The organism is Streptomyces sp. NPDC056222 (genome assembly GCF_042264065.1).
Taxonomy (GTDB): Bacteria; Actinomycetota; Actinomycetes; order Streptomycetales; family Streptomycetaceae; genus Streptomyces.
The window spans coordinates 33640-90090 of the sequence record NZ_JBHJTL010000016.1 but is presented as its reverse complement, the minus strand read 5'-3'; the positions used below and the strand labels follow the sequence as shown (position 1 = coordinate 90090).

Here is a 56451-nt window from a genome sequence, read left to right as displayed (position 1 = left end):
CGTCACCGGAGCCGTCGTCCGCAATCACCGCCAGGCCGCCGACGCCGCGCGGCTGCGCGCGGAGCAGACCGCGCTGCTCGCGGAGATGGACCGCAGCCAGGCCGTCGTGGCCGAGCGCGCCCGGATGGCGCGGGAGCTGCACGACATGGTGGCCAACCACCTCTCCGCCATCGCGATCCACTCCACCGCCGCGCTGTCGCTCGACGATCCGGGCACCACCCGGCAGGCGCTGACCGTGATCCGGGAGAACAGCGTGGAGGGCCTCGCGGAGATGCGGCGGCTGATCGGGCTGCTGCGGGACAGCAGCGGGGACGCGGAGCCGGCGGCCGCCCCCACCCTGGACGGGCTGGACTCGCTGGTGACGCAGGCGGCGACGAACGGGGAGTCGAGCGGGCTGACGTTCACGCTCGACGACAGCCGGAAGCCGGACGCGGGAGCGCTGCCGGCCCCGGTCGAGCTCGCCGCGTACCGGATCGTGCAGGAGTCGCTGACCAATGCCCTCAAGCACGCGGGCCCGGGCGAGGTGCGGGTGGAGCTCGGCGTCCGCCGCCCGGACGGCGCCCTCACGGTGGGGGTGATCAGTCCGCTCGGCGGGCAGCCGGGGCCGCGGGCCCCTGGTTCCGGGGCGGGTCTGGTCGGGATGCGGGAGCGGGTGGCGCTGCTCGACGGGGAGTTCGAGTCCGGTCCGGTGACGGCGGACGACGGGCGGAAAGAATGGCGGGTACGGGCGGTCCTGCCCGTCGGTACGAGCGACAGGGAGCCGCCGGCATGGTACGCGTAGTCGTGGCCGAGGATCAGAGCGCGGTCAGGGCGGGGCTTGTCCTGATCCTGGGCAGCGCGCCGGACATCGAGGTGGTCGGGGAGGCCGCGGACGGCGAACGCGCCGTGGAGCTGGCCCGCGAACTCCGCCCGGATCTGGTCCTGATGGATGTGCAGATGCCGCGGATGGACGGGGTGACCGCGACCCGGCTCGTGGTCTCCGAGGGCCTGGCCGACGTGCTCGTCCTGACGACCTTCGACCTCGACGAGTACGTCTTCGGGGCGCTGCGGGCGGGAGCGTCGGGCTTTCTGCTGAAGAACACCGAAGCGAAGGACCTGATCGAGGCGGTACGGACGGTGGCGCGCGGGGAAGGTCTGATCGCCCCGGCCGTGACGCGGCGGCTGATCGCCGAGTTCGCGGCGCCGCGCGCGCCGGTGCGTGGGCCGGGCGCGGCGGATCCATCCGTACTGGACGTACTGACCCCGCGGGAGCGGGAGGTGCTCTCCGCGCTGGGCAAGGGTCTGTCCAACGCCGAGATCGCGGTGCGCCTGGACATGGCGGAAGCCACGGTGAAGACCCACGTCAGCAAGGTGCTGGGGAAGCTGAAGCTGCGCAGCAGGGTACAAGCGGCCGTGCTGGCACAGGAGTTGGGGGTCTGACGGACCCGATCCGACGTTGGTCTGGACCTCTTGACGGTTGGTCCAGACCTTTCTACGCTCTCGGGGCGCGCGCACAGTTCACGGACCACCCCCAGCTTGTCCGTCCGCAAACTTGAGGAGCACCGTTGAGCACTCAAGCACCGACGCGCAGAACAGGGTTCAGACACCGGGCCGCCGCCGGTCTGACCGCCCTGATCCTGCCCCTGGCCGCCATGGTCGGCCTCGCAGCACCCGCCGAAGCCGCCGCGGCGGCCACCGCCACGTACACCAAGGTCTCCGACTGGGGCTCCGGCTTCGAGGGCAAGTGGACGGTGAAGAACACCGGCACCACCACGCTCTCCTCCTGGACCGTCGAGTGGGACTACCCCGCCGGCACCGCCGTCACCTCCGCCTGGGACGCCACCGTCACCAGCTCCGGCACTCACTGGACCGCCAAGAACGTCGGCTGGAACGGCACCCTCGCCCCCGGCGCCACCGTCTCCTTCGGCTTCAACGGTTCCGGCTCCGGCGCCCCCAGCGGTTGCAAGATCAACGGCGCCTCCTGCGACGGAGGCACTCAGCCCGGCGACAACGCGCCCTCCGCCCCCGGCACCCCCGTCCCCTCCGACATCACCAACACCTCGGTCAAGCTGACCTGGACGGCGGCCACGGACGACAAGGGCATCAAGAACTACGACGTCAAGCGTGACGGCACCACGATCGCCACGGTCACCGGACTCACGTACACCAACTCCGGGCTGACCGCCGGCACCGACTACAGCTACACGGTCGTCGCCCGCGACACCATCGACCAGACCGGCCCGGCGAGCGGCGCCGCGAGCGTCCGGACCACGGGCGGCGGGGGCAACCCCAACCCCGGCTCCACCGTGAAGCTGGGCTACTTCACCAACTGGGGCGTCTACGGCCGGAACTACCACGTCAAGAACATCGTGACGTCCGGCTCCGCCTCCAAGATCACGCACATCAACTACGCCTTCGGCAACGTCACCGGCGGCAGGTGCACGATCGGTGACGCCTACGCGGACTACGACAAGTCATACACCGCCGACCAGTCCGTCGACGGTGTCGCCGACACCTGGGACCAGCCGCTGCGCGGCAACTTCAACCAGCTGCGCAAGCTGAAGAAGGCGTACCCGAACATCAAGGTGCTGTGGTCCTTCGGCGGCTGGACCTGGTCCGGCGGCTTCGGCCAGGCCGTGCAGAACCCGACCGCCTTCGCGCAGTCCTGCTACGACCTCGTGGAGGACCCGCGCTGGGCCGACGTCTTCGACGGCATCGACCTGGACTGGGAGTACCCGAACGCCTGCGGTCTGTCCTGCGACACCAGCGGCCCGGCCTCGTTCAAGAACATGATGCAGGCGATGCGTGCCAAGTTCGGCGCGAACAACCTGGTCACGGCGGCCGTGACGGCCGACGCCTCCTCCGGCGGCAAGATCGACGCCGCGGACTACGCGGGCGCCGCGCAGTACATGAACTGGTTCAACGTGATGACGTACGACTTCTTCGGCGCCTGGGCCGCGCAGGGCCCGACGGCCCCGCACTCCCCGCTCACCTCGTACGCCGGCATCCCGCAGGCGGGCTTCAACTCCGCCGAGGCGATCGCCAAGTTCAAGGCGAAGGGAGTCCCGGCCAACAAGCTGCTGCTCGGCATCGGCTTCTACGGCCGCGGCTGGACCGGCGTCACCCAGTCCGCACCGGGCGGCAGCGCGACGGGCCCGGCGGCCGGCACGTACGAGCAGGGCATCGAGGACTACAAGGTCCTGAAGAACTCCTGCCCGGCCAACGGCACGGTGGCCGGTACGGCGTACGCGCACTGCGGCTCCAACTGGTGGAGCTACGACACCCCGGCCACGGTCACGTCCAAGATGAGCTGGGCGAAGAACCAGGGCCTGGGCGGCGCGTTCTTCTGGGAGTTCAGCGGTGACAGCGGCAACGGCGAGCTGGTCGGAGCCATCAACAGCGGGCTGAACTAGCCCGACGGAAAACGCGGCGGGGACGGTGCAGCACACCGTCCCCGCCGTCGTTTGTCCGAAACCGGCCACATTCTCCCCCAGACTTCGTCCGGGGGGACCCCCATCGAGTCGGGGCCGATCAGGCCACATTCTCCCCCAGACTTCGTCCGGGGGGACCCCCATCGAGTCGGGGCCGATCAGGCCACATTCACTCGCTGGCCCGGAGGTGCCGCCTCCAGCCAGGCGAGGAAGCCGGTGAGAGCGTCCTCGCTCATCGCCAGCTCCAGACGGGTCCCCCGGTGCATACAGCCCTGGATCACCGCGTCGGAGAGCAGCGCCAGCTCCTCCTCGCCCTCGGGCATCCGGCGCTCCAGGACCTCGATCGCCGAGCGCTCCAGGACGCGGCGCGGACGGGGCGCGTAGGAGAAGACACGGAACCAGGACACCTGGTCACCGCTGTAGCGGGCGACGCCGTACACCCAGCCCTTGCCGGAGAGATCCGGCTCCTCGGGGACGTTCCAGCGCAGGGAACAGTCGAAGGTGCCGCCGGCACGCTGAATCAGGCGGCGGCGCAAGCCGAAGACGAAGAGCCCGATCACCACCAGTGCGACGACCAGGCCGCACAGGAGCAGAGCGAGGAACATCTTCACCGACCTCCTCGCTGCGTCCCGTGACCGGCTTCGCCGGCGTAACCGAATACAACCTGCATATGCATCGCCTCAGCCGCGACACGGTCTGGAGAATTCCAGCCGTGCCGCGGCTGAGGGCACAACTCTCGGCGCGGTCCGCTAGCGGACCGCTACCGCACGCAACCGGACATCGGCGCGACGCTCGGCGGCGGCGTCCGACTCCGACTTGGCGCGCTCCAGCGCACGCTCGGCGCGCTGGGCGTCGATCTCGTCCGCCAGCTCGACGATCTCCGCGAGCAGAGACAGCTTGTCGTCGGCGAACGAGATGAATCCACCGTGCACAGCGGCGACGACGGTCTCGCCCTCGCTGGTACGGATGGTCACCGGGCCCGACTCCAGCACACCGAGCAGCGGCTGGTGGCCGGGCATGACGCCGATGTCGCCGGAGGTGGTACGTGCGATGACCAAGGTGGCCTCGCCGGACCAGACACTCCGGTCCGCGGCGACCAGCTCGACGTGCAGCTCAGCAGCCAAGGGTGGCTCCTCGGGTCACCACCCGGCGGTCGTGCCGGGTGTTGGGGTCAATTCTAATGGGCGTGACGAGGGGGGCGGGACACACCCGCCCCCCTCACGAGAGCACGGGGCTCAGGAGACGCCAAGCTCCTTGGCGTTCTTCTTGAGGTCCTCGACGCCACCGCACATGAAGAAGGCCTGCTCGGGGAAGTGGTCGTACTCACCGTCGCAGATCGCGTTGAACGCGGCGATCGACTCGTCGAGCGGAACGTCCGAACCGTCCACACCGGTGAACTGCTTCGCCGCGTGGGTGTTCTGGGACAGGAAGCGCTCGACACGGCGGGCGCGGTGGACAACGAGCTTGTCCTCCTCGCTCAGCTCGTCGATACCGAGAATCGCGATGATGTCCTGGAGGTCCTTGTACTTCTGCAGGATGCCCTTGACGCGCATGGCGGCGTCGTAGTGGTCCTGCGCGATGTAACGCGGGTCCAGGATCCGGGACGTGGAGTCCAGCGGGTCCACGGCCGGGTAGATGCCCTTCTCGGAGATCGGACGGGAGAGAACCGTCGTCGCGTCGAGGTGGGCGAAGGTGGTGGCCGGAGCCGGGTCGGTCAGGTCGTCCGCGGGGACGTAGATCGCCTGCATCGAGGTGATCGAGTGACCACGGGTCGAGGTGATGCGCTCCTGGAGGAGACCCATCTCGTCGGCCAGGTTCGGCTGGTAACCCACGGCGGAGGGCATACGGCCGAGCAGGGTCGAGACCTCGGAGCCGGCCTGCGTGAAGCGGAAGATGTTGTCGATGAAGAACAGCACGTCCTGCTTCTGCACATCGCGGAAGTACTCCGCCATGGTCAGACCGGCCAGGGCCACGCGCAGACGGGTGCCCGGGGGCTCGTCCATCTGGCCGAAGACCAGCGCGGTCTTGTCCAGAACGCCGGCCTCGTCCATCTCCACCATGAGGTCGTTGCCCTCACGGGTGCGCTCGCCGACGCCCGCGAAGACCGACACACCGTCGTGCAGCTTGGCCACACGGACGATCATTTCCTGGATCAGAACGGTCTTGCCGACACCGGCACCACCGAACAGACCGATCTTTCCACCCTTGACGTACGGGGTGAGAAGGTCGACGACCTTCAGGCCGGTCTCGAACATCTCGGTCTTGGACTCGAGCTGGTCGAAGGCCGGGGCCTTGCGGTGGATCGTCCAGCGCGGCGCGTCGGCCACGGTGGACTCGTCCGCGTTCAGCACCTGACCCAGCGTGTTGAACACGCGGCCCTTGGTGACGTCACCGACGGGCACCGTGATGCCCGTGCCGGTGTCGGTCACCGGGGCCTGGCGAACCAGACCGTCGGTGGGCTGCATCGAGATGGTGCGGACAACGCCGTCACCGAGGTGCTGGGCGACCTCGAGGGTCAGGGTCTTGGTCCCGCCCTCGACGGCCGGGTCCGGAACCTGGACGTTCAGCGCGTTGTAGATCTCCGGCATCGCGTCGACGGGGAACTCCACGTCGACGACCGGGCCGATGACCCGGGCGACGCGGCCCGTGGCGGCGGCCGTCTCAACAGTGGTCGTCATTACTTGTCACTCCCCGCGGTCGCGTCGGCCAGGGCTGCGGTGCCACCGACGATCTCGCTGATTTCCTGGGTGATTTCGGCCTGGCGGGCCGCGTTGGCAAGTCGGGAGAGGTTGTTGATCAAGTCTCCCGCGTTGTCGGTCGCCGACTTCATCGCGCGGCGCGTGGCGGCGTGCTTGGAGGCAGCCGACTGGAGCAGCGCGTTGTAGATACGGCTTTCGACGTAGCGCGGCAGAAGGGCGTCGAGGACGTCCTCCGCCGACGGCTCGAAGTCGTACAGCGGACGGAGCGTGTCCTGCTCGCCCGCCTCCTTCGCCACCTCATCGAGGCTGAGGGGCAGCAGCCGGGCCTCGACCGCCGTCTGCGTCATCATCGAGACGAACTCGGTGTAGACGATGTGGAGCTCGTCCACACCACCCTCGGCCGTGTCCTTCTCGATCGCCTCGATCAGCGGGGCCGCGATCTTCTTGGCGTCCGCGTACTCCGGCTGATCCGTGAAACCGGTCCACGTGTCGGCCAGCTTGCGCTCACGGAAGTTGTAGTGCGAGATACCACGACGGCCGACGACATAGATGTCGACCTCGCGGCCCTCGCTCTCCAGCTTCCTCGTCAGCGCTTCCGCCGCCTTGATGGCGTTGGAGTTGAAGGCGCCGGCCAGACCGCGGTCGCTCGAGAGGAGCAGGACCGCGGCACGGATCGGGTTCTCCACCTCGGTGGTCAGCGGGTGCTTGTCGTTCGCACCCGTGGCGACCGCGGTGACCGCGCGGGTCAGCTCGATCGCGTACGGGGTCGACGCCTGCACCTTGCGCTGCGCCTTGACGACGCGCGAGGCGGCGATCATCTCCATCGCCTTGGTGATCTTCTTCGTCGCGGTGACGGATTTGATGCGACGCTTGTAGACCCGGAGCTGCGCTCCCATGAGTCAGGTCCCTTCCGTCGTCACTTCGAGACGTTGACGGCAGCGGAAGCGTCGTCGCCCAGCAGCTTCCCGTCAGAAGTCTCGAACTGCTTCTTGAACTCCGCGATGGCGTCGGCCACGGACTGCAGGGTGTCGTCCGACATCTTGCCGCCCTCACGGATGGAGGCCATGAGACCGGAGTGGCTCTGGCGCAGGTACGCCAGCATCTCGGCCTCGAAGCGACGGATGTCGGCCACCGGGACGTCGTCCATCTTGCCGGTGGTGCCGGCCCAGACGGAAACGACCTGGTTCTCGGTGGGCATCGGCTGGTACTGAGCCTGCTTGAGCAGCTCGACCATGCGCTGACCACGCTCCAGCTGCGCCTTCGACGCGGCGTCCAGGTCCGAACCGAAGGCGGCGAACGCCTCCAGCTCACGGAACTGGGCCAGGTCGACACGGAGGCGACCGGAGATCTGCTTCATCGCCTTGTGCTGGGCGGAGCCACCGACACGGGAGACCGAGATACCGACGTTCAGGGCCGGGCGCTGGCCGGCGTTGAACAGGTCGGACTCCAGGAAGCACTGGCCGTCGGTGATGGAGATGACGTTGGTCGGAATGAACGCCGACACGTCGTTCGCCTTGGTCTCGACGATCGGCAGACCGGTCATCGAACCGGCACCCAGCTCGTCCGAGAGCTTGGCGCAGCGCTCGAGCAGACGGGAGTGCAGGTAGAAGACGTCACCCGGGTAGGCCTCACGGCCCGGCGGGCGGCGCAGCAGCAGCGACACGGCGCGGTAGGCGTCGGCCTGCTTCGACAGGTCGTCGAAGACGATCAGGACGTGCTTGCCCTGGTACATCCAGTGCTGACCGATGGCGGAGCCGGTGTACGGCGCCAGGTACTTGAAGCCGGCCGGGTCGGACGCCGGGGCGGCGACGATCGTCGTGTACTCGAGGGCTCCGGCCTCTTCCAGGGCGCCGCGAACGGACGCGATGGTCGAGCCCTTCTGGCCGACGGCGACGTAGATGCAGCGGACCTGCTTGTTCACGTCGCCCGAGCGCCAGTTGTCACGCTGGTTGATGATCGTGTCGACGCACAGCGCGGTCTTGCCGGTCTGACGGTCGCCGATGATCAGCTGACGCTGGCCACGGCCGACCGGCGTCATGGCGTCGACGGCCTTGTAGCCGGTCTCCATCGGCTCGTGGACCGACTTACGGGCCATAACGCCCGGGGCCTGCAGCTCGAGGGCGCGGCGGCCCTCGGTCGCGATCTCGCCGAGGCCGTCGATCGGGTTGCCGAGCGGGTCGACGACGCGGCCGAGGTAGCCCTCGCCGACACCTACGGAGAGAACCTCACCGGTGCGCTGCACCGGCTGGCCCTCCTCGATACCGCTGAACTCGCCGAGGACGATCGCACCGATCTCGCGCTCCTCGAGGTTGAGGGCGAGACCGAGGGTGCCGTCCTCGAACTTCAGCAGCTCGTTCGCCATGGCCGAGGGGAGACCCTCCACCTTGGCAATGCCGTCGCCGGCCAGGCTGACCGTTCCGACCTCCTCGCGCGAGGCCGCGTCCGGCTGGTACGACTGGACAAAGGTCTCCAGCGCGTCCCGGATCTCCTCCGGCCGGATCGTGAGCTCCGCCATCTGGGTTCCCTGCTCTCCTTGTTGGGCCCGAAGTCTTCTTGGGGGTCTGGGGGCCGACCCCCAGGAATCTTCTGCAATCTCTGCACGGCCCAACCGGGCCGCAGGTGATGCTGTGTTCAGTTGCCGGCTGACGTCAGCCGGCCAGTCGCCGGGTCGCCTCGTCGAGGCGCTCCGCGATGGTGCCGTTGATGACCTCGTCACCGACCTGCACCGTGATCCCGCCGAGGACCGCCGGGTCCACGTCGAGGTTCAGGTGCATCTGGCGGCCGTACAGCTTGGCCAGGACGGCACCGAGGCGCTGCTTCTGCTGGTCGGTCAGCGGCACCGCCGAGGTCACGACGGCGACCATCCGGTCCCGGCGCGCCGCGGCGAGCTTGGAGAGGGACTCGAGTCCCGCTTCCAGGCTACGTCCACGCGGCTGGGTCACGAGACGGCCGACCAGACGCTCGGTGACCGCGTTGGCCTTGCCGCCGAGCAGGCTGCGCAGCAGCTCGCCCTTGGCGGAGGCGGTGGCGGCCTTGTCCGTCAGCGCCGAGCGGAGCTCGGTGCTGGAGGTGACGATCCGGCCGAACCGGAACAGCTCGTCCTCGACGTCGTCCAGCGCACCGGCCCGCTGTGCCGCGGTGAGGTCGGCGGTGTTCGCCAGCTCCTCGGCCGAGTCGACCAGGTCACGCGAGGACGACCAGCGGGAACGCACCATGCCGGACACCAGGTCGACGGTCTCCCCGCCCACCTGGCCGCCGAGCAGTCGCCCGGCGAGCTCGGCCTTGGCTTCGCCCGCCTGCGCCGGGTCGGTCAGGACCCGACGCAGCGACACCTCGCGGTCGAGCAGCGCGGTGACTGCGGCCAGCTCGCCCGCGAGCTTCGCGGCGTCGACCGAGGTGTTGTCGGTCAGCGCGTCGAGGGACTCACGTGCGGTGGCCAGTGCTTCACGGCTCGCTCCGTTCATCGGACGGCCTCGGCCTTCTCCTCGAGCTCGTCGAGGAAGCGGTCGATCGTGCGGCTCTGGCGGGCGTGGTCCTCGAGGGACTCGCCGACCAGCTTGCCGGCCAGGTCGGTGGCGAGCTTGCCCACGTCCTGGCGCAGCGAGGTCGCCGCAGCCTTGCGGTCGGCCTCGATCTGCGTGTGACCGGCCGCGATGATCTCCTCGCGCTGGCGCTGGCCTTCCGCCTTCATCTCCTGGATGATCGCGGTGCCCTGCTCCGTCGCCTCCTGGCGAAGACGCGCGGCCTCATGGCGGGCCTCGGCGAGCTGGGCCTTGTACTGCTCCAGCACACTCTGGGCCTCGATCTGGGCCGACTCGGCCTTCTCGATGCCACCCTCGATGGCCTGCCGACGCTCTTCCAGAACCTTGTTGATGTTCGGGAGGAGCTTCTTGGCGAGGAAGCCGAAGACGATGACGAAGGCGATCAGGCCGATGACGAGCTCGTCAAGATGCGGGATCAGAGGAGGCTGGGGCTCCTCCGCCGCAAGAAGCAGAGCGTTCACATCAGTGCCTTCCGTAAAAAGGTGTGGGCTGTCGGTCCGATTTACTGGTAGACGAAGCCCATGACGATGCCGATGAGGGCGAGCGCCTCACAGAAGGCGAAGCCCATGATCTGGTTGGTGCGGATCAGACCGGCGGCCTCGGGCTGGCGGGCGAGGGCCTGCGTACCGTTACCGAAGATGATGCCGACGCCGACGCCGGGGCCGATCGCGGCGAGGCCGTAACCGATCGAGGCGACGTTGCCGACGACGTTGGTCTTGGCGCTGCCACCTTCGGCGGCGAGGTTGATCATGTCGAGAGCAGCGGACATGCCGTTACTTCCTTCTCTTTCAATGACCCGATGGGGGTTGGCCACCGGACGACTGTTGGATTGGGGGTGTAGCTGAGTCCCGGGCGGGAGTCGCTCAGTGGTGCTCGGCGAGCGCGCCCTGGATGTAGCTGCAGGCCAGGAGGACGAAGACGTACGCCTGGACGGCCTGGATGAAGAGCTCGAAGGCCGTCATCACGAGGACCATGACGAACGAGGCGCCGGCGTAGACGAAGCCCAGGCCGTTCATCAGGTACCAGGTGGCCAGCGAGAACATCACGATCAGCAGGTGACCGGCGAACATGTTCGCGAACAGTCGGACCGCGTGCGTGAAGGGCCGGATGATGAGGTTCGAGAAGAACTCGAGGACGACGACCATCGGGAGGATCGCGCCGAGGGACTTGTCGTAACCGACGATGTTCTTCCAGCCGCCGACGAAGCCGTGCTTCTTGAAGGTCAGCGAGATCCACATGACGTACACGATCAGCGCGAGACCGGCCGGGAAGGCGATCAGTGACGTGACCGGGAACTGGGCGAGCGGAATGATCGACCAGAGGTTCATGATCCAGACGAAGAAGAACAGCGACACCATGAAGGGGACGTACTTCTCGCCGTCCTTCTTGCCGATGATCTCGTAGACGATGCCGCGGCGAACGAAGTCGTAACCGGCCTCGCCGACCATCTGCATCTTGCCGGGGATCAGCTTGGGCTTGTTGAAGGCGGCCCAGAAGAACCCGACGACCACGATGGAGCCCAGCAGAGCAAGCAGCATCGGCTTGGTGATCTCGATGCCGGCCACCGTGGCGATGGGCTCGTACATGAACGTGTGCAGGCCCGGCGCCGGGAAGCCACATCCACTGAAGATGTGGCAATCCGGGTCGAAGGCAAGCGTCTGGTCAGCACTCACCGCGGGCTCCTTCAGCGTGGCGCATAGGTACGGCAACCTCGTTGTGTCGGCGCGGCACGCAGCCGCGGGTCGGCACTGGACTGGTCTTACGGATAAGGGGGCGGCGGTTCGGCATCGAGCCTCGCGCTGGGACAGGCGTCAGCTCGGATGCCCGCGCCCGCAGTGCCGCAGTTGGCACCGGACGATAGCAGGAAGCCGAATGCGCCTTTATCCCGGCCCTACCCCTCACGTCGACGACCCCGGCTTCTTGGGGTCGTCGATGTACATGATCTTGGCCTTCATGTAGGCACGCGCCTGCGCGGCGATCCAGACGAGGGTCGACGCGAGCAGGGTGAAGGCGAAAGCCTTGAAGTCGAAGAACGTGGTGTTCTTGAGCAACAGCATCAAGACGAAGAGAAGCAGCAGCTGGGTCGTGTAGAGCAGAAGACCCATCGCCTGGAACAGGTGCGGGTACGACTTCGCCGTCCGCTGGAGCACCACGAGCCCGATACCCATGAACGCGATGACGACCGCGCAGCCGATGACGGCGCCGATCGCGCCCTTCCCGCCGGCGACCACGCCGCTGATGACCGCGGCGATGGCGCCGGTGGCAGCAGCGGGAATGGCGGCTGAAAGAAGGATGCGTGCGTCGTTGGACGGCATGGCGGTGTCTCCGCTGTTGCTGGTGGGGGCGATGGTGTCGTCAGGGACGAGCGTAAGCCCGGTCCGAGGTGAGTCTCGGGGCCAATGGACCGTCGCACTACGGTCCTTCGGCTCTGTCGCCGGGTCTCGTGAACGGTATCACAAACTATTTGAGTAGTTCTTTACCCGTGAAGTGTGCTGACTGTCACACATGAGAGTTACCGCGCGCGTGTGTGCACGACGCGCGGTGGACTTGTCTGGTATTGGACGCCGATGTGGCGTTCGTCAACTCGGCGTTCCGGCCTTCCGCCGGTCGGTGAAGCGCGAACGGTGGCCGATGGCGGTGGCGCCGTTGACTCCGGCCGGGACCGGGATGCGCTCCTCCAGAGGCTCCCCCACGGAGGCGGAGACCGGTACCTCGGCTCCCGTGCCCATGGGCTCCGCAGCCACCCGCTTACGGCGCCGGTAGCGGGGCGGTACGAAGGACTCCGCCCACCGCGGGGCTCGCGGCGAGAAGCGCGGCAGCAGAAGCAGCACCAGACCGATCGCGCTGAGCAGTACCACCACGAGCACGATCCACATCGACGTCGAGTGCACCGAGTACGCGAGGGTCCCGAAGGCGATCAGCGCCGACCAGAAGTACATGATCAGCACGGCACGGCTGTGCGAGTGCCCGATCTCCAGAAGCCGGTGGTGCAGATGCCCGCGGTCGGCCGCGAACGGCGACTGGCCGTTCCAGGTACGGCGCACGATGGCGAGGATCAGGTCGGCCATCGGGATCGCGATGATCGTCAGCGGCAGGACGAGCGGGATGAAGACCGGCAGGGCGGCGTGGGTGGCCTCACGGGTCGAGCCCTCGAAGAGCTTCAGCACGTCCGGGTCGACCTGGCCGGTGATCGAGATCGCCGAGGCGGCCAGGATCAGGCCGATCAGCATCGAGCCGGAGTCGCCCATGAAGATCCGGGCTGGATGCATGTTGTGCGGCAGGAAGCCCAGGCACATGCCCATGAGGATCGCGGCGAAGAGCGTGGCGGGGGCGGCGGCCTCGATCGTGTAGCCGTACCAGAGGCGGTAGGCGTACAGGAAGAAGGCCGCGGCGGCGATGCAGACCATGCCGGCGGCGAGGCCGTCGAGGCCGTCCACGAAGTTCACGGCGTTGATGGTGAGGACCACCAGGGCGACCGTGAGGAGCGTGCCCTGCCCGCGGGTGAGGGCGACCGTGCCGACGCCGGGGATCGGCAGCCACAGGATCGTCAGACCCTGGATCACCATCACGCCGGCGGAGATCATCTGCGCGCCCAGCTTGATCAGGGCGTCCAGCTCGAACTTGTCGTCGAGGACACCGATCAGCCAGATCAGCGCGGCTCCCGACAGCAGCGCCCGGGGTTCGTTGGAGAGCTCGAAGACGCTGTTGAGGTTCTGGAGGTGGTCGGCGACCAGCAGTCCGGCGCACAGCCCGAAGAACATGGCGATGCCACCGAGCCGCGGAGTCGGTTCTCGGTGTACGTCTCGGGCACGGATCTCCGGCATCGCCCCGGTCGCGATGGCGAACTTCCGCACCGGACCGGTCAGCAGATAGGTCACCGCGGCCGTGACACAGAGCGTCAGCAGGTAATCACGCACGGGCTGCCCCACAGGAATCGCTGGCCATCTCAGCCCCACACCCTAGCCGTGCTGTCCATGTGCTTGAGGACATTCGGCCCGTGAGGATGGTTGCGCTCCGCCTGCCATCACCGTCCATACGGGGGAAATCGCCCGGACAGTTCGCGCACTTCGGCGCGTACCCGCGCCGTCTCCTCGGGCTTGTCCCGTAGCGCGATCGTGAACAACGCGGCGATCCGGGCCATCTCCCGGGCACCCATCCCCTGGGTGGTGACGGCGGCCGTACCGAGCCGGATGCCGCGCCCGTCCCCGTAAGGAAGAGCACAGGTGTCGAGGACCATGCCGGCGGCGGCGAGGCGCATCCGGGCGGTGCGGCCCTCGATGCCGAGCGGGGCGGGATCCGCCGTGATCAGGTGGGTGTCGGTGCCGCCGGTGGTGACGGCGTAGCCCTCCGCGGCGAGCGCGTCGGCGAGGACGCGGGCGTGCGCGACCACCTGATGGGCGTACGCGGCGAAGGCGGGCGTCGCCGCCTCCCCGAAGGCGACGGCCTTGGCGGCGATGGTGTGCATCTGGGCGCCGCCCTGCGTGAAGGGGAAGACGGCGCGGTCGACGCGGCCGGCGAGCTCGGCGCCGCAGAGGATCATCCCGCCGCGCGGACCGCGGAGCACCTTGTGCGTCGTGGCACACACCACATCGGCGTACGGGACGGGGTTGGGTGCCGCTCCCCCGGCGACGAGACCGATGGGGTGGGCGGCGTCGGCGATGAGATAGGCACCGGTCTCGTCGGCGATCTCGCGGAAGAGCGCGTAGTCGAGGTGGCGGGGGTAGGAGATGGAGCCGCAGACGATCGCCTTGGGGCGGTGGTGGCGGGCGAGGGCGGCGACCTGCTCGTAGTCGACGAGTCCGGTCTCGGCGTCGACGCCGTAGGGCACGAAGTCGAACCAGCGGCCGGAGAAGTTGGCGGGCGAGCCGTGGGTGAGATGGCCACCGTGTTCGAGGCCCATGGCGAGGACGGTGTCCCCGGGTCGCAGGAGGGCCGCGTACGCGGCGAGGACGGCGGAGGAACCGGAGTGGGCCTGCACGTTGGCGTGCTCGGCTCCGAAGAGCGCCTTGGCCCGGTCCACGGCGATCCGCTCGGCGGCGTCGACGAACTCGCAGCCGCCGTGGTGGCGGGCGCCGGGATAGCCCTCGGCGTACTTGTTGGCGAGCGCGGAGCCGAGGGCGGCGAGGACGGCGGGCGAGGTGAAGTTCTCGGCCGCGATCAGCTGAAGGCTGTCGGACTGCCGGCGCACCTCCCCGAGCAGCACGTCGGCGATCTCCGGGTCCTGCCGGCGCAGGACGTCGAGATCCTCTTCGGGGGGAGCGGTGACCGGCATCGTTGGCTCCAGGCGTGGGCTGGGCTTCAGCTCCAATGTAGGCGCGTCGGCACGGCTTTGCCCGATGTTCACCAAGCCTCTGGGCCGGATGGCCCTGGCGCCCGTGTTCCCCGACGCCCAGCCCACCCGTCAACACCACGCAGGGGCACCGTCAACGACGCCCAGCCCACCCGTCAACACCACGCAGGGGCACCGTCAACGACGCCCAGCCCACCCGTCAACGCCGCGCAGAGGCCCCGTCAACGCCGCGCAGGCACACCCGTCAGCGCCGTCACGACCGGATCCAGCGCCGTGTTGAGCCCCGCTCCCGACGCACCCCTCGCACTGCTCGCCCCCTGGGGGCCTCTCAGGCATCGGGCCGCTGCGCCGGCCTCCGGCCGTCGGACGTGGGCAGCTACCCGTCAACGCCGCGCAGGCACACCCGTCAGCGCCGTCACGACCGGATCCAGCGCCGTGTTGATCTCCTCGCCGATGGAGCGGAAGAACGTGATCGGCGCACCGTACGGGTCGTTCACCTCGTCCGCCTCCGCGTTCGGGGCCAGGAGCCACCCGCGTAGAGCCGCCGCCGCGCGGACCAGGGCTCGGGCGCGTTCGACCATGCCGTCGTCCAAGGGGTCCGGCAGGGTCGCGGGATCTATGGCGCGGACGAGCCGGGTGAACTCCTTCAGGGTGAAGGTGCGCAGACCCGCCGAGTGGCCCATCGAGATGACCTGCGCCCGGTGGTCCCGGGTCGCCGTCAGGACCAGGTCCGCGCGGATGACGTGCTCGTCGAGGAGCTCGCGCCCCACGAAGCCGCTCGCGTCCGCCCCGAAGTCGGCGAGGACCAGCTCCGCGTTGGCCTCCATCGGGGCGCCCTCGTGGCCCCACGTGCCCGCGCTCTCCACGATCAGGCCGCCGCCCCGGGGGTCGCCCAGGCGGTCGCACAGGGCATGGCGAGTCAGCCGCTCGGTGATCGGCGAGCGGCAGACGTTGCCGGTGCTGACGTGGAGAATGCGGAAGGAACTGCTCTCGTGCCCCGCTATGCCACGCCCCTCAGGGGCGGTCAATTGGCCACCTCGAGGTCGGGTACGACCTTCCGGAGCTCCTCCGGGGACAGCGCGCCCTCGCGCAGCAGGACGGGCACCTTGCCGGTGACGTCCACGATCGACGACGGGACGATCCCGGGGGTCGGACCGCCGTCGAGGTACACCGAGACGGAGTCGCCCAGCATGCCCTGCGCCGCGTCGCAGTCCTCCGGCGACGGGTGGCCCGTCAGGTTCGCCGAGGAGACGGCCATCGGGCCGACCTCGGTGAGCAGCTCGATCGCGACCGGGTGCAGCGGCATCCGGATCGCCACCGTGCCCCGGGTGTCCCCCAGGTCCCACTGCAGCGACGGCTGGTGCTTGGCGACCAGCGTCAGCGCGCCCGGCCAGAACGCGTCGACGAGCTCCCACGCCTGCTCGGAGAAGTCGGTGACGAGCCCGTGCAGCGTGTTCGGGGAGCCGATGAGGACGGGCGTGGGCATGTTGCGGCCCCGGCCCTTGGCGTCCAGCAGGTCCGCGACCGCCTCCGAGCTGAAGGCGTCCGCGCCGATCCCGTACACGGTGTCGGTGGGCAGCACGACCAGCTCGCCACGACGAACGGCGGACGCGGCCTCGCGCAGACCGGTCGCACGGTCCGTCGCCTCGTTGCAGTCGTATCGCCGAGCCATCAGCGGGCCTCCTCATACACAAGCGTGGTCATGGCGGTGCGGTTCACGGCATCGCCTTGCGGGCGGTGGCGAAGCGCGGCCGGTTGTTCAGGTCGGGGTGGTCGGCTGCGTCCGCCCAGCCGGCCTCCTCGTTGAAGATCCACGGCACCTGGCCGCCCTGGGTGTCCGCGTGTTCGATCACGACGAGACCCCCCGGGCGCAGCAGCCGGTGCGCAGTGCGCTCGATCCCCCGGATCGTGTCGAGGCCGTCCTCGCCGGAGAAGAGCGCCATCTCCGGGTCGTGGTCCCGCGCCTCGGGCGCGACGTACTCCCACTCGGTCAGCGGGATGTACGGCGGGTTGGAGATGACCAGGTCGACCTGGCCGTCGAGCTCCGGCAGCGCGCTCAGCGCGTCGCCCTGGTGCACGGTGACCCGTGAACCCTCGGCGTTCTTACGGGTCCACACCAGCGCGTTGTCCGAGAGCTCCACGGCGTGCACGCGCGAGCGCGGCACCTCCTGCGCCATGGCGAGCGCGATCGCGCCCGAACCGGTGCACAGGTCGACGATCAGCGGCTCGACGACGTCCATGGCCCGTACGGCGTCTATGGCCCAGCCGACGACCGACTCGGTCTCCGGACGGGGCACGAAGACGCCCGGCCCGACCTGGAGCTCCAGGTAGCGGAAGAACGCCCGGCCGGTGATGTGCTGGAGCGGTTCGCGCGCCTCCCGGCGGGCGACCGCCTCCCAGTAGCGGGCGTCGAAGTCCGCGTCCTTGACGTTGTGCAGCTCCCCCCGCTTGACGCCGTGCACGAACGCGGCGAGCTCCTCCGCGTCGAAACGCGGAGAGGGAACGCCGGCGTCGGCCAGCCGCTGGGTGGCCTGGGCCACCTCGGCAAGCAGCAGGTTCACGCTGGTCCTCCGTGGTACGGGGTGGGGCTTACGGAACTTACGCGGCGGCCAGTTTCGCAGCAGAGTCGGCGTCGACGCAGGCCTGGATCATCGCGTCCAGGTCGCCGTCGAGCACCTGGTCCAAGTTGTACGCCTTGAAGCCGACGCGGTGGTCCGAGATCCGGTTTTCCGGGAAGTTGTACGTACGGATCTTCTCGGACCGGTCGACGGTACGGACCTGGCTGCGGCGGGCGTCGGCGGCCTTGGACTCGGCCTCCTCCTGCGCGGCGGCGAGCAGCCGGGACCGCAGGATACGCATGGCCTGCTCCTTGTTCTGGAGCTGGCTCTTCTCGTTCTGGCAGGAGGCGACGATGCCGGTCGGCAGGTGCGTGATGCGGACCGCGGAGTCGGTCGTGTTGACGGACTGGCCGCCGGGGCCGGAGGAGCGGTACACGTCGATGCGCAGGTCGTTGGCGTGGATCTCGACGTCGATCTCCTCGGCCTCGGGGGTCACGAGGACACCGGCGGCGGAGGTGTGGATCCGGCCGGCCGACTCGGTGGCGGGCACACGCTGCACACGGTGCACCCCGCCCTCGTACTTCAGCCGCGCCCAGACGCCCTGGCCGGGCTCGGTCGCGCCGTTGCCGCCCTTGGTCTTCACGGCGACCTGGACGTCCTTGTAGCCGCCGAGCTCGGACTCGGTGGAGTCGATGATCTCGGTCTTCCAGCCGACGCGCTCGGCGTAGCGCAGGTACATCCGCAGCAGATCGCCGGCGAACAGGGCGGACTCGTCGCCGCCAGCGCCGGCCTTGATCTCCAGGATGACGTCCTTGTCGTCGCTGGGGTCGCGCGGGACGAGCAGCAGCCGCAGCTTGTCGGTCAGCTCCTCGCGCTGCTTCTCCAGCTCCTTGACCTCGGCCGCGAAGTCGGGGTCGTCGTGCATCAGCTCGCGGGCGGTCTCGATGTCGTCACCGTTCTGCTTCCACGAACGGTAGACGGCGACGATCGGGGTCAGCTCGGCGTAACGCTTGTTCAGCTTGCGCGCGTTGGCCTGGTCCGCGTGGACCGAAGGGTCAGCGAGCTTCTTCTCGAGATCGGCGTGCTCGCCGATCAGTTCCTCGACCGCCTCGAACATCGGGGGCTCCTGGTTTTCGTACGAACGGACTGCGGGGACGGCAAAGCGCCGGTCCGGTCCCCCCTGCGGGAGCGACCAAGGACCGGCGCAGTGACGTGCTACTTCTTGGCCGCAGCCTTGCCGAAGCGGGCCTCGAAGCGGGCGACGCGGCCGCCGGTGTCGAGGATCTTCTGCTTGCCCGTGTAGAACGGGTGGCACTCGGAGCAGACCTCGGCACGGATGGTGCCCTCGGTCAGGGTGCTACGGGTGGTGAACGACGCGCCACAGGTGCAGCTGACCTGGGTCTCGACGTACTGGGGGTGGATCTCGCGCTTCAAGGTGTCTCCTAGTTTCGGGAGGGCGCCGGGTCGCCGTGCGGATTGCACCTGCGTGAACCGGAGCCGACGTACCAGTCTGCCAGGACCGGCCGTATCTCCCAAAACCGGGTCCGTGGTGAAACTATTCCGGGCGGTCGGGGGGCGTACGCCCGGGCTTGCGGAGGGCTACTTCACGACGCCGTCGGCCTGCCCCGTGGCCGTGTCCTTCGTCGCGGAGGCGGGGATGGCCCTGTCGGCCTTGAGCGCCTGCCAGACCTGCTGCGACTGGGCTTCCAGCGGGAGGACGCGGTTCGGGTCGGCGGGGTCGTACCGGACCGGCATCGTGACCATGTGGACGTCCTCGGCGCCGATCTTCGAGAGCCCCTTGGCGAAGCCCATGAGCTCGTTGACGGAGTCCAGCTCGGAGTCGGGCGTGATGGCCTTGGTGGCCGTGTCCGCGATGTCCAGGAGCTTCTTGGGGTTGGTGAGGACGCCGACGTCCTTGACCTGCTCGATGAACGCCTTCATGAAGGCCTGCTGGAGCTGGATGCGGCCGAGGTCGCTGCCGTCGCCGACGGTCTTGCGGGTGCGGACCAGGCCGAGGGACTGCTCGCCGTCGAGGGTGTGCGTGCCCGGCTCGAGGTCGAGGTGGCTCTTGTCGTCCGTGATGCGTTGCGTCGTGGTGACGTCCACGCCGCCGAGCTTGTCGATCAGCTTGGTGAAGCCGGTGAAGTCGACCTCGATGTAGTGGTCCATGCGGATGCCGGACATCGACTCGACGGTCTTCACCGCGCAGGCCGGGCCGCCGACCTCGTACGCGGTGTTGAACATCGCGCGCTTCTCGCCGGCGACGGCGTTCCCCTGCCCGTCGGTGCAGGCGGGGCGCGCGACGAGGGTGTCGCGCGGTACGGAGACGACGCTGGCCTTCTTGTGGCCCTCGTAGACGTGGACGATCATCGCGGTGTCGGAGCGGGCCCCGCCCTCGTCCTTGCCGTACGCGCCGTTGTCGCCGGAGCGGGAGTCGGAGCCGAGGACGAGGATGTCCATCGAGCCGTTGTCGACGTTCTCGGGGCGTTCGGTGCCGAGCTGGGCGTTGATGTCGACGCCCTTGAGGTTGCCGTCCAGTTTGAAGTAGACGTAGCCGAGTCCGGAGCCGCCGACCACGACGAGCACGGCCGCACCCCAGGCGGCGACGGTCACCGCGCGGCGGCCCTTGGTGGGCGGCTTGCGTCGGCGGCCGTTGCCGCTGCCTGGTATTCGGCCACCCCTGCTCTGCTGACTCATCTGCTACCTCAGGTCCTAGTTTCACCTTCTGTGACGGCGAAGCGCCCAAAAGGGTTGCATAGGAACCTGTGAGGTTTCGAAGAGCGACGGACCGCAACGCACCGCGCCCACCGTGCGAGGCACGGTGGGCGCGGTGGTGTTTGTCCAGGTCACGGCGGGGTTACGGCCCTAGAGGCAGGCTCCCCGCCGTGTGACGGACGTCTCTGGAGTCAGTCGTTGTTGCTTGCTCCGGGAGTCGTCTTCTGGATCTGGAGCAGGAATTCGCCGTTCGACTTCGTCTGCTTCATCTTGTCGAGGAGCAGCTCGATCGCCTGCTGCTGGTCGAGCGCGTGCAGCACACGGCGCAGCTTCCAGGTGACGGCGAGCTCGTCGCTGCCGAGCAGGATCTCTTCCTTACGCGTACCCGAGGCGTCGACGTCGACGGCCGGGAAGATGCGCTTGTCGGCGAGCTTCCGGTCGAGCTTGAGCTCCATGTTGCCGGTGCCCTTGAACTCCTCGAAGATCACCTCGTCCATGCGCGAGCCGGTGTCGACCAGCGCGGTGGCCAGGATGGTCAGCGAGCCGCCGTCCTCGATGTTGCGCGCGGCACCGAAGAAGCGCTTCGGCGGGTAGAGCGCGGTCGAGTCGACACCACCGGACAGGATGCGGCCGGAGGCCGGCGCCGCGAGGTTGTACGCGCGGCCCAGGCGGGTGATCGAGTCGAGCAGGACGACCACGTCGTGACCCAGCTCCACGAGACGCTTGGCGCGCTCGATGGCCAGCTCGGCGACCGTGGTGTGGTCCTCGGCCGGGCGGTCGAAGGTCGAGGAGATGACCTCGCCCTTGACCGACCGCTGCATGTCGGTGACCTCTTCCGGACGCTCGTCGACCAGGACGACCATCAGGTGGCACTCGGGGTTGTTGTGCGTGATCGCGTTGGCGATCGCCTGCATGATCATGGTCTTGCCGGTCTTCGGCGGGGCCACGATCAGGCCTCGCTGGCCCTTGCCGATCGGCGACACGAGGTCGATGATCCGCGTGGTCAGCACGCCCGGGTCGGTCTCCAGACGGAGCCGGTCCTGCGGGTAGAGCGGGGTCAGCTTGTTGAACTCCGGGCGGCCACGGCCGGAATCGGCGGCCATGCCGTTCGAGGAGTCCAGGCGGACCAGCGCGTTGAACTTCTCGCGACGCTCGCCCTCCTTCGGCTGACGCACGGCGCCGGTGACGTGGTCACCCTTGCGCAGGCCGTTCTTGCGGACCTGGGCGAGGGAGACGTACACGTCGTTCGGGCCGGGCAGGTAGCCGGAGGTCCGGATGAACGCGTAGTTGTCGAGGATGTCGAGGATGCCCGCGACGGGGATCAGGACATCGTCGTCCGAGACCTGCGGCTCGCCGGTCGCGAAGTCCTCACGGCCACGACGGCCACGGCGGTCGCGGTAGCGGCCGCGACGGCCACGACGGCCGCCCTCGTCGTCGAAGTCGTCCTGCGGGCCGGTGTTCGGCTGCTGGCCGCCCTGACGCTGCTGACGCTGGCCGCCCTGGCCACCGCCCTGCTGGTCGTCGCCCTTGCCGCGGTCACGGCGGTCGCGCTGACGGTCGCCGCGGTCACGGCGCTCCCCGCGCTCGCCCCGCTCGCCGCGGTCACGGCGGCCGCGACCCTCGGCGGTGTCGACGGCGGCGTCGGCCTTGGCGTCGGCGGACGTGTCCGTACGGGACTCGGTTCGGGAGTCCGTACGGGCCTCGACCTTGGCCTCGGTCTTCACGGCCTGGGCCGTCTCGGCCTTGGCCTCGCCCTCCGGGCTGCCGGCGGGCGCGGTGGCCCGACGGCGGCGGCGCTCGCCGGCCGGCTGGTCGTCGGAGGCCGGCTGGCCGGGGATGTCGATCTGCTGCTGGGCGACGGCCTTCTCGGCCTTCTCCGCCTTGGGGGCAGCGGTCTCGGCGGCGCCCTCGGCCGTGCGGGCCTTGGAGGTGGCGCGGCGCTTCGGCTTGGCCTCAGCCGTATCGGCGGCGGCCTTGGCGGGGGCGGAAGAACCGCCACCTGCCTGCGCCTCCTTGATGACCTCGATCAGCTGGCTCTTGCGCATCCGCGCGGTGCCCCTGATGCCGAGGCCGGACGCGACCTGCTGCAGCTCGGCCAGGACCATGCCCTCGAGGCCGGTGCCGGAGCGGCGGCGCCGTGCGGTGGTGCCAGAGGCAGCACCTGCGGCGGGCGCGGCGTTGTCGACATTGTTGTCGGCAGTCACGCCCATCAGATCGGTGGTGTCGCTCACGAAGGGTCCTTCCCTGGAGCGGACGTCGGCCATCTGGCTCGGCGACCGGTTGTGCTGTCCGGCAGCGGTCCTGGCTTGTGGACCGTGTCGGGGCGGTGGTCCCGCCGGGTACGGCGGAAGAGAAAAAGACGTGCTGTGGGTCCGGCCCGAGGCCCCCTGCTCGGCCCTCACCTGGGAAGAGCGAGGGGTGTCGTGCCGGTTCCGGAGCGTGCTCGAAACTGCTCAGGCAGGCTGCTCAGGCAGTTGGGGAGGCTCCCGGAAGAATCGGTGGTCCCGGATGGGGACACTCAGCACCGCGCCTCAAAGGCGCCGGGTGCTGACTTGAGGTTAACACTACCGGCTCCAACAAACATTCCCCCTCTCCATCACCGGCAATCACGTGTCCCTACGGTGCGAGCGGCAGAACACTCGCTCCGGACACGTCGAGATCGAGCCGGTTCGCGGCCCATCCCTCTCCCGCCAGCCGGGCGACCTTGTCGGCCGTCCCGTGTTCGGCCAGCGCGAGCACCGTGGGGCCCGCGCCGGAGATGACCGCGGGGACTCCGTCCGCCCGCAGCCGGTTCACAAGGGCGATGCTCTCGGGCATCGCGGGGGCCCGGTACTCCTGGTGCAGCCGGTCCTCCGTGGCCGCGAGCAGCAGCTCGGGGCGGCGGGTCAGCGCCTCCACGAGGAGCGCGGCACGCCCGGCGTTGGCCGCGGCGTCGACGTGCGGGACGGTGCGCGGCAGCAGACCGCGGGCGGTCTCGGTCAGCACGGGCTTCCCGGGGACGAAAACCACCGGAACGATGGAATCGGAGGGGTCCATCCTGATCGCCCGCGCGGCACCGGACTCGGTCCAGGCGAGCGTGAAGCCGCCGAGAAGACAGGCGGCGACGTTGTCGGGGTGCCCCTCGATCTCCGTGGCGAGCTCGAGGAGGGCCGCCTCGTCGAGGCGGGCGTCGCCGCCTATGGTCACGGCGCGGGCGGCGACGATGCCGGCACAGATGGCGGCGGAGGAGGAGCCGAGGCCGCGGCCGTGCGGGATGCGGTTGGCGCAGACGACCTCGAGGCCGCGCGGCTGCCCGCCGAGCAGGTCGAAGGCCGTGCGCAGGGAGCGTACGAGCAGGTGGCTCTCGTCGCGCGGGAGCGTGTCGGCGCCCTCTCCGGCGATGTCGATGTGCAGCCCGGAGTCGGCGACCCGGACGACGACGTCGTCGTAGAGCCCCAGCGACAGGCCGAAGGCATCGAAGCCCGGGCCGAGGTTGGCGCTGGTGGCGGGAACGCGCACCCGTACGGCGGCGGCGCGGAACGCGGGACCGGCCATCGCTCGATGACTCTCCTTGACTTGCGACAACGGGATTTCAAGAGAAGTACACGGAAACCCGGGGGCCGCTTCTGCCTCGGGGGCGACAACGGCAACGACACCGCGCATATGCAACGGGGCGGGTTCGGTACAGCCTATCGAAGGAAGGTTCTGTGGCGACATAGGGCGCACAGGAGGCGCACGATGCGTGTCGCGAGCCATCCTGTGCGCCTATGTACGTTCCTGATCGGGTTTCACCCGGTGGCCCCTCCGTTCGGAGGGGCCGAATCAGGCCAGGCAGAGGTGGATCAGGCCAGATCAAGAGGCCGATCGGGCTGGGCGGGGCGGATCGGCCTCTTGCACTGAGGCCGATCACGCCGGGCGGACCGATCAGATCAGGCCGAGGCGCTCCGCGGCGGTCGCCGCGTCGACCGGGACGGTGACCGGCTGGGGTGCGCCGGCGACGGCCCAGTCGGGGTCCTTCAGGCCGTTGCCGGTGACCGTGCAGACGATCCGCTGGCCCGGGTCGACCTTGCCCTGCTCGGCGGCCTTCAGCAGACCGGCCACGGACGCGGCGGAGGCGGGCTCGACGAACACACCCTCCTGAGAGGCCAACAGCCGGTAGGCGCGCAGGATCTCACGGTCCGTCACCTCGTCGATGAGGCCGCCGGACTCGTCCCGCGCGGCGATCGCGAAGTCCCAGGAGGCCGGGTTACCGATCCGGATCGCGGTGGCGATGGTCGACGGGTCCTTGACGACCTCGCCCCGCACGAGCGGCGCGGAGCCGGAGGCCTGGAAGCCCCACATCCGCGGGGTGTGCGTCGCCAGACCGTCCGCGGCGTACTCCCGGTACCCCTTCCAGTACGCCGTGATGTTGCCGGCGTTGCCCACGGGCAGGACGTGGATGTCGGGGGCGTCGCCCAGCATGTCCACGATCTCGAACGCGGCGGTCTTCTGGCCCTCGATACGGACCGGGTTCACCGAATTGACCAGCGCCACCGGGTAGTTCTCGGAGAGCGCGCGGGCCAGGGTGAGGCAGTCGTCGAAGTTGCCGTCGACCTGGAGGATCTTCGCGCCGTGCACGAGGGCCTGGCCCATCTTGCCGAGCGCGATCTTGCCCTGCGGCACGAGGACGGCGGACACCATCCCGGCGCGTACCGCGTAAGCCGCCGCGGACGCCGAGGTGTTGCCGGTGGAGGCGCAGATGACGGCCTGCGCGCCCTCCTCCTTGGCCTTGGAGATGGCCATGGTCATGCCGCGGTCCTTGAAGGAACCGGTGGGGTTGGCGCCCTCGACCTTGAGGTGCACCTCGCAGCCCGTGCGCTCGGAGAGGACCTGAGCGGGGACGAGCGGCGTGCCGCCCTCACGGAGCGTGACGACGGGCGTCGCGTCCGTGACCGGAAGGCGGTCCCGGTACTCCTCGATGATGCCGCGCCACTGGTGGGTGCCCTTGCTGGTCATGGGTCCTTACTCCCCTTCAACACGCATGATGCTGGCGACACCGCGCACGGTGTCGAGCTTGCGCAGCGCCTCGACGGTCCCGGAGAGGGCGGCGTCGGGCGCGCGGTGGGTGACGACGACGAGGGAGGCCTCGCCGTCCTTGCCCTGCTGGCGCACCGTATCGATGGATACGCCGTGCTCGGCGAAGACCGTCGCGACCTGGGCGAGTACGCCAGGCTTGTCGGCCACGTCGAGGCTGATGTGGTACCGCGTCACGACCTCGCCCATGGGGCTCACGGGCAGCTGGGTGTACGCGGACTCGCCGGGGCCGGTGGCCTCGTTGAGCTTGTTGCGGCACACGGCGACAAGGTCGCCGAGGACGGCCGAGGCGGTCGGAGAACCGCCGGCGCCGGGGCCGTAGAACATGAGCCGCCCGGCGGCCTCCGCCTCGACGAAGACCGCGTTGTAGGCCTCGCGGACGGAGGCGAGCGGGTGGCTCAGCGGGATCATCGCGGGGTGCACACGCGCGGTGACGGAGCCGCCGTCGGCGGAGCGCTCACAGATGGCGAGCAGCTTGATGGTGCAGCCCATGCGCTTGGCCGAGGCGAAGTCGGCGGCGGTGACCTCGGTCATGCCCTCGCGGTAGACGTCGTCGAGGCGTACGCGGGTGTGGAAGGCGATCCCGGCGAGGATGGCGGCCTTGGCGGCGGCGTCGAAGCCCTCGACGTCGGCGGTCGGGTCGGCCTCGGCGTACCCGAGCGCGGTGGCCTCGTCGAGCGCTTCGGAGTACCCGGCACCATTGGTGTCCATCCGGTCGAGGATGAAGTTGGTGGTCCCGTTGACGATGCCCATCACGCGGTTGATCTTGTCGCCGGCGAGGGACTCGCGCAGCGGCCGGATGAGCGGGATGGCGCCCGCGACGGCGGCCTCGTAGTACAGGTCCTGGCCGTGCTGGTCGGCGGAGGCGTAGAGGCTCGCGCCGTCCTGGGCGAGGAGCGCCTTGTTGGCGGAGACGACGGAGGCGCCGTGCTCGAAGGCGGTGGTGATCAGGGTGCGGGCGGGCTCGACCCCGCCGATGACCTCGACGACGACGTCGATGTCGCCCCGTTTGACCAGGGCCGTGGCGTCGGTGGTGATCAGCTCCGCGGGGATGCCCTCACGGACCTTGTCCGGGCGGCGGACCGCCACGCCGGCGAGCTCGACCGGGGCGCCGATGCGCGCGGCGAGGTCGTCGGCGTGCGTCGTCATGATGCGCGCCACCTCTGAGCCGACCACACCACAGCCCAGCAGCGCCACCTTCAGCGGACGCGTACGCATCATCCGACCTCGTTTCTCGTACTACTTCGTATCTCTACGGTTGGACCAGTCTCACTCACCGGACGAGGGTTTCTGTCCCTCGTCCGGATCCTGAGACGCTTATTTCATCACCCGACATCGAGACGCAGGAGATCTTCCTCCGTCTCACGCCGGACGATCACCTTCGCCTCGCCGTCGCGCACGGCGACGACGGGCGGGCGGAGTGCGTGGTTGTAGTTGCTGGCCATGGAGCGGCAGTACGCCCCGGTGGCCGGTACGGCGATCAGATCGCCGGGGGCGATGTCGGCGGGCAGGAACGCGTCCCGTACGACGATGTCGCCACTCTCACAGTGCTTGCCGACGACGCGGGTGAGCAGGGGCTCGGCGTCACTCGTCCGCGACACCAGGGCGACGCTGTACTCGGCGTCGTACAGCGCGGTCCGGATGTTGTCCGACATACCGCCGTCGACGCTGACGTACGTCCGCAGCCCTTCGAGGGGCTTGACGGTGCCGACCTCGTACAGGGTGAAGGCGGTGGGTCCGACGATGGCGCGTCCGGGCTCGACGGAGATCCGCGGCGTACGGAGTCCTGCCGCCTCGCACTCACGGGTGACGATCTCGGTGAGGGCCTTGGCGATGTGGTGCGGCTCGCGGGGGTCGTCCTCGGAGGTGTAGGCGATACCGAGGCCGCCGCCGAGGTCGATCTCGGGGAGCTCGACGCCGTGCTCGTCGCGTACCTCGGCGAGCAGCTGGACGACGCGACGGGCGGACACCTCGAAGCCGGCCATGTCGAAGATCTGCGACCCGATGTGCGAGTGAATGCCGATGAGCTCGAGCCCGTCGAGCCTGAGGGTCCTGCGGACGGCCTCGGCGGCCTGTCCTCCGGCGAGGGCGATGCCGAACTTCTGGTCCTCGTGGGCGGTGGCGATGAACTCGTGCGTGTGGGCCTCGACGCCGACCGTCACCCGGATCTGCACGCGCTGCCGCTTGCCGAGGGACTCGGCGATGTGGGCGACGCGGACGATCTCCTGGAAGGAGTCGAGGACGATGCGCCCGACGCCGACCTCGACGGCGCGCCGGATCTCTTCCTGGGACTTGTTGTTCCCGTGGAAGGCGATGCGCTCGGCGGGCATCCCGGCCGACAGGGCGGTGGTCAGCTCGCCGCCGGAACAGACGTCCAGATTCAGCCCCTCCTCCTTCAGCCACCGCACGACGGCGCGGGAGAGGAAGGCCTTGCCGGCGTAGAAGACGTCGGCGTCCGTGCCGAAGGCGTCGGCCCAGGCGCGGCAGCGGGCACGGAAGTCGGCCTCGTCGAGGAAGTACGCGGGGGTGCCGAACTGCTCGCGGAGCTCGTCGACTCCGATGCCGCCGACGGTGACGACGCCGCGGTCGTCACGCTCGACGGTCCTGGCCCAGACCTTGGGGTCGAGGAGGTTCAGGTCGGAGGGCGGGGCGGTGTAGTGCCCCTCGGGGAGGACGTCGGCGTGACGGGGCCCGGCGGGGTGGGCGGAACGGCTCATGTCTGCAATCTTTCAAATCTGGTCGGGTGCGCTGATGCCGAGCAGGGAGAGGCCACCGGCGAGCACCACCCCGGCGGCTTCGGCGAGCGCGAGCCGGGATCGATGGGCGGCCGAGGGTTTCTCGTCGCCGAGGGGCAGGACGGTGTGCTGGAAGTCGAGCAGCGCATCGGCGACGACTTCGAGGTGCCGGGCGACCCGATCGGGGGCACGGTGGCGAGCGGCGCCGGCGAGGACGACGGGGTGGTCGCCGAGGGCGCGGGTGAGGACGAGGGCGTCGTCGGGGGTGGGGGTGGCGGCGTCTTCGACGGCGGGGGTGGGGACGTCTTCGACGGCGGGGGTGGGGGCGTCTTCGGCTGTGGGGCGGCCGCCGGCGTCTTGGACGTCTTCGACGGCGGGGTCGGGCCGGCTGGAGAACTGGAGCTGCTCGGCGTTACGGAGGAGGGCGCGGGTACGGGAGTGGGCGTACCGGACGCGGAAGAGCGGGTTGTCCTCGTGCTGACGGAGAAGCTCGTCGCCGAGACGGGCCCGGTCGTGCGAGGCGGCGGAGAGGAGCCCCCAACGGGCGGCGTCGACGCCGAGACGGCGGACGAGGGCGCGGGGGGAGTCGGGAACGGGCAGGGGCGCGACGTCGGCGGAAAGGCTCGGCTCGCCTCGGTCCTCGATCCGCACGCCGAGGAGGGCCCAGTCGGGGTCGGGGGCGCCCGGGCAGTGGGTGCGGACGGGGATGCCCTGGGAGGCGAGGATGCGCCGCACGGAGTCGGCGGTGACGGCGGCGCGGAGATCGGCGCGGTGGACGAGCTCGTGGCCGGTCCGGTCTCCGGTCTGGCGTCCGGTCTCATTTCCGGCCTGGCGCCACCCGTACCGGTGACCCTGGCGGAGGATCTCGCGCACGAGGTCGTGCTGCGCCCCCTGGCGCAGGGTGAAGTTGAGGAACCCGGGCCCGGTGATGTCGACGGCGGCGAGCTCGGGGCTGTGGTGGAGCCGGTCCCGAAGGATGGCAGCCACGTCGAGGGGGGTGCGCCGAGTGGCACGAGCGAGGGTCAGGGCCACATTGCTGGCGTAGTCCCCACGCCCGCCGGGCCGGGGCCGCTCGATCTTGATGTGCCGGGGCAGGTCTCCGCCGTCGACCCGCAGCGCACCGTCGTCGACCGCACGGCGCACGGCGTGCAGCACGGTGAGGGAGAGGTCCGCGGGGGTCACGGGACAAGCGTATGGGAGAAGGGGGGTCGGAACGCGAACCGGTTTCGCAATGCGGGCAGGAGGGGACGGGCGCATGGGCGGGCCGCGCTCACCGGCGACCCCAGCCCACGGTGACGGCCCACGCCCTAATGGGACCCGCTGGGGCTGCCGGCGCGTCCGGCCTCGTGTCTGCCGTCGACGGCAGAAGGCCCCTCCTGTGCGTCACGCCGCTCGCCGCGCTCCCGATGCATGAGCTGCCGCACGACGCGGACGAGCTCGGCGGGCTCGAAGGGCTTGGCGAGGAAGGCGTCGACGCCGACCGCGACACCGCTGTCCATCTCGTGCTGCGTACAGGCACTGACGATGGCGACGGGCACATGACTGGTCCGCGGATCGGACCGCAGTTTCTCGGCGGTACGCAACCCGTCCAAGCGGGGCATGACGACGTCGAGGGTGACGACATCAGGACAGACCTGATGCACGACATCCAGACACTCGGCACCATCGGCCGCGGTCACGACCTCGAACCCCTCGAGTTCGAGATTGACCCTGATCAACTGCCGGATCACCCGGTTGTCATCGACAACGAGCACCCGACCGGACACGCCTGACACACAGACGAGAGTAGGTCGCGGGAAGGGGCTGCGTCCGGGTTTTGCCCACTTCCGACCCGTGAGGGGGAACGAGGGGTCGGTGACGCGACGGAAATACCTGTTCACAGCCACTGCTCGGATGCTGGTAGGGTTCTACCCGTCGCCGCCGAACACGGCGGACGCCCCCGTAGCTCAGGGGATAGAGCAACGGCCTCCGGAGCCGTGTGCGCAGGTTCGAATCCTGCCGGGGGCACAGAAGCCGGACCAGCGTGATCAATCCGCTGACCTGCGGAAGTGCCAGACATTGAGAGCCGGACCCAGTCCCACTGGGTCCGGCTCTTTGTCGTTGTCTATCGCTGGTTGTGTGTGAGCGGCGTGTGAGCCCTCGCGGCACTCACCGGGCGTCCGACGCCCACCCCATGGCCTTTTCGATCTTCCTGTTGTTCAGCTCCTCATGGCCGTCGATGCAGCCTTCGTACCGGCGGTGGATGACCTCGGGCGAGTTGCCCGCACGGCGGGCCACTTCGGCGACGGGGACTCCCGCGTTCAGCCAGTTCGTGATGCAGGTGTGCCGCAGGTCGTACGGCCGGTGGGCGAGCGGGGAATCCACCTTCTCCGGCGGGAGGGCGATCGGCCGAGCCTCCTGCCAGACCCTCCAGTAACTGGACGTGCCGAGCACGGCGCCGCGCTCGTTGGCGAAGAGCCGGCCGTCCTTCGCCGTGCCGAACTCCGCTATGTGCGCGCGAAGCATGGCGACCAGTGGCGGAGGGATCGGGACCGGCCGGTCCGCCTTGGGCTCCCGGGACTTGAGCCCGCGCTTGTCGTGGCGCTGTCCCGAGTCCGTCCACCGCTTGCCGGACACAGGCCGAGTCTCCTTGAGGGTGAGCGTCCCCCATCCCTTCTCCGGGAGGTAGCAGTCCTTCTCCCGCAGCGCCACCGCCTCGGCCGGCCGCATCGCCGCGTACAGCTGGCAGGCGAAGAAGGCGACGAGTCGGCGCCCGCGGTTCCGGTGGACGGATCCCACGTACGAGACGGCCGTCAGGAGCTGCTCGCCCTGCACGGCGTTGACCACGACCCGGGGGTCCACCGCATCGCCCTTGGTAGACCCCTTGCGCTTCACTCCCAAGAGCGGGTTCTCCCTCAGGTACCCGCACTCGATGGCGTACTCCATAGCCGTGTTGAAGCCACGGCGCCGGCGCTTGTACGTCTCCCCCGCTGCCGGGGTGTCGTCCAGCTTGAACGAGAGCCGGTACTGGACATCCCGCACTACCTTGGGATCAGCAAGGGACGACAGGCGCAGCGAGCGGTTCTGGAGCCACGCGCAGGCAGCCGCGAGCTCCTCCGGAGGATCCTCATCCTTGTGTGCGGGTACGACCGCCCAGCGCATCGCCAGCCGCGTCTCCTCCGGCGTCGGGGCCTTCTTCCCCTCCTCCACCATGGCGAGCGCCACCGTGGCCAGGCTGTCAGCCAGACCCTCGCGGGTCTTGGCCGCTGCCGTACGCCAACGGAGAGCCATGTACTCACAGCTGAAGTCCCACCACGACGGATCAGGCCGGGCGTTCTCCTTCGCAGCAGCCGCACGGAGTTCAGACTCCGGCAGGCCGGACTCCACGTCGAATGCCTCGCCGCGCTTCATGGCCTGCCACAGCTCGGAGCGGCGGCTCTCTGCCAGGGCCACCGTGGCGAAGGTGGCGTGGCGAACCTTGCCGGCCACCACCCAACGAAGCTGGTAGGGCGCCTTCTTGCTGGAGATCTTGCTGACCTTCCAGACGCGTACGTCGGTGGAGAGGCTCGGCTCGTCGGCCAGGGGCGGGCGCCCGCTGTTGCGGGCCCCCGGAGACTCGCTGGGCTTGCGGTACGTCACGCGGCGTCCTCCAGGGTCTCGATCCAGCGCTCCAGCTCGGAGCGGCGGATGCGCACCGAGCCGTTCGGGAGCTTGATGGACTTCGGGCCCTTCCTGAGCTGCCGCCACCGGTAGAAGGTCGCCAGAGAGACGCCGATCTCTTCCGCAACCTGAGCAATAGTGAGCATCTCGCCGCTGGGCCGTCGGCGGGCGGTCGAGCTCATCGGCTCGCCTCCTTCTGTACGCGAGGGAAGTTGGGTCCGCATTGCTGTAAGTCGCGACTCATCCCGGCTCACAGGCCGCTCTTCGGGGCTTGAGTCCCAACGGAGGGGCGACCGGACAGCCCGGACAGGTCGAATTCCGACTGTCCGGGGTGTTCGGGCTGGTCAGAGGGGTTAACCGGACAGTCGGACAGCTCGGACACGTCCGGGGTGCCCTGTGTCCGGCTCTGGGTGTCCGGGTAGTACCGGCCGCCGGCGTCCTTGGTGAGCTGTCCGTCGGTGGCCATGCGGGAGCAGGTGCGCCGGATGGTGTCGGCGTCGACGTTCGGGAGCGCTGCGGCCATGTCTTTAGGCTTCGTCCCGGGGTTGCCCCGGACGAACTTGAGGATGGCTGCTCGGGTGTCGCCGACGGTGTGGTCGGAGACCGGTCCGTCGAGCAACTGCCAGGCTCCAGAGGCAGATTGGAACTGAAGCGCGTACTCGGCTTCATCAACGTCGCGCCCGGTGACATGGAGAATCCCGTCAGCCTGCCCACGGGCTCGCTTGAGGACGAGGGTGGCGTCCGCGGCCCCAGCGATGCCGTTCGTACCGGAGACCTCGGTGAGGAAGTCCTCGGAGGCCATCTTGCGGACGTGGTGGACCAGGACGACGGCGATGCCGTAGTGGTCCGCGAGTCGCTTCGCGTATCCCACGGCGACATAGTCCGCGTCGTACGCGGACGCGCCCTGTGGGGACTGTCCGCGCATCTTGGCGAAGACGTCGATGACGACCATGCGGGCGTCCGGGTTGCGGTCGAGCCATCCTGCGATGGCTTCCACCCCGCCCTGTGGGAAGGGCGGGCACTCTGTCACGAGGGTGAGACCGGCCGGCGCCTTCTGCCCTCCGAGGAGCTTGCCCATGCGGGTCTGGAGACGGCGCGGAGTGTCTTCCAGGGCGAGGTAGAGCACGGGCCCGCCCTGGACGGGCACCGAGTCGAAGGCGTTTCCCCCGGCGGCGACCGAGAGGCCAAGACCGAGGAAGAGCCAGGACTTGCCTACCTTCGGTGGTCCGGCGAGCAGGCTCACGCCCTCGGCGAGGATGCCGGGCACGGCCCACTTCGGCTCGGGGAAGTCCGCGGCCATGAGCTGGTCGGCGGTCCACGCGGTCCGAGGGCGCTCGCGCTTCGGCGGCGCCTCGGGAGGGGCGGGTTGATCGCTTGGGACGGAGTACAGGTGCAGGGGCGGAATCGGGTTGGCGCTCATGCTGCTGTCCTGCCTTCCTGCGAGTCAGAGCCTGAAGCTGAAAGGACGCCCTGTCGGGCGACGTCCTTCGCGGCGCCCACGGCCTGTACAGGACAGGGCTGTTCGGCGCCGCCGGACTGGTTGGTGGTGTGAGTCACGAAGCCCTCCCCAATGCGGCGATAAGACCGTTGGTGACGGCCCGATGGGCATAGGGCTCGGGGACGCCCACGGAGACGGCGGTGGCAACGATCAGCCGCTCGATTGCGTCCAGCCCGCACGGCCCGGGACACTGCGCGTGCTGGGCTCCGATGAACCGAGCGACACCGAACGCCTGTGATCCGGCGCCCGACTCGGTACGGCCTCGCACGAGGGACAATCCACGTTCCAGACCAGTGCGGACGTACGTCTCGGTGTGCCTGCACCCGGTGGCCACGGTCCGGTCCCACTCGGCGCGCGCTGGGGACGAAGAAGCCACCCTCCCCAGGGGCGGGGTGGTCTCTTCCCTTTCCACGAGCGCGCGGACAGTCGCTGGCACATCCGACAGAGTGCCGTTGCCATGTCCCAGCCAGCGGGCGTAGGCCATACGGGACTTGATATCCACACCGGGCCTCACGGAGTTCGCCGACGGGAGGGTGCCCCGGTAGATCCAGTGCTCGCCGCGCGTTGTCTGCACCGTTCGGGTGGCCAGCAGAGTACGGCGGGCCCACGCGACCGCGTCGGCGTTGTCAAGGTCGACAACGGTCAGCCCTGCCCCGGCGGGGTGGTAGGCCACAGACACGGCGCGGCGCCATGCGGGTGCCCACGAGGCGGAGGCGAGCACGCTGGCCTTGGTGGTGGCAGCTGCCCAGCCGTGACAGACGGCCGGGCACTGGCAGGGGCCGGCGCTCTTCATGTGGGGGCGCCCGCCACAGGCACCGTCGGCGCAGGCGTGGCAGTTCCCGAATGGAACCTTGCCCTCCCGCAGCGGCAGCACTGGCATACCTGCTCGTGCAAGCCTCAATGCGTGTAACAGGATCGGTCGGTGGCCGTCTCGCCGGTCGGGGATCGAGTAGGTCATGCTGGGAGTTCTCCTGTCTGTCTTCGTGCAAGCAGGGAGAACCGCGGCGGCGGGCGACCTTGGTGGGGAGTCTCGCCGCCGCGGCGTTGCTACTGGTGCTTCGCCCACCGGGCGTACTGCTGCCGGACGTACGCGCGCGGCCCGCGGGCGGGGGTGACGGAGTCCAGGACGGTCAGCTCCTCAGCGGCACCCTCGGCCAGTTCGGCAGCGTCGGAACGGCCGCCCTCGCGCTCGTCGTCCAGGGCGATGCGGTCGAGGACAGCGGCCTTGCGGAGCCAGAACTCGCGCACGTCCGACGGGTGCAGGGGCCACAGGGCCTCCCGAGTCCGCTGGGTCGCCCAGCCGATCTCACTGACGATGCTCGGCGCCTTCGCGTACGCCTGCTCCGGCATCGGCCACGCCTCGCGGTGTTCGGCGGTGACGTACAGCCGCGCCTTGTCCGAGGTGCGGGAGGGCGAGCGCCTGACGGCTCCGGTCGTGAACGTCTCCGCGAGCGTCGTGGTGACCCGCTCGGTGTCGGCGGGGTCGCAGATAATGCGGATCTCGAACATGTCTCAGTGCTCCTTGGTGGCGTCGATGGCAGGGAGTTCGGGGAGTCCAGCGTTGGTGAGTGCCTTGGGGTCGAAGCCGGGCAGGGCGGCGCGGGTGATGAGGGCGGTGGCGAGCTGTTCGGCGTAGGCGGCGCCGGAGCGGGCGACTTCGATCTGTGCTCCGGCGCGCAGGGCTTCGACGCGCTCGATGTGGGCGTGGTCCTCGCGGCGTTCGGTGGTGCGGCGCTCGTGGGCGGTGGTGTCGCGGCGGTCGGTGCGCCAGTAGCGGGCGGCGAGCCCGTAGGCGACCGCGGTTGCGAGTGCCCAGAGCAGCAGGGGCAGGGAGAGGCCGTCGGCGTATCCGGCGACTCCGGCGAGGGCGAGTCCGCCAGCGGCTGCGAAGCCGGTTCCGGCGATGACGTTGTCCCCGAGGCGTCCGGCCGCGCAGACGCCGGCCGCCGCCGCCCCGGCGGCGAGCACGACCATGAGCGCGGCGTTGCCGACGGAGTGTTCGGCGCCGTTGGCGTTCCAGATCCTGCCGAGGATCAGCACCGTGGACGTGGCGAGCGCGGGGGCAGCTTTCGGGGTGACGTGTGCGAGCCAGTGGCGGTGGAAAAGCGGTTCGTACATCGCGGGCTCCCTACAGGTTGGGGATGGCGTTGATGACGGCGGTGGCGAGTTCGTTGATGGGTCCGGAAGCACCGGTAGAGGCGAGGAAGAACCCGAACATCGCGGCGACGAACGCGGAGCCGTAGCCGAGGGTCTTCGAGCGCAGAAGGAAGAACAGGACGAGTCCGAAGAGCAGGACCAGGGAGACGGTGACGGCCACGAGAGGAATCTCCTTTGACGGTGGCTTGGGATGGCTGGCTAAGCTGCGGGCGCCCTCGGGTGCTGGCAAGCTCAGGGGTTTGGCCGACGGTTGCGCCCGCCTAGCTCCGCCATGGGAGCGGGGTACGTCTCATGACGGGCACCGTCGGCCGCTGTGCGTTCCGGCTCAGCGGGTGCCGTCGCGGTGGATGCGCATCGCGACGTTGAACAGGTGGCGGCCGATGCGTATGCGGATGCCGTGGCCGTTGCAGCGGCGGCAGTGCTTGCCGCGCTTGGGCTTGCCATTGCGGTCGTGCTTCAGGGTGAAGCCGAGTCCGTCGCACTTGCGGCACTGGCCGAACGGCGAGGCCGCGCACAGAGATGCGTAACCGAGCGTGACGAACAGCAGGAATGCGATAGCGAGCAGGGCGGGGGGCATGAGGGTGCCTCCAGGGCGGGTTTCAGGGGTTTTCGCAGGTGGGCCGCTATGCGCTAGCGACCTGATCAGGGTCCATATGGGCCGCTATCGGGGCTGCTATCGATAGCGGGCCGTGGCGCTATCGATAGCAGCCCTGGCGGTCAGCTCGCGTCCCGGTTTCGGTTACGCTCCGCGACCGTGGTGGTGATGTCGTCGCGCTTGATGCCGCGCTTGTTGACGAACTTGCCGTCGATGCGGCGCCCGACCTGTCCGGCGGCGATGCCGTAGGGCCTGAGCGCTGCGGTCAGGTGCGCGGTCTGCTCCTCACCGCTCATGCGGGCCCAGTCGCCGTAGCGCTCGGGCCGCAGCTCCGCGAGGCGTTCCACGATGGTCTCGTTCCAGACCTTGGCCTCATCGGCGGGGATCACGGCCAGGATGTCGGCCAGCAGGGTGTCTGTGGCCTTCTCCTTCTTCGGCGCGTCCGGGTTGGGCAGGGTGCCGGCCGCCGCGCGGGCGGCCTTGGCCTTCTGGCAGATCACTTCGGCGTTGGCGTTGTCGATGTAGTAGGAGCGGACGATCTGCGGGTTGGGCCCCGCGCCGACCAGGTAGCCGATGCCCAGGTCATCGGCGGTGAACGAGGTGGCGCGGATGCCGTTCTTGTACATCGAGGTGCCCAGGACCATGTCGTTCTCGGGCTGGCCCATGACCTGGAGGCAGAACCGGATGCCGACGTTGGCGCTGATGGCCTTCGGCAGGCTGTCGGCGTCGGGGCGCTGCGTGCCGAGCAGCAGGATCACGCCCAGGGCGCGGCCCCGCTTGATGATCGCGGTGGCCAGTTCGGCGGCTTTCTTGCCCCACCGCTCGTGGGTGAACACTTCCTGGCACTCGTCGATGGACATGACCAGCGGGTGCAGGCCGAGGGACTTCTTTGCCGCGAGGGCGGGGGTGACTTTGTTCTCCGGGCAGATGTCCTTGGGCAGTCCGTTGATTACCCGTGCGCGGCGGTCGAGTTCGCCGTAGACGTATTCCATGGCCTCCACGCAGCCCTCGACCGTGGCGTCGTCTCCGGGGCCGGAGCCGTAGGAGTGGGAGATGGGCTGGAAGGAGGAGAAGTCGCCGGTTCCCTTGAACTCCCAGGTGTGCAGCTCACAGGTCGGGTCCATGGCGGCGGCGAGCAGCAGGATGCGCAGCGCGAACGTCTTGCCCCGACCCGGCATGGCACCGGTCAGGAAGTTCGCGTACATCAGGTCGAAGCCGACCTGCCGGCCGCGCGGGTCGGTGCCGTACGGGACGGGCTTAAACAGCGACGTGGTCCCGGTCTTGATCAGCGGCCACGACGGCTGCGGAGCGCGGGCCATGTCCTGATCGCCCACCCACAGCATCACCCGTCCGGGGTGCTCGCCCGGAACCGGTTCGGGCCACACGCAGCCCAGCGACTTGCGCAGCCCCGACGCGAGCCGTTCGCGGCGGTCCAGCACATCCGAGACGGTCACGCCGTACGGGAGATCGAGGTCGGCGCGCCAGCCCTTGCCGTCGCGCTGGATCGGGGCCTTGAACTCGATGCCAGGCTTGCCCTTGGCCGCCTGCTTGTTGATCTCCGCGATCCCCAGCGCGGCGAACGCGCGGGCCACGATGTCCGACGTGAGTCGCTGCACCTGAGGCAGGTCCACCGCGCGGCTGATGACCGGCGCATCCTCGGCCCGGCCCAGGTGCCCGAGCGCCAGCAGCAGCGCACTGACCGACACCGTCTGAAGCCACCCCGGAGCCAGCACATACAGGGCCAGCGCGACCCCCACGCCGATGATGGAGGCAAGCACGATGACCAGGGTCCGCAGTCGTACCCGGCCGTCGCGCTGCCGGGAGAGCTTGAGATACTCGGCCGCGTCCTCGCGCCGGACGGCCGCGAGTCGGACCGGCTCGCCCTCCTTGTCTGCGACCCAGCGCATCGTGCTGCCGACGAACTTCGCCGCACCGCGCGGCGACAGCAGCGCCAGCCGCGCGGCGTAGACCGGGGACCGCAGCGCGTGGTATCCGGCCTTGTGGCCGTAGTGGCCGGCCACCCAGCCCGTGGCGGCCTTGAGTTCCGCCGTGGACGTCAGCCACATCGGCACGATGGGACGGCGCTTGGCGCCCTTGACCCGGTCCATGAACCCAAGCCCCGCCGGGGCGGGACCGTCGACCATCACCGGACCCGACTCGCCGCCCGATCGCGTCGGGTTGGGGTCGCCCGACTCGCGGCCGGACCTATTCGGGGACGGGTCGGCCGACTGGTCGCCCGATCCATTCGGGTTTGCGTCGGCCGACTCGCTGCGGGCCGACCGCGCCTTGTCGAGGTCGACCACATCCGCGCCCGAGTCGGGTCCGGAGGGGGAGGCCATGTCGGCTTCGAGTCGGTTGAAGAACTCGTTCTCGTCGTCGGGGTGCTTCACTGAAGCTTCCTTCTCTCGGGAGGGAACAGGCGGGCCCGGCCGACGCTGTGGAAGGTTGGCGGTCGGGCCCGTTGGCGTGTTCAGGCGGCGCGCTGTTCTTCGGGGTAGGCACAGGGAACGCAGGCGCCGAGGGAGGTCGGGATGACGTATCCGGCGTCCATGTGGCACTGCGGGCAGGTGCGGCGGGCGAGCATCGCCAGGGCGAGCGCGCCCCACTTGCGTGAGGTCATCGGCCGGACGGGCTTGGCGAGGTCGATGCGGTAGAGGTGGCCGACCACGACGCCGGTCTTGCGGCCGCGGCTGCGGCGCATGACCTGAGCTGCCACCGGCTGGCCACCGGGGCGCAGTCCGAGGGCGCGGAGCTGGCGGCGGGTGGCGTAGCCGTCGGGGGCGTAGCGCCATGGGTACGTCGGTATCCCGAACTTCGCGCCGGTCGGGTCGAAGCACTTGCCGAAGGTTGGGGACATTAGGCAGCCGCCACGATCGCGGGAGCGTCGGTGCGGGCTCCGCGTCGTCCGGAGCGGCGGCCGGCCACCGTGGCGAACAGCCGCCCCAGCCCCGCCCGCTTCACTCCGGCCCGGCCCTGCTTCGCCGCGTACATGGCCTCATCCGCACGGGACAGGAGCTGGGAGAGGTTGTCGCCGGAATAGTCGGCAGCGCGGACCCAGCCAAGCGATACCGTAGTGGCCACGTGCGGGTTGGCGCTGTCTGCGGGGCGGGCCAGTACGCCGTGAAGGACAGCGAGCAGGTCCGCGACGGTGCCGTGGGTGTCAATGACGACGGCGGCGAACTCGTCTCCCCCGAGGCGCCCGGCGACACCGTGGCGGCCGACGTAGTGGGTGAGTCGGTCGGCGGTCGCCTTCAGCAGGGCATCGCCTGCGGCGTGGCCGTGGCGGTCGTTGATCTGCTTGAAGTGGTCGACGTCCGCGAGGATCACGACCGCCCGCTCATCGCGCAGGAGCACGCTCGCGCGGCGGGTGAAGCCCTCACGGGTCCGCAGCCCGGTGAGCGGGTCACGACGGGCGGTGTGCAACCGACGGCGCAGCCACAGCACGTGGCCGGACCAACCGGCAGCCAGAGGACCAGCGGCGGTGAGGACGGCTAAGACGGAGTTCATGCGGCAACCTCCTCAGCCGTCTCGATGGAGTGGAGCGGCTGGCCGTCGGCGCGCTCGGCGAGCAGCGCATCCCGCAGCGCACGGGAGTTGGCCGCCGAGCAGTGCAGGGCAGTGCGGATCGCCTCGGCGTTGACGTCCGCGTCCCTCCACGTAGCGGTGGTCTCGCGGGCCTCAGCCAGCAGCCCAGCCGCCGTGCGCGGGGGCTTCGACGCCTTCGCCTTCGGGCGCATGGTCCGCTTGCGCGTTGTCTGCTCCTTGGGCCGTACAGGCTCCTCCGGGGCCTTCGGCTCCGGCTCGGCACCTTCGGGGGCGAGCTCTCCGAGGCGGAGCAGGACGCGCTCGCGCCGTGGTGTCTTCGACCGCCACTGCCACCCGTAGGTCTCGCGGAGGGCGGCACGGGCGAGCTGCCGCTCCTTCTCACGGGCGAGCGCATCGGCGTAGGAGGTGATCTCCCACAGCGTCATCCGGCGCCACAGCGAGAACGTGGAGGGGAACGCGAGCAGCCAGCGCGAGGCACGGATCTTGTCCATCCGCCGGCCAGTCGCGGCCCCGATCCGTACGGCGTAGATGTGCGCGCCGATCTCGGAAAACACCACCCACAGCAGCGGCATCGTCCCGTGCGCAAGCTTCGCCCACATCCCGTGCCCCGCAGCGACGTTTAGACCGCAGGTCACCAGGGTGAGGACCCAGGGGACGAACCTGACCCACGCGAGGGCCATGTCCATCCGGATCAGCAGCAGGTTGGCCACGGTGAACACCGGGATGGCCACGTCGATGCCGACCGGCAGCATCCACGGCTCGCCGAAACCCCACCGGGCAGCCGCGGCCGAGACCGCATCGAACGAAGAGATCAGGCCCAGCGCACCGACACCGGCCGCGGCAAGAGCGCCAATACCGGCGAGGCCGATCTCAGGGCGCGTCAGCGGCGGGACCCCCGGCCGCTCCTCAGGCAGTGCGGTCATGCTGCCGCTCCCTTCCGGGAACGGTTCCGGACCGCCGGCCGGACCAGCGGGATAACATTGAACAGCTCCGGCGCGTACGCCTCGATCGCCTCAGCGGCGACCTGGCTCACGTCATCCGGCAGGTTCGGGTTCTCGGCGAGGATGTCGCGCGCCGCATCCAGACGGGCCGCACGCTCCATCTCGCTCTCGCCCTCCACCCCAAGCCACAACTCCACCGGGGTACCAAGGGCCAGTTCGACGAAATCAGTGCTGCTGACGGCCTGATGACCGCCGATGTACGTACGCATGGTGCTCTCCTGGAGTCGCAGGAACAGGGAGAACCCGGCGGCGGGCGACCTTGGTGGGGAGTCCCGCCGCTCAGGCACGTGCGTGTCGAGCAAGCCGCTGCAACGTGGAGTACGAGCAACGGCGGCCATTCGTGAGCACAGACCGAGAGTAGATTGACCTAGGTCCATCGCTCATGCGTCGAGAAAGTTACCTAAGTCAATCCAGACCCGTCAAGGAGCGTGAGGGATGAAATTGACCTAGGCCAGTTACGCTCGACCCCATGGAGAAGAGCTCTGGAACACCGCGCCCCACGGCCAAGGAGATCGCTGCGGTTATTCGCCAGCAGCTCGTGAACGGAGAGCTCGGGCCCGGCGACCAGCTGCCGGCCGCCCGAGACCTGGCCAAGAGATATGGAGTGACCCTGGTCAAGGTGCAGAACGCCTACCGCGAGCTCAGCGAGGAAGGCCTCGTCGTCTCCCAGCAGGGTCGGGGCACCTTCGTGATCGACCCCTCCCAGCCCGTCGATGAAGCACAGCGCGGGGGGTCGGCGTTCGTCGCGCTCGCGACGCAGATCAGCGCTATGCACGAGACGATCCGTCAGCTTGGCGACCGCGTTGAGCGCCTTGAGCAGATCGTGAGCTCGGGTGGAGCAGCAACCTCTCAGTGATGGCGTCGGCCCGATAAACCAGCCGGGTGGCCTCCATCCGCGCCTTGCTGAGACTCGCGCTGATCAGGGCGCACTGGGCGGGAGTAAGTCCCGTTCTACTTCTGGGCTGTTCGAACATCTCTGCCATGCGGAACAGCTTGGGCGCGGAAACAACAATGGACCCGGACAGTCTGTCCGGGTCCATTGTTGTTGCAGGTCAAAGGCGTTGACTGAGCGTCACGTCGTCAGCCGATCAGCGGCATCCAGCACTGCCGCCCATGGGAGTTCGCGCCCGGAGGGTGCCTCTCTCGGTTCGTGTAGCGGCCACACATCCGGTCCATAGACGAGATGAACCTCCGCCTCGCGCAGCGCCTCAAGATGGCGTCGCCAAGCGGGGTGGCGCGCGTGGGCCGCATTCACGCGAGGGAAGACCACGACTGGGAGTCCAAGCGTGCCCATGGCTTCGCATACCTGAGTCAGCGCCTGGCTGTCCGCAATTCCCATCGCGAGCTTCGCCACCGTGTTGGCGCTCGCAGGGGCGACCACGTAGCAGTCAACGGGCGGATGCGGCCGTGCGTCTCCGGGGAGTCGCGGCTCATCCCGTACGGGGAGACCAGTCAGCTTCTCCAGCCGTGCCACCTCACCGCTCAGACGGAGCCAGTTGCCCGCGGTCGGTGTCAGCGTCACGGCCACCTGCCAGCCGCGCTCCATCGCAGGCTCGACGAGCCCGGTGCGCAGCGCTTCCAATCCGCCGGCCGCCGAACCCACGACTCCGAGAACTCCCCGCTTCGCCGTACTCACTGCACCGCCCTGCACCGTTGGGCCATCACGAACACCTCGGACGAGCGAGAACCCGCAGTCACCGGGGACTGCTTGGTCAGATCCCGCAGGGTCTCGCGCACCCTGGGATTGTTGCGTACGAGCTGCGGCGACGTCCTTTCGGCTTTCCGTAGCTCCGCGAAGGCGTCGTCGCCCTGTCCTGCGAGCGAGAGCGCGCGGGCGAAGTCGATCCGGTGCGAGACACTGCGCTCCTGCGGCATGTGGTCGACGTTAATCCGACCGTTGTCCACCACGTACGCAACGTTGTCGAGGTCCAGCTCGATGGACAGCCGATGCAGGAGCACGTTCGTCGGACCAAATCCGGTCTGCCAGTAGTTCTCGTCGGAGCCGAGATCGTCCGCAAGCTCTTCGGCGCGGGCCAGGAGCTGGGTAGCCGTTGGACGGTCCTGGTGCCGTGCTGCGGCGACGGCGGCCCGAAGGTGAATCATGCCGAGCAGGCTCAGGGCAGCCGGATCGCTCTCCGCCACCCGGGGCGCCAGCCAGTTCGCAGTGGCGTCACCCAGCTCCATCGCCGCCTCGTAGCGGCCGTTGGCGAGCAGGGCGTGGGTCCCGGAGCGCGCCGCCGACGCCAGTACGAGGGGGTCGTCAGACGCGTCCGCCGCCTGCATGGCACGCTCTGCCGCAAGCCATGAGATATCGGACTCTCCGATCTTCGCGAGTGTCGTTGCTGCGAGGTGGTGCGTCCGGGCGGACACCGCCCAGCAGTCGTGACGGTCCTCGTCGCGGCGCGCCGCGCGATCCTCCAGCTCTTGAGCTGCCTGGAGAAGCGCGGGAAGAGCAGCGATCACGCTCCCGAGTCGACCACCCTGGTAGTCGTTCCACGCCTGCTCTACACGTACGGCAGCCGGGGCAGGGGTCGGGAGTTGGGCGTCCACCTCCGGCCCGAAGAGGAGTCGGGAGAGCCGCCGTGGACTCATGAGCGCATCGCGCACTGCCGGCACGTCGTCCTGCCGCTTCTCGTCCTCTACGAGCATGGACTGTCCCACTAAGTCCCCGAGGGGTACCCGCAAGATTCGCGCAAGCTCAGCGAGCATGTCGATCCGAGGCGGCTTGCGGCGCCCGGACTCGGCCTTTGCCAGCCAGTCGGTGCTACGGCCGACCAGCCCGGCCAGCACCTCTTGCGTGTAGCCGCGGCGCTTCCGGTAGAACGCGATTCGTTCGCCGATGCTGAGGTGATCTCCTAGACCACGCATGGGTGTTGCCTCCCGCTGCTGAGTAGGGGCGCCTTCACGGTACCGACAGAACCCGCACCCCTAGGGTCAGGTTGTCGCACGGACGGAGCCCGGACGAAATGTCTGGGCATCTGTGGCCGGGCTGAGATGTGTCCGGACTGTCCGGCTGTCCGGACAGGGCTGCGACTTGGCAAATCACCCCGGACAGCAACGATCGGGGCTGTCCGGTACACGAGTGCACACTCCCTTGCCCACGGGCGCGCGGACCTCTCGTCCACCATGCACAGCCATACGGCGTAGTCCGGGTTGGCACCCCTTAGCACCCTCTGCCATGGTCCGTGTATATAGCGCAGATAGGGGATCAATAATGGCCAGGGAATTTAATCCCGAAGATTACATCGGAATGAAGATTCTTTCCTCCGGCGGTCAATACGTCGGAGAGATCGGAAGCGTCTTCGCACTCACCGGAGAGAAACATGGCGAGGGGCTTATTGCGGCGGTCTCGCCCCATAGGCAGCTTGGAGAAAAGTTGACCCTTTGGGTTACTGTCCCCCTAGAGGGTGCAAGCATGCATGCAGGGGGGAAACTGACAGTCCCTTATCGGGTAGAGCAAGTGCACACATCTCCTGCATTCTCTTATACGCCAGAGGCTCTAGACGTGAGCGTCGCCAGGAAAATCTTGGCCCACTACGGGAAAGATCCGAGCGACGCACCTGACCTGGCAGAGAACACCCTGATTACCCCTCTGCGACCTCTCAAACAAGACAACCCAGAAGAGGGGCAATACATTCCCGGCATTATGGCGTGGCAATTGTCGACCGAAGAAGCGGGTTGGGCTCAGGCTGCTCAGCTCGTCGGGCTTGGCATGCAGCTTAGCGGTCATCACACCCTTCTGAAAGAATGGGAAGTCGACGCCAGAGAACTTCTATTGCCCCGCCTTGACGCACTGGGCGAAATTCGCATCGAAGACGCCGCGGGGAAGGCAATCGCAGAGTTGGGGCTCCCCCTTGAAGTTGATGGTTTGACATCGAGCGCCAAGCTCAAGCCAGAAGAAAGAGTCGCACACCAGCAAATTCTTTGGTGGGAGTGTCAGTTCAATAACCATGGGGCAGCAAGGGGGGCCGCCCTTGTCCTGCTCCTGCTGGGCTTGTCCGCTCCCCATGAGGTGGTGCGCGTAACCTCGGCTTCCGAGCTTCTCAGGCTGTCCGAGAAGAGCATCCCTCTCATCGAGCTACTCCGTAGTGGCTGCCTGAGCGACTCCCACACCGTCCGCGAGATCTCAGTTAACGCACTAGCCCGCATCGAGGAAGAGCACCAATTCGTCAAAGAATTCCAGAACACCGAGCATGAGCCAGGCCCGGAGGCCCCTTCCCATAGCAGCATCACCATCCACGGAACGTGGGCTGCATTTAACTCATGGTGGCAGCCAAACAGTGAACTTTCTGCGCATATCAGAGGCACATGCAGCCCCGACCTATGGAACGCGCCTAATTCATTCACATGGGCAGGCGGCTACAATAACGCCGCCCGCCAGCGCGCGGCAAGCAGGCTCCGAACATGGACCGCGAATAACAGAATCCGCGAATTGAAATGCGTTTATGCCCATAGCCATGGCGCCAACGTAGCACTGGAATCTGCACTTGAAGGTGTACAGACCCGCCTCCTCGTCCTTTTGCACCCCGCCATCGTCCGTCGCACCGTAATTGAAACTGACCGCATCCTCAGAAGAGTGGGCCGGATCCTGGCTTTCTGCACGCGATGGGACATCGTCATCCTCTCAGATAGGGCGATTCGATTCTTCCCTTCGTTGGACCCTCGGATCGAAGTGGTATATAACGGGTGGTTCGACCACAGTAGATTCACCAAGAGAGATGTATGGGAGAGGCTGGAAATCGCCGATAAAGTGGGTACAGAAATGCAAATGGTAGACCCCAATTTCCCGTACCCCGAGCCAGCGACAGACTCCGAGCCACCGACAGACTCCGAGCCGCCGACAGGCGTCAGCTAGACCCGCCCGAGAGTTTGGGTCCACACGTCCCGGCACGAGTGTCAAGCGGCTGACGGGAGTAGCTCCGCTGGATATAGAGCCGCTGTACAGCCCCGCGGAAGTGGTGACCCAGGTGGCAGCCCACCCGCCAATCGCTACAACACGTGCAACACCCACGGAGCTTGGAGCCCGTTGGCGGAGCCGACCGCTCTCCGCTGAGTTTCTATCTGCGCTACAACCGCTGCGCACTGCGGCGAACGACCACGGACACTCACGGACCATCGGCCCAGGTCAACGATGCTCCAACCGCAGCCCGCACCATTGATCGAATTGCTTCGGGACGCAGTTGTCGAGGCTCTGGAACTTCACACCTCGCGGACGCGGCCAGCGCTGTGAACGCGCACCTTCTGCCATAGCCGGGGTGTCCCAGCTGTCCGACTGTCCGGTTGAAGCCCTGAACAGCGAAAACAGCCCGGACACCTCCGGCAAGAGGTGTCCGGGCTGTCCGGTCAAAACGGTGCCGGGCAGGGGAGGCCCCGCGTTCAGAGAGCTTCGGGAGCGGCGCAGCATGAGGAATGGACATGGGACATCGAGTACGAAGAGGAGATCGTGTGGAACGAGGACGTCGACTCGTTCGACTACGTTCGCTAGACCCAGGTGGACAACGCCGGCACTCGGCGTCGGCCCGTTTCCAAGCGTGGCCAGGTGGGACGCCGAGTTGGCTACGCCGTTCTGAACAAGACGCGCCCAGCGCCCCCGATGCGCCTGGCGCGTTTGCGCGCCGCGTCTTCTGGGTGAAGGAGCACGATCGCTCTCGGCCGGACGGGGTCTACAACTCTGGCGCACTCACCGAGGCGGTCGACCCTCGAACGGTAGCCCCTGGTGTTTGGGGCGAGCTGACGGAGCCGGCTTGGGGTGGAGAGCTCTCCTGAACCGCGAGTAGCTCGCCGAAAGATCAGGCATGCAGCAACCCCCTGGCCACCGACGGGTGCGCCGGGGCCAGGGGGACAGTCCGTGTGAAGCGCCTGGACTACGTCGCGGCCGCGGGACGGGCGGGGGAGACCAGTAGCTTCTTCTTGTCGCGCAGCCCGCTGTTGTACTGGGTGATGATGTTCTCCGCCAGAGGCAGGGACCGGGAGTTGGAACCACCACCAGAGACAGTGGCACGGACGGCGTTCATCTTCCAGATCGCCACAGTGGCCCTCTGGAGGGTCTTAACCAAGCGGGCGTCCTGGACCACGTCCCAATTGGCGTCGTAGATCATGCCCACGGCGCGGATCGCCATGTTGTCCCAGCTGGCCTTGTCCCGACCCCAAGCGGTGCCCAGAGTGGTCAGGACCTTCGGCAGGAGACCGTCGCGCTTCTCACCCACGTAGACCAGGGCCTGGACAGCGCCCACACGGTTGGTTGAGGTGCCGCTGGCGATCTCCAGGCCGCAGGACTGCACCTCCTTCTTGATCCGCGTCGCGAGCGGGTCCCCGGCGGTGATGGAGACGTTGAAGTTGTCGTACGGCTTGACCGGCTTGCGCTGCTTGTTCGCGGCCAGGAACAGCCGCGCTTCCTGCTGGCGGGTCAGCCCCTCGTAGACCATGCAGTCCCGCACGAAGTCCGGGCCCTCCTTCTGCTCGGCCACGCGGGTGGAGTGCTGGCCGTCAATCAGGAAGTGGCTCCCATCGGCGCGCTTGGAGACCGTGGCGACCAGAAGGACGTCCGGGTCCCACATCTTGGCCAGCTTGTTGGCCCAGCCGGGGTCGAAGATGCGCTGCGCGTCCATCTCGTCATCAACCTGGAGCTTGCCGACGGGCAAGGCGGCGTAATACTTCTTGACCTGCTGGTTCTGCGTCTGAGACATGGCGAAGTCCCCCCCTGATGCTGGGCTGTTGGCTGGCATTCCGTAGACCGCCAGTATCTTCGCGCATCAACTCTCTTTCGCTCTACCTGATTTCTCAGCATCGCCGGAATCTTCGCTCCTGCCGGTCAGGGGTCCGGACTCGCCAAGGGCCGCTGCATCCGAAGCCGGGCGGGGCCGTCGCTGGTGGGCAGCGGACAGGCCAGCATGTCGGGCAGGACCGCCAGCTTGGGGTGCGGGGCGCCCCGGTGCCCTTGTCGGGCCTTCATGCAGGCAAGCACGACCCGGAGTGCTCATTGCGGAACGGGAACACCGGGTCAGGGCAGGCGATGCCTGACCACAGAGGCCTGGGGTGAGTGACTAACTGCGTGACAACGAGGACGAACAAGCACGGACACCCACCGACGCCCGCGGACTTCCATCGCAGGTCAGCGGCACGTATTTACCGGATCACAATGACGTTCGAATTGCTCCGGGTCAAAAGGTGCCAGCACTCCGCGACCGTAGCGGGCCGGGCCGTCGCGGCCCTCCGACGGGGGCAAGTACGGGCCAGTCGGGCGTAGGTAGGATGCGCGGCAAACAACCTTGGGGGTACAAATTGCGGCTCCGTGCTGCTCTTCTTGCCGCCTGCGCCCTCGCCGCCGTCACCGGGTGCGGCTCCAGCGTCGCCGTGGAAGAGCCCAGTCCCTACGCCTACGCGGCCGGCTATCTCTCCGGTCAGTCGACAGAGACGTCCGGGGACGATCTCACCCAGTGGTGTCTAGAGCAGCAACTGCAGTGGTCGAATGCCGTCAGCAACAAGAACGAGGACATTGCCAGGGTCTTCCTCCGCGGTTGCGCGGATGGCGCCGGAAGGGTCGAGCCGGCATTGTGGCCGAGCGATCAACCGAAACCTGGGACAACTCCCTGAACCCACGAGGACAAAACCCTCTGCCCGGTTCATGAGCGCATCCTCTGCTGTAGTCGGGGTGTCCCAGCTGTCCGACTGTCCGGTTGAAGTCCTGACCAGCAAAAACAGCCCGGACAGCTCCAAGGGGAGCTGTCCGGTCACGTCTGCGGGCACAATGCCTCCATGAACGCAGGGGAAATCGCGTTGGTGGGCGCGGTGGCGGGCATCGTGGCTTCGATCGTCGGCGCCGGAGGGGCGGTAGCAGCCGCTCGCTTAACCGGTCGGCACCAGGCAAGGAGCCAGCATGCCCACTGGCGACGCCAAGTGCGCCGAGACGCTTATGCCGCCTTCCTAGACTCCGTTGCCCAGTCGAACGAACTGAGACGATCCCATCGTGAGCGGACCTTGCTCGGCCAGGACGCACCGACCGGAACCGCTGACAGCCTGCGAGAACTCATCCGCAGAACTGAGAAGTCATTGTTCATCGTGGAGCTAGAGGGGCCCGCCGCGGTGGCAGTGGAAGCTGCCAACGTCATGCGCTCGATCGCCGATTGGCAAGCCTCCGTCATCGTCTCCGAACTGCGTGCCGCACGCAGCGCGCCTCCTCGGGACGACCTTCCGAGTAGCGACGCGATTCACAGCCAGGTCAATCGCTCCGTTGCGGCATTCAAGGCTGCGGCTCGCGCAGCCCTTGACACTCCCGACGCAGTCGCCGACACCCGGAGCTGAAGTAGGCAACGATTCGCGCTCCGTCTCCCCGAGGGAGGCTCTGCACGTACCAAGAGCAAGGCGCCGATTTCGCAGACACCACCGTGCGGCCCGGATGACAATCTGCCCCATGGTCGCTCTCCGCTCCAGGCGTCTAGAACGCCTCTTCGCCTCCCGTATCGACTCCGTCTCCTACGCGCAGGTCGTTGCTCTCGTGGATAGCCAAGTCACCGAGCACTATGACCTCGACTTCAAGCGGGGCTTGTATGGCAACAAGGACTCGGACAGGCGGGACCTCGCCGGTGACGTCGCCGCCATGGCCAACACCGCGGGCGGAATCATCGTCCTAGGAGTCGACGAGGACGACCAAGCCCGAGCCTGTTCAGCCCCAGGTGTCGCCCTGAGCGACAACGAGGTCGGCCGCATCCGCCAGATCGTGTCATCACTGGTTTCACCGCTCCCACCCTTTGATGTCCTTCGGATCGAATCGCCAGAGCAGGACGACCAGGGCTTCTTCCTGATCGCGGTCCCGAGGAGCCCCAACGCCCCGCACGCGGTCCTCGTCAACAACGCGCTGCGCTTCCCCCGGCGCAACGGGGCCACCACCACGTACCTCTCCGAGCCTGAAGTAGCCACTGCCTACCGAAATCGGTTCACAGGTATGCAGAGCAGGCTCGACGAGGCCGTCCAGTACGAGGCCGACCTCATTCAGCGGCTCGACACGTCCGCCACGACTTTCGCCGTCGTGACGCTGGTACCCGACGTCCCTGGCAGCTTCACGCTCGACACCAAGGCGCTTAAGGAGTTCAAAGACGGAGTTCTTCACAAGGACCCGTTGGGTGTTCAGCTGGGGCACACCGTTTGGTACCGCGCTTCAGTCGGCAGCGGGCGCCTCGTTGCCGACGACAGGATGAGTGGCAAGGGGCTGGCCACTCGTTTGGCCTGCGAACTGTACGAGAGTGGCGCCGGATCGTTCGCCGCCATCCTGGACGACCGTGGACGTATGACCCCAAGCGCTGAGCACTCATCAATGAGCAGTGTGGACGACGTGCACTTGTTCAACGCTCTTTGGGGCGGACTCCGCTTCCTGGCCAACCATGCCCGTGACCGCGCTGCGGCCGGCGGCAACGCCACGGTCCGGGCGTCGATCTGGCCGGTCACCGCCGAGTTGCAGGCGAGGCTCGTGCAAACCCGGGTTTTCCAAGACCAGCTCGGTGACCAACAGACAGATCGTCCGCCGTATGCGGGAGCCGTTTTCGACGTCGACGACCTCGCCCAGGACGGCGGTCCGCTCATCACCGCGACTGCCATCCTAGCGAATGGGATCGTCCAGCACTTCGGCCAGCCTGAGGCCCTGCAAGGCACCACGGACGGAGCCATCCGCATCAACTACTGGCACCGTGAGATCCAGCAGCGCGTTCGCGCTGTGGCTGAGAGCGTGGAGATTGAGATCTCCGAGGACACCGTGACCTAATCCGCCCCAGACCACTCAAACACACCCTAGGTTCGGCGTGCCCGGCCTTGGGCGGACAGACTGAGGACCTCGGCCTCAGAGTGAGTGCCAACTGAGTGACAACGAGAGCGCACACCTGCGGACGTCTACGGACACTGACGGACTCCCGCCGCAGGTCAGCGGAGCAGTCTCACCGCTTCATACATGTGCCCGAATTGCTTCGGGACGAAGAGGTCCAACCTGAATGGCCAGTGTTCCCTGGCACCTCAGGGGTGCCCAAACGTGGCGAGGTGGGATGACACCAGCGCCAGGTGGTGCGAGGTCGCCCAAGCTCGCCACTCCGTTCCGCCTCCAGCCTTGAGCCTCTGACGATTCGCGCACTCGTTCAGCCGGGCGTCACCCCACGACGTTCGCGCGCCTGTGGCCGGCCAGTGAGGAGAGTCGACCAAGTCAGCGCTCAAAACAAAGAAGTCGTCATTGCCGGAGCGGACTCGCGGATAGACAAAGACCTGCCAGGCATCCGGTGTCGTGTAGCGCATGTTGGGATCCGGCGTCCCCCTGGACCTCACGGGCATCCGCGGATGCGTCACGCCGAAGTCTCCGAAGTCTGGGGTTTGCCCACAGTATCCGTTGAGGACGCGTCGCCAGAGCTGTGCGTCTCTCCGGACCACCGGCGTTGCTTGGCCCCTCGGGAAGCCGGTCAGGTTGACGGGGAAAGCGCCGGCAGCAACGCACTCGTGGCGCCAGCCCCATGAGGCAAGCCTCTCCAGGGCGAGAACAGCGCGGCCAGCAAGTCGATCCCTTTCCATCTCCGAATCCACAGGACCGGCGTCAATGAGGAGGTCAACCTCTTCTGGTTCTAGGCGTAACACCTTGAGGAGCCCGCGGATCTGAGCGTGACCGGGGAGGCACTGAGGCGAGTCGAGGGCAACGGAAACCCGCAAACAGGCACCGCGCTGATGCTCCGTCGCAGCCCGTGCCGCCTCAACCAGGACGTCTCTTTCGTCTGTGTGCCGAACGACCGGGCACATGGCTACGCCACGGAAGCCGAGCGACTCGCTGAGGCGGGTCACGGGACCACCCGCATCGCCTTCAAGGACTCGTCCTGTCGGTAGAGCTCCGCTGTCGACAGTCAGGACCGTCCCCTGGGGCACTGCGTCCATCGCACGGTCACAGAAGGTCTCCAGAACGTCACGGACGTCTGGGTCAGGGACCAGCTCCATGACAGGGCGGATGCATGAGCGGACGGCAGGCGTGACATGCCCAAGAGCCGAGAACTCCCCCGCTTTGCCTTTGAGTATCGGAACGTAAGCCAACGGCTTCCCCCAGCGCACTCAGCACCAAGCCAATGGATGTCTCGCTCACTCCAACCAGAGTGTGACGAGAACCCGTCATCTCGGATAGGGGTACAAACCAGCCGCAAGTCTCATTCTTGACGCCACTGGGCTAGCCCAAGCCGTGCACTGGGAGCACGGGCTGAGGAGACACAGCGTGTGAATATCGTGTGAGCAGCGCGGCGGTGAAGGGACCCGTTGACGTTTACGCAGGTGAGCCGCACAATCCGAAGCGCCTCTGCCATGCCCTCCGGAGCCGTGTGCGCAGGTTCGAATCCTGCCGGGGGCACTTCGCAGGAAGTGCCTAAAGACCCCGCCACCAGCTAAGACGCTGAGGACGGGGTCTTCTTGCGTGTGCAGGCGTGTGCCGCGCTTTGCCGCCGTATGTCGAGGTCCGTGGACTATTTGTGGACAGGATCTTGGGCCGTGACGCAGGTCAGGTCCGTGTATTCAGCCGACGGACGGAGGGGATGCGCGATGACTGCGGGAGCGCGGGAGACCACGGCGGAGCCCGCTCAGCCGGTGTGGATGCTGACGCCGTTGGAGAGTGTCGGACCGCTGCGCTTCGGCATGCACGCCTGCGAGGTGAAGGCTGCACTCCCAGGAGCCTTTGAGCTGAGCCGCTTCTCCGCCGACCCCTTCTTCCCTGACATCTGCGGCATCCAGCTCGGCTTCCACCCAGCGGTACCCGCCCTTTACGCGTACTTCGACGGTGCCAGTCGGCTCTTCTGTGTGGCTGTCGACGCCAGCTACGGGCCTCAAGTCACCCTGGACAGCCTGGAGCTGACCGGCCGTGTGCCGGCTGTGGTCGAGGAGATGGTCCTGGACCTTCATCGTTCGGGTGCGCACAGCGTGTCGTACGGGCCCCGCGGCAACCCTGGGATCAACGGCATGGGCTTGGTCCTGCGCGTGCAGGAGACCCCGAGCGGGGTGCTGACCCGGCCGGTGCTGGTGGGTCGGGGATGGGCCGACCGCTGTACCGACGACTGGGAAGGCCCCGTGCCGGAGTGCGAGTGGCTGGGCCGTCAATGGCTCTCTTACGACGGCTCGGACGTTTGGCCGCCACTCGGACACAACACGAACTGGCCGCCTGGATGGAGCCCACCGTTCTAAGCATTGTTCGTATCGCCCTCGCGGCGCGGAACCGAAGGCGTGGCGTGGCGTGGGGTGACGCTCACTCATGCTCGCGGAGCAGGTCCTCGATGCGCCGATTCGTCACTTCCTGACGGCCGTCGGGGCACTTCGCGTACCTGCTCAGCAGCACCTCCATGCTGTTGCTGGCGCACTCGGCGACCTCGGTAGCGCCGACGCCCGCTTGAGCCACGTGGAGAGCGTCGAGTGCCGGAGGTCGTACGGGCGTCGGGCGAGCGGGGAGGCGACGACGGCCGGCGGGAGTGCGAACGCCCCGGTTCCCTGCCAGGTCCGGTAGTAGGTCGAGGAGGCTCCAACTGCGCTACGGGAAAGTCATCATGGGCCCATGGACACTCTCAGCAGCGCTCAGTTGCTCGCTGCCCAGGTTCGGTCCGTCCTCGGCGACGGCCCTTTCGATCCGCCCGGCGGCTGGACGCACATGGGTGCCGTCATCTGCGACACCAGCTTCCAGGCACGCCGCAAATACCGGTCCACGATCCTGCCTCGGCTGCTCCAGCTCCAGGCCGCATGGCCTGACGCCGTCACGGTCCGCGGGTTCCGGAACCGGCTGGCCACGGAAGACCTCGCCATCGCCATGAACTTCAACAGTCCCAGCAGGGTCGCGACGGCTCACGCCATCACCGAACTGCTGGCCGCCAGAGGCGTCGACACCCGGGACGACCTCCACGAGTGGCTCGGTCACCAGGACAACCGTGCCGCCCTGCGCACAGTGAAGGGGGTGGGGCCGAAGAGCGTCGACTACATCGGCAACCTTGTCGGCAGGTCTCAGGTCGCGGTGGACACGCATCTGAGGTCGTTCGCGGCAACGGCCGGGGTTGCCGGCCTCACGTACGCGGAGCTGCGAGCCGTGTACGAGGAGGCCGCCGCCCTCCTCGGGCATGAGCCGGGGGGACTGGAACACGCCGTCTGGCGGTTCAAGGCGCAGGCGGGGTGAGCTCCCCCGCGCAGGGATGCCGCTGCTCGCCCTCCTGGGGTTCTCCGCCAACCTCGAGTTCCCGCCGCAGAGCTCGTACGCGCGTTGCAGCTCCTGCTGGTGGATGCGCTCGACTTGCTGCGGAGCAAGCCGCGGTGCCCAGCCGAGGCCGGTGAGCACATCGGCGAAGTACGGCACCGGGCCGGCGCCGACGGCTCCGGGCAGGCGGTGACGGGCAGGCGGTGAGTCGGGGCTGTCAGCTGGAAGCGGTACCGGTGATCGTGACGACGGTCAGGTCGCCTCGGACGCTCCCCGGGAGCCGGAGAACGCCCACTGGGCAGGGCGCGCGTCGGCGGGAGCTTTGTGGACGAAGACGGCGTCGCGCGCCGCGACAGGTCCGCTCGTCGGCGCTCGGGCGGCTCGGCCGAGGCGGCCGCCGGCGAGGCCGGAACGGCTCCTGTGAAGCCGGTCGAGGTACATCGAGCCGCGAGGATCGTTGGCCCAGCCCCACAGAAGCCACGTGGCTGAGGGTCACGCCCCCTCAGGCTTCCTCCTCGCCCCCGCCCCCGCGCCGGCGGAGCGCTCGCTCGGCGATCCCGCCGGAGAGCTTGCCCGTCGCCGACCTGGCCCGGTCCAGGGTCTCGGTGCCGAGGCGCCGGGCGGCGTCGATGTTCTCCGCGCCCTTCTCCAGCGCCTTGTCCCTCACCTCCACAGCCGCGTCCTTCCAGCGCCGCGCCTCCAACGACTCCTGATCGCGCGCGATGCCGAGCCTCCCGTGGAAGTCGACGACGGCGACCTCGACGTGGTTACGCGCGTGCACCACCTCGCGGGACGTGGTCGGGTGCAGCAGCACCTTCGCATTGGCCGTGCCGGCGGCCGTGTGCAACCGCGCGACCAAACGCTCCGTACTCTCCGAGATGAGCTCCATCCGGTTCTTCCGGGCGGCCCGGAGCCCGAGGCGGTGCCGGTCCAGGTCGTCCGGGTCCGTGTCCCGCACCCGGTCGAGTTCGAGCACGGCGAAGGCGTCCTCGAGCTGGAAGCAGTGCGCCAGCACGGCGAGCCACTGCCGCGCCTTGGACTCGATCTCCTTGGACGCCTTGGCGAGATCACCGATCTTGCTCTTGCGCTCCGTCTTCTCCGCGAGCGCGTCGAGCTGACGCAGCGCGTACGCCTGGGTGTACGCGATCGTCGTCGGCGCGTTCTGCACCTTCGACCACGTGACCTCGGAGACCCGGCCCACCCGCTCCCGGATGGTGACGGCATCCTTGATCGCGAAGTCCACCGCGATCATCTGCGCCAGCGCCTGGTCCTCCTGGGCACGGAGCACGTCGTCGACCTTCTCGTCGATCGTGGCGAGGTAGTCGGCGACCTCGTCCATGGCCTGCTGCAGCGCGAACTGCGCCATGGCCACCGCGATGTTGGCCAGCTGCGCCGGGTTGCCCCGGAGCGCTCCCGATCCCTTCGCGAACTCGACGAACCCGTCGATCTGGCCCTTGGGGCCCTTCAGCACTCCTGTTTCGAGTCCCGTCGCGGCACTCCTCCTCAGCCCGATCCTGTCGATACGCTGCGCGGACTCCTTGGTCACCTTCAGCCAGAGACCCGAGTCGGCGGCGATACCGGAACCCGTCTGCGCGATTCCGGCCGCACTGCCGAAGGCGGATCCGAGCCGTCGCGTTCCAAAGCCCTTCGACGGCAGTCCCTCGGAGACGAGGAAGCGCTCGACCGCTGTTCGGTCTCCGAAGACCGCCAGGCCGTCATCGTCTCTGAACAGCTGGATCTCGTCATCCATGGTCGACCCCTTTCGAGTCGCGGCCCGAACCGAGGCGGTCTCCTCCGGTCCGGGCCGCGTAGGCGTGGTGTGGGTGTCAGGCGGCCGGGTGGCGGGGGCCCGGGGGCGGGGTGAGGGTGGAGGTGCGGTTTCGCCGTCCACGAGGTGCGTGGTCAGGCCCACGTCGGCCGCCGCCATGCGGTCGTACCGGGCGAGGACGAGGCCTTGGTGCGGTAGGTGCCGTACCTGGACTCGTCCTTGTGCTTGACGATGGGGAAGGTCAGAACCTCTGCACGCGTCCTAGCTCTGCGTCGGGTTGCTGTCCAGTTTGCGTCGTTCCCGGCGGTTGGGGTGGCGGATGACCACTCCTCCCGCGCCGCCGGACCCTGTGAGCCGGATCAGCGGGGTTCCCGGGAGCCGGTCGGTGGTGGTCTTGTCCGTCAGGCCGCCGACGCCGGGATCCATGCCTGTGGTGTCCGCGACCCAGGCGTCGGGGATGACGATCGTGACACCGGATGTCTCCCCGTACGCCTCCACTGCGACCTCCGTGAGGCGACACTCGACCCGGGTGAAGTCGACCTTCACACCCCCCACGCCTCCGTGAGCGATCACGTGCCCGGGGACGTCCCAGCGCCCGGGGCCTCGAGACGCGCCGTACATGCCGCCCTTGAGCACCAGCGGCGGCCCGCTCTCAGGTGAATCCGGCCTCGGCAAGTCGGCGGTCAGGACGGCCAACTCGGCGTGAGTCCTGGACCTCAGCGCCTGCTCCAGGCGGGACTCCAGCTCATCGAAATCGATTCGCCCCTCGGCTGCCGCATCGCGCAGCTGCTCCACAACGGCTTCCCGGTCGTCGTGAGAGGCGCGGAGCTCTCCCGATGGGGCAGGACGCGGAGAGGGCTCCGAAGGCTGGACAGTCATGACAAACAGAATAGGTGGCCGGAGGACTGAGCGAAGTGGGACTGGACATCTCAAACACCGTCTGGGGAGCGGAGGTTGCATCGCCGCCCGTCACCTGCTGCTCGGCACCGGCAGCCGGTGCCCGCGAGCGGCGGGGGGCCCGGGCCCAGGGCCGGGCCGACGGCCCGCCCCCCCCCCGGGGGTTGGGACTGGGGCC

At 68.4% G+C, this 56451-nt stretch carries 54 protein-coding genes, 1 tRNA gene and 1 pseudogene (1 of these 56 only partly in view); 11 read left to right on the top strand and 45 right to left on the bottom strand.

Annotated features, from left to right (window positions below):
- From ACFC0D_RS11085 to ACFC0D_RS11075, 3 genes are all read left to right on the top strand, one after another.
- A protein-coding gene (locus ACFC0D_RS11085; protein ID WP_376433478.1) for a sensor histidine kinase crosses the window boundary here: on the top strand, positions 1 to 781 show its 3' portion. It extends 437 nt beyond the left edge of the window; the window shows 781 of its 1218 coding nt (coding positions 438–1218); its start codon lies beyond the left edge, outside the window; it ends in the stop codon at positions 779 to 781.
- Positions 769 to 1419, top strand: coding sequence for a response regulator (locus tag ACFC0D_RS11080; protein ID WP_376433476.1), 651 nt, complete (start codon positions 769 to 771; stop codon positions 1417 to 1419). Before ACFC0D_RS11085 ends, ACFC0D_RS11080 begins: the two co-directional genes overlap by 13 nt.
- Positions 1420 to 1544: 125 nt before the next feature.
- The gene (locus ACFC0D_RS11075; RefSeq protein WP_376433474.1) at positions 1545 to 3392 is read left to right on the top strand and encodes a glycosyl hydrolase family 18 protein; all 1848 of its coding nucleotides are present in this window, start codon (positions 1545 to 1547) and stop codon (positions 3390 to 3392) included.
- A gap of 176 nt (positions 3393 to 3568) precedes the next feature.
- Here ACFC0D_RS11075 and ACFC0D_RS11070 read toward each other — a convergent pair whose 3' ends face one another.
- The 25 genes from ACFC0D_RS11070 to ACFC0D_RS10950 form a co-directional block, all read right to left on the bottom strand.
- The gene (locus ACFC0D_RS11070) at positions 3569 to 4015 is read right to left on the bottom strand and encodes a DUF2550 domain-containing protein (RefSeq protein WP_376433472.1); all 447 of its coding nucleotides are present in this window, start codon (positions 4013 to 4015) and stop codon (positions 3569 to 3571) included.
- Between the two features lie 144 nt (positions 4016 to 4159).
- Positions 4160 to 4534 (bottom strand): F0F1 ATP synthase subunit epsilon, encoded by a 375-nt coding sequence (locus ACFC0D_RS11065; RefSeq protein WP_352188973.1) that lies wholly within the window; start codon positions 4532 to 4534, stop codon positions 4160 to 4162.
- Between the two features lie 111 nt (positions 4535 to 4645).
- Positions 4646 to 6088 carry a F0F1 ATP synthase subunit beta gene (gene atpD / locus ACFC0D_RS11060; RefSeq protein ID WP_376433470.1) on the bottom strand — a complete coding sequence of 481 codons (1443 nt, stop codon included), beginning with the start codon at positions 6086 to 6088 and terminating at the stop codon, positions 4646 to 4648.
- Positions 6088 to 7005, bottom strand: coding sequence for a F0F1 ATP synthase subunit gamma (locus ACFC0D_RS11055; RefSeq protein ID WP_376433468.1), 918 nt, complete (start codon positions 7003 to 7005; stop codon positions 6088 to 6090). Before ACFC0D_RS11055 ends, atpD begins: the two co-directional genes overlap by 1 nt.
- 20 nt (positions 7006 to 7025) lie before the next feature.
- Entirely contained in the window at positions 7026 to 8624 is a 1599-nt protein-coding gene (atpA, locus tag ACFC0D_RS11050; RefSeq protein WP_376433466.1) for a F0F1 ATP synthase subunit alpha, read from the bottom strand.
- A 133-nt stretch (positions 8625 to 8757) separates the two neighbouring features.
- Positions 8758 to 9573, bottom strand: a complete 816-nt coding sequence (locus tag ACFC0D_RS11045; protein WP_376433464.1) for a F0F1 ATP synthase subunit delta — start codon at positions 9571 to 9573, stop codon at positions 8758 to 8760.
- Entirely contained in the window at positions 9570 to 10112 is a 543-nt protein-coding gene (locus ACFC0D_RS11040) for a F0F1 ATP synthase subunit B (protein WP_376433462.1), read from the bottom strand. Before ACFC0D_RS11040 ends, ACFC0D_RS11045 begins: the two co-directional genes overlap by 4 nt.
- Positions 10113 to 10153: 41 nt before the next feature.
- The gene (gene atpE, locus ACFC0D_RS11035; protein ID WP_024761915.1) at positions 10154 to 10420 is read right to left on the bottom strand and encodes an ATP synthase F0 subunit C; all 267 of its coding nucleotides are present in this window, start codon (positions 10418 to 10420) and stop codon (positions 10154 to 10156) included.
- 94 nt (positions 10421 to 10514) lie between these two features.
- On the bottom strand, positions 10515 to 11324 hold the full coding sequence (atpB, locus tag ACFC0D_RS11030; protein WP_376433460.1) for a F0F1 ATP synthase subunit A: 810 nt from the start codon (positions 11322 to 11324) through the stop codon (positions 10515 to 10517).
- Positions 11325 to 11549: 225 nt separating this feature from the next.
- Entirely contained in the window at positions 11550 to 11966 is a 417-nt protein-coding gene (locus ACFC0D_RS11025; protein ID WP_376433458.1) for a hypothetical protein, read from the bottom strand.
- Between the two features lie 264 nt (positions 11967 to 12230).
- Positions 12231 to 13568 carry an MraY family glycosyltransferase gene (locus ACFC0D_RS11020; RefSeq protein WP_376433456.1) on the bottom strand — a complete coding sequence of 446 codons (1338 nt, stop codon included), beginning with the start codon at positions 13566 to 13568 and terminating at the stop codon, positions 12231 to 12233.
- A gap of 107 nt (positions 13569 to 13675) precedes the next feature.
- Entirely contained in the window at positions 13676 to 14923 is a 1248-nt protein-coding gene (gene glyA, locus ACFC0D_RS11015) for a serine hydroxymethyltransferase (protein WP_376433454.1), read from the bottom strand.
- A 401-nt stretch (positions 14924 to 15324) separates the two neighbouring features.
- Entirely contained in the window at positions 15325 to 15969 is a 645-nt protein-coding gene (locus ACFC0D_RS11010) for a protein-tyrosine-phosphatase (RefSeq protein WP_329115874.1), read from the bottom strand.
- Entirely contained in the window at positions 15966 to 16613 is a 648-nt protein-coding gene (locus ACFC0D_RS11005) for an L-threonylcarbamoyladenylate synthase (RefSeq protein WP_376433452.1), read from the bottom strand. The genes ACFC0D_RS11010 and ACFC0D_RS11005 overlap by 4 nt, the downstream gene beginning before the upstream one ends.
- Positions 16614 to 16656: 43 nt before the next feature.
- Positions 16657 to 17502 carry a peptide chain release factor N(5)-glutamine methyltransferase gene (prmC, locus tag ACFC0D_RS11000; protein WP_329115878.1) on the bottom strand — a complete coding sequence of 282 codons (846 nt, stop codon included), beginning with the start codon at positions 17500 to 17502 and terminating at the stop codon, positions 16657 to 16659.
- Positions 17503 to 17539: 37 nt separating this feature from the next.
- Positions 17540 to 18616 carry a peptide chain release factor 1 gene (gene prfA / locus ACFC0D_RS10995; protein WP_361434704.1) on the bottom strand — a complete coding sequence of 359 codons (1077 nt, stop codon included), beginning with the start codon at positions 18614 to 18616 and terminating at the stop codon, positions 17540 to 17542.
- Positions 18617 to 18714: 98 nt separating this feature from the next.
- Positions 18715 to 18933 carry a 50S ribosomal protein L31 gene (gene rpmE / locus ACFC0D_RS10990; protein ID WP_376433449.1) on the bottom strand — a complete coding sequence of 73 codons (219 nt, stop codon included), beginning with the start codon at positions 18931 to 18933 and terminating at the stop codon, positions 18715 to 18717.
- Between the two features lie 165 nt (positions 18934 to 19098).
- Positions 19099 to 20196, bottom strand: a complete 1098-nt coding sequence (locus ACFC0D_RS10985) for an LCP family protein (RefSeq protein ID WP_376433447.1) — start codon at positions 20194 to 20196, stop codon at positions 19099 to 19101.
- 209 nt (positions 20197 to 20405) lie between these two features.
- Positions 20406 to 22445, bottom strand: coding sequence for a transcription termination factor Rho (gene rho, locus ACFC0D_RS10980; RefSeq protein WP_376433445.1), 2040 nt, complete (start codon positions 22443 to 22445; stop codon positions 20406 to 20408).
- Between the two features lie 385 nt (positions 22446 to 22830).
- Positions 22831 to 23748, bottom strand: coding sequence for a homoserine kinase (gene thrB, locus ACFC0D_RS10975; protein WP_158990478.1), 918 nt, complete (start codon positions 23746 to 23748; stop codon positions 22831 to 22833).
- A 369-nt stretch (positions 23749 to 24117) separates the two neighbouring features.
- Positions 24118 to 25188 carry a threonine synthase gene (gene thrC, locus ACFC0D_RS10970; RefSeq protein WP_376433442.1) on the bottom strand — a complete coding sequence of 357 codons (1071 nt, stop codon included), beginning with the start codon at positions 25186 to 25188 and terminating at the stop codon, positions 24118 to 24120.
- 6 nt (positions 25189 to 25194) lie between these two features.
- Positions 25195 to 26487: a homoserine dehydrogenase gene (locus ACFC0D_RS10965; protein ID WP_355107956.1), complete on the bottom strand. Its 1293-nt coding sequence runs from the start codon at positions 26485 to 26487 to the stop codon at positions 25195 to 25197.
- A gap of 104 nt (positions 26488 to 26591) precedes the next feature.
- A complete protein-coding gene (gene lysA / locus ACFC0D_RS10960; RefSeq protein ID WP_376433439.1) occupies positions 26592 to 27983 on the bottom strand; it encodes a diaminopimelate decarboxylase in 1392 nt (463 codons plus the stop codon).
- A gap of 12 nt (positions 27984 to 27995) precedes the next feature.
- The gene (gene nrtL / locus ACFC0D_RS10955; RefSeq protein WP_376433437.1) at positions 27996 to 29183 is read right to left on the bottom strand and encodes an ArgS-related anticodon-binding protein NrtL; all 1188 of its coding nucleotides are present in this window, start codon (positions 29181 to 29183) and stop codon (positions 27996 to 27998) included.
- 125 nt (positions 29184 to 29308) lie between these two features.
- Positions 29309 to 29731: a response regulator gene (locus ACFC0D_RS10950; protein WP_376433498.1), complete on the bottom strand. Its 423-nt coding sequence runs from the start codon at positions 29729 to 29731 to the stop codon at positions 29309 to 29311.
- Positions 29732 to 29936: 205 nt separating this feature from the next.
- Here ACFC0D_RS10950 and ACFC0D_RS10945 point away from each other — a divergent pair.
- Positions 29937 to 30008 (top strand) — tRNA-Arg (locus ACFC0D_RS10945).
- Positions 30009 to 30149: 141 nt separating this feature from the next.
- Here the strand turns inward: ACFC0D_RS10945 and ACFC0D_RS10940 are convergent.
- From ACFC0D_RS10940 to ACFC0D_RS10880, 13 genes are all read right to left on the bottom strand, one after another.
- Positions 30150 to 31619: a tyrosine-type recombinase/integrase gene (locus tag ACFC0D_RS10940; protein WP_376433435.1), complete on the bottom strand. Its 1470-nt coding sequence runs from the start codon at positions 31617 to 31619 to the stop codon at positions 30150 to 30152.
- On the bottom strand, positions 31616 to 31786 hold the full coding sequence (locus ACFC0D_RS10935; protein ID WP_376433496.1) for a helix-turn-helix transcriptional regulator: 171 nt from the start codon (positions 31784 to 31786) through the stop codon (positions 31616 to 31618). The genes ACFC0D_RS10940 and ACFC0D_RS10935 overlap by 4 nt, the downstream gene beginning before the upstream one ends.
- Before the next feature lie 104 nt (positions 31787 to 31890).
- Positions 31891 to 33060: an AAA family ATPase gene (locus ACFC0D_RS10930; protein WP_376433433.1), complete on the bottom strand. Its 1170-nt coding sequence runs from the start codon at positions 33058 to 33060 to the stop codon at positions 31891 to 31893.
- Positions 33061 to 33193: 133 nt separating this feature from the next.
- Positions 33194 to 34096 (bottom strand): bifunctional DNA primase/polymerase, encoded by a 903-nt coding sequence (locus ACFC0D_RS10925; protein ID WP_376433431.1) that lies wholly within the window; start codon positions 34094 to 34096, stop codon positions 33194 to 33196.
- A gap of 89 nt (positions 34097 to 34185) precedes the next feature.
- On the bottom strand, positions 34186 to 34647 hold the full coding sequence (locus ACFC0D_RS10920) for a hypothetical protein (protein WP_376433429.1): 462 nt from the start codon (positions 34645 to 34647) through the stop codon (positions 34186 to 34188).
- Positions 34648 to 34650: 3 nt separating this feature from the next.
- Positions 34651 to 35256, bottom strand: a complete 606-nt coding sequence (locus ACFC0D_RS10915) for a hypothetical protein (protein ID WP_376433427.1) — start codon at positions 35254 to 35256, stop codon at positions 34651 to 34653.
- Positions 35257 to 35266: 10 nt separating this feature from the next.
- The gene (locus ACFC0D_RS10910; protein WP_376433425.1) at positions 35267 to 35455 is read right to left on the bottom strand and encodes a hypothetical protein; all 189 of its coding nucleotides are present in this window, start codon (positions 35453 to 35455) and stop codon (positions 35267 to 35269) included.
- Between the two features lie 165 nt (positions 35456 to 35620).
- Positions 35621 to 35872: a hypothetical protein gene (locus tag ACFC0D_RS10905; protein ID WP_376433423.1), complete on the bottom strand. Its 252-nt coding sequence runs from the start codon at positions 35870 to 35872 to the stop codon at positions 35621 to 35623.
- Between the two features lie 140 nt (positions 35873 to 36012).
- Positions 36013 to 38280, bottom strand: coding sequence for a cell division protein FtsK (locus ACFC0D_RS10900; RefSeq protein WP_376433421.1), 2268 nt, complete (start codon positions 38278 to 38280; stop codon positions 36013 to 36015).
- Positions 38281 to 38360: 80 nt separating this feature from the next.
- Positions 38361 to 38747 carry an RRQRL motif-containing zinc-binding protein gene (locus tag ACFC0D_RS10895; protein WP_376433419.1) on the bottom strand — a complete coding sequence of 129 codons (387 nt, stop codon included), beginning with the start codon at positions 38745 to 38747 and terminating at the stop codon, positions 38361 to 38363.
- A complete protein-coding gene (locus ACFC0D_RS10890; protein WP_376433417.1) occupies positions 38747 to 39397 on the bottom strand; it encodes a GGDEF domain-containing protein in 651 nt (216 codons plus the stop codon). Before ACFC0D_RS10890 ends, ACFC0D_RS10895 begins: the two co-directional genes overlap by 1 nt.
- The gene (locus ACFC0D_RS10885; RefSeq protein ID WP_376433415.1) at positions 39394 to 40359 is read right to left on the bottom strand and encodes a DUF2637 domain-containing protein; all 966 of its coding nucleotides are present in this window, start codon (positions 40357 to 40359) and stop codon (positions 39394 to 39396) included. Before ACFC0D_RS10885 ends, ACFC0D_RS10890 begins: the two co-directional genes overlap by 4 nt.
- Positions 40356 to 40646: a hypothetical protein gene (locus tag ACFC0D_RS10880; RefSeq protein ID WP_376433413.1), complete on the bottom strand. Its 291-nt coding sequence runs from the start codon at positions 40644 to 40646 to the stop codon at positions 40356 to 40358. Before ACFC0D_RS10880 ends, ACFC0D_RS10885 begins: the two co-directional genes overlap by 4 nt.
- 260 nt (positions 40647 to 40906) lie before the next feature.
- Here ACFC0D_RS10880 and ACFC0D_RS10875 point away from each other — a divergent pair, with 260 nt between their 5' ends.
- Complete coding sequence (locus tag ACFC0D_RS10875) at positions 40907 to 41293, top strand: GntR family transcriptional regulator (RefSeq protein WP_376433411.1); 387 nt, start codon at positions 40907 to 40909, stop codon at positions 41291 to 41293.
- A 216-nt stretch (positions 41294 to 41509) separates the two neighbouring features.
- On the opposite strand, the gene ACFC0D_RS10870 is transcribed toward ACFC0D_RS10875, so the two are convergent.
- A complete protein-coding gene (locus tag ACFC0D_RS10870) occupies positions 41510 to 42040 on the bottom strand; it encodes a flavoprotein (RefSeq protein WP_376433409.1) in 531 nt (176 codons plus the stop codon).
- A gap of 29 nt (positions 42041 to 42069) precedes the next feature.
- The gene (locus tag ACFC0D_RS10865; protein WP_376433407.1) at positions 42070 to 43305 is read right to left on the bottom strand and encodes a helix-turn-helix domain-containing protein; all 1236 of its coding nucleotides are present in this window, start codon (positions 43303 to 43305) and stop codon (positions 42070 to 42072) included.
- Between the two features lie 346 nt (positions 43306 to 43651).
- On the opposite strand from ACFC0D_RS10865, the gene ACFC0D_RS10860 reads away from it, so the two are divergent.
- Positions 43652 to 45292: a hypothetical protein gene (locus ACFC0D_RS10860; RefSeq protein WP_376433405.1), complete on the top strand. Its 1641-nt coding sequence runs from the start codon at positions 43652 to 43654 to the stop codon at positions 45290 to 45292.
- 554 nt (positions 45293 to 45846) lie between these two features.
- Positions 45847 to 46203, top strand: a complete 357-nt coding sequence (locus ACFC0D_RS10855) for a DUF6009 family protein (RefSeq protein ID WP_376433403.1) — start codon at positions 45847 to 45849, stop codon at positions 46201 to 46203.
- Between the two features lie 98 nt (positions 46204 to 46301).
- Here the strand turns inward: ACFC0D_RS10855 and ACFC0D_RS10850 are convergent, their stop codons facing one another.
- Entirely contained in the window at positions 46302 to 47123 is an 822-nt protein-coding gene (locus tag ACFC0D_RS10850; RefSeq protein WP_376433401.1) for a DUF6551 family protein, read from the bottom strand.
- A 1069-nt stretch (positions 47124 to 48192) separates the two neighbouring features.
- Between ACFC0D_RS10850 and ACFC0D_RS10845 the strand changes: the two genes are divergently transcribed.
- Both ACFC0D_RS10845 and ACFC0D_RS10840 read left to right on the top strand, forming a co-directional pair.
- Positions 48193 to 48738, top strand: coding sequence for a hypothetical protein (locus ACFC0D_RS10845; protein ID WP_376433399.1), 546 nt, complete (start codon positions 48193 to 48195; stop codon positions 48736 to 48738).
- Between the two features lie 109 nt (positions 48739 to 48847).
- Positions 48848 to 50191: a helix-turn-helix domain-containing protein gene (locus ACFC0D_RS10840; protein ID WP_376433397.1), complete on the top strand. Its 1344-nt coding sequence runs from the start codon at positions 48848 to 48850 to the stop codon at positions 50189 to 50191.
- A 245-nt stretch (positions 50192 to 50436) separates the two neighbouring features.
- On the opposite strand, the gene ACFC0D_RS10835 is transcribed toward ACFC0D_RS10840, so the two are convergent.
- Positions 50437 to 51504 carry a beta family protein gene (locus ACFC0D_RS10835; protein WP_376433395.1) on the bottom strand — a complete coding sequence of 356 codons (1068 nt, stop codon included), beginning with the start codon at positions 51502 to 51504 and terminating at the stop codon, positions 50437 to 50439.
- A 477-nt stretch (positions 51505 to 51981) separates the two neighbouring features.
- Between ACFC0D_RS10835 and ACFC0D_RS10830 the strand changes: the two genes are divergently transcribed.
- Positions 51982 to 52617, top strand: a complete 636-nt coding sequence (locus tag ACFC0D_RS10830) for a hypothetical protein (RefSeq protein WP_376433393.1) — start codon at positions 51982 to 51984, stop codon at positions 52615 to 52617.
- 61 nt (positions 52618 to 52678) lie between these two features.
- Here the strand turns inward: ACFC0D_RS10830 and ACFC0D_RS10825 are convergent.
- A pseudogene (locus tag ACFC0D_RS10825) lies at positions 52679 to 52962 on the bottom strand (site-specific integrase); the annotation flags it as partial.
- 19 nt (positions 52963 to 52981) lie between these two features.
- On the opposite strand from ACFC0D_RS10825, the gene ACFC0D_RS10820 reads away from it, so the two are divergent.
- The gene (locus ACFC0D_RS10820) at positions 52982 to 53590 is read left to right on the top strand and encodes a hypothetical protein (RefSeq protein ID WP_376433391.1); all 609 of its coding nucleotides are present in this window, start codon (positions 52982 to 52984) and stop codon (positions 53588 to 53590) included.
- Positions 53591 to 54110: 520 nt separating this feature from the next.
- Here the strand turns inward: ACFC0D_RS10820 and ACFC0D_RS10815 are convergent.
- Complete coding sequence (locus ACFC0D_RS10815) at positions 54111 to 55358, bottom strand: hypothetical protein (protein ID WP_376433389.1); 1248 nt, start codon at positions 55356 to 55358, stop codon at positions 54111 to 54113.
- A gap of 279 nt (positions 55359 to 55637) precedes the next feature.
- On the bottom strand, positions 55638 to 56255 hold the full coding sequence (locus tag ACFC0D_RS10810; RefSeq protein WP_376433387.1) for a DUF1707 domain-containing protein: 618 nt from the start codon (positions 56253 to 56255) through the stop codon (positions 55638 to 55640).
- Between the last annotated feature and the right edge of the window lie 196 nt (positions 56256 to 56451).

What these genes read in the sequence shown, in the direction of transcription:
- ACFC0D_RS10895 (WP_376433419.1), bottom strand. Translation starts at nt 38,747, where the DNA reads ATGTCCCCAACCTTCGGCAAGTGCTTCGACCCGACCGGCGCGAAGTTC.
- atpE (WP_024761915.1), bottom strand. Translation starts at nt 10,420, where the DNA reads ATGTCCGCTGCTCTCGACATGATCAACCTCGCCGCCGAAGGTGGCAGC.
- atpA (WP_376433466.1), bottom strand. Translation starts at nt 8,624, where the DNA reads ATGGCGGAGCTCACGATCCGGCCGGAGGAGATCCGGGACGCGCTGGAG.
- ACFC0D_RS11055 (WP_376433468.1), bottom strand. Translation starts at nt 7,005, where the DNA reads ATGGGAGCGCAGCTCCGGGTCTACAAGCGTCGCATCAAATCCGTCACC.
- glyA (WP_376433454.1), bottom strand. Translation starts at nt 14,923, where the DNA reads ATGCCGGTCACCGCTCCCCCCGAAGAGGATCTCGACGTCCTGCGCCGG.
- prfA (WP_361434704.1), bottom strand. Translation starts at nt 18,616, where the DNA reads ATGTTCGAGGCGGTCGAGGAACTGATCGGCGAGCACGCCGATCTCGAG.
- ACFC0D_RS11045 (WP_376433464.1), bottom strand. Translation starts at nt 9,573, where the DNA reads ATGAACGGAGCGAGCCGTGAAGCACTGGCCACCGCACGTGAGTCCCTC.
- ACFC0D_RS10985 (WP_376433447.1), bottom strand. Translation starts at nt 20,196, where the DNA reads ATGAGTCAGCAGAGCAGGGGTGGCCGAATACCAGGCAGCGGCAACGGC.
- ACFC0D_RS10810 (WP_376433387.1), bottom strand. Translation starts at nt 56,255, where the DNA reads ATGACTGTCCAGCCTTCGGAGCCCTCTCCGCGTCCTGCCCCATCGGGA.
- ACFC0D_RS10830 (WP_376433393.1), top strand. Translation starts at nt 51,982, where the DNA reads ATGACTGCGGGAGCGCGGGAGACCACGGCGGAGCCCGCTCAGCCGGTG.
- ACFC0D_RS10930 (WP_376433433.1), bottom strand. Translation starts at nt 33,060, where the DNA reads ATGAGCGCCAACCCGATTCCGCCCCTGCACCTGTACTCCGTCCCAAGC.
- thrC (WP_376433442.1), bottom strand. Translation starts at nt 25,188, where the DNA reads ATGACCAGCAAGGGCACCCACCAGTGGCGCGGCATCATCGAGGAGTAC.
- ACFC0D_RS10865 (WP_376433407.1), bottom strand. Translation starts at nt 43,305, where the DNA reads ATGCGTGGTCTAGGAGATCACCTCAGCATCGGCGAACGAATCGCGTTC.
- ACFC0D_RS10860 (WP_376433405.1), top strand. Translation starts at nt 43,652, where the DNA reads ATGGCCAGGGAATTTAATCCCGAAGATTACATCGGAATGAAGATTCTT.
- lysA (WP_376433439.1), bottom strand. Translation starts at nt 27,983, where the DNA reads ATGAGCCGTTCCGCCCACCCCGCCGGGCCCCGTCACGCCGACGTCCTC.
- ACFC0D_RS10880 (WP_376433413.1), bottom strand. Translation starts at nt 40,646, where the DNA reads ATGCGTACGTACATCGGCGGTCATCAGGCCGTCAGCAGCACTGATTTC.
- atpD (WP_376433470.1), bottom strand. Translation starts at nt 6,088, where the DNA reads ATGACGACCACTGTTGAGACGGCCGCCGCCACGGGCCGCGTCGCCCGG.
- ACFC0D_RS10845 (WP_376433399.1), top strand. Translation starts at nt 48,193, where the DNA reads ATGAACGCAGGGGAAATCGCGTTGGTGGGCGCGGTGGCGGGCATCGTG.
- ACFC0D_RS10850 (WP_376433401.1), bottom strand. Translation starts at nt 47,123, where the DNA reads ATGTCTCAGACGCAGAACCAGCAGGTCAAGAAGTATTACGCCGCCTTG.
- ACFC0D_RS10965 (WP_355107956.1), bottom strand. Translation starts at nt 26,487, where the DNA reads ATGATGCGTACGCGTCCGCTGAAGGTGGCGCTGCTGGGCTGTGGTGTG.
- ACFC0D_RS10885 (WP_376433415.1), bottom strand. Translation starts at nt 40,359, where the DNA reads ATGACCGCACTGCCTGAGGAGCGGCCGGGGGTCCCGCCGCTGACGCGC.
- ACFC0D_RS11025 (WP_376433458.1), bottom strand. Translation starts at nt 11,966, where the DNA reads ATGCCGTCCAACGACGCACGCATCCTTCTTTCAGCCGCCATTCCCGCT.
- ACFC0D_RS10855 (WP_376433403.1), top strand. Translation starts at nt 45,847, where the DNA reads ATGGACATGGGACATCGAGTACGAAGAGGAGATCGTGTGGAACGAGGA.
- ACFC0D_RS10935 (WP_376433496.1), bottom strand. Translation starts at nt 31,786, where the DNA reads ATGCTCACTATTGCTCAGGTTGCGGAAGAGATCGGCGTCTCTCTGGCG.
- ACFC0D_RS11080 (WP_376433476.1), top strand. Translation starts at nt 769, where the DNA reads ATGGTACGCGTAGTCGTGGCCGAGGATCAGAGCGCGGTCAGGGCGGGG.
- ACFC0D_RS10905 (WP_376433423.1), bottom strand. Translation starts at nt 35,872, where the DNA reads ATGCCCCCCGCCCTGCTCGCTATCGCATTCCTGCTGTTCGTCACGCTC.
- ACFC0D_RS10875 (WP_376433411.1), top strand. Translation starts at nt 40,907, where the DNA reads ATGGAGAAGAGCTCTGGAACACCGCGCCCCACGGCCAAGGAGATCGCT.
- ACFC0D_RS10915 (WP_376433427.1), bottom strand. Translation starts at nt 35,256, where the DNA reads ATGTACGAACCGCTTTTCCACCGCCACTGGCTCGCACACGTCACCCCG.
- ACFC0D_RS10840 (WP_376433397.1), top strand. Translation starts at nt 48,848, where the DNA reads ATGGTCGCTCTCCGCTCCAGGCGTCTAGAACGCCTCTTCGCCTCCCGT.
- thrB (WP_158990478.1), bottom strand. Translation starts at nt 23,748, where the DNA reads ATGGCCGGTCCCGCGTTCCGCGCCGCCGCCGTACGGGTGCGCGTTCCC.
- ACFC0D_RS11070 (WP_376433472.1), bottom strand. Translation starts at nt 4,015, where the DNA reads ATGTTCCTCGCTCTGCTCCTGTGCGGCCTGGTCGTCGCACTGGTGGTG.
- ACFC0D_RS11005 (WP_376433452.1), bottom strand. Translation starts at nt 16,613, where the DNA reads ATGGCTCGGCGATACGACTGCAACGAGGCGACGGACCGTGCGACCGGT.
- ACFC0D_RS10920 (WP_376433429.1), bottom strand. Translation starts at nt 34,647, where the DNA reads ATGTTCGAGATCCGCATTATCTGCGACCCCGCCGACACCGAGCGGGTC.
- ACFC0D_RS10925 (WP_376433431.1), bottom strand. Translation starts at nt 34,096, where the DNA reads ATGACCTACTCGATCCCCGACCGGCGAGACGGCCACCGACCGATCCTG.
- ACFC0D_RS10820 (WP_376433391.1), top strand. Translation starts at nt 52,982, where the DNA reads ATGGACACTCTCAGCAGCGCTCAGTTGCTCGCTGCCCAGGTTCGGTCC.
- ACFC0D_RS10890 (WP_376433417.1), bottom strand. Translation starts at nt 39,397, where the DNA reads ATGAACTCCGTCTTAGCCGTCCTCACCGCCGCTGGTCCTCTGGCTGCC.
- ACFC0D_RS10815 (WP_376433389.1), bottom strand. Translation starts at nt 55,358, where the DNA reads ATGGATGACGAGATCCAGCTGTTCAGAGACGATGACGGCCTGGCGGTC.